The following is a 57,671-nucleotide window of genomic DNA, read 5'->3' as shown; positions in this document are numbered from 1 at the left end:
GGTTGATAAAGGCTGTAAGTCAAATGTTAGCTCTGTGTGGTCAATTAGAAAGTCAGGAGCTTTATAGTCTTTAAGATATTGTGCTTGAGGTTTACTTGATTCAGTCATAGATACTCCAAAGCAGCTCCTTTTAAGTTAAAAGGAGCTGCTTAAAATTAGGCAGATTGTTTTGGCTTAATACGTAAAATTTTAATGCCTAAGTAGGCATAAACAACCGCTAAAACAGGGTTAATTAAGTTAAAGAAAGCGTAGAGTGCATAATCAAAAGGGTTTATAAGTAAAACGCTTTGCATGTATGCGCCACACGTATTCCATGGAATTAGTGGGCTAGTAATTGTACCGCCATCTTCCAATGTACGAGATAAGTTAACAGGCTTCAAACCACGTTTTTCGTATTCATCTTTAAACATACGTCCAGGTACAACAATCGCTATATATTGATCGGCCGCTATTACGTTAGTTCCTATACACGTAGCTATTGTCGCCGCAATTAACGACCCCGTGCTTTTAGCTATTTTAAGTATGCTTTTTACGAAAATATCCAAAAGGCCTGTTTTTTCCATAATGGCACCAAACATCAGTGCAGTCATAATCAGCCATGTAGTTGTAAGCATACCGGCCATACCGCCACCGCTGAGTAACGAATCCATCTTATCATCGCCGGTACTTATGCTAAAACCATCAAAGAAAGTAGTCCAAACAAGTTTAAAGTAGCCAACTAGCTGTCCTTGAGAAACATCAATTTGGCTAGCAATTAGATCAGACTGAAACAACATAGCCCAAACAGCGCCCACAACAGCACCAATTGAGATAGCAGGAAATGCTGGCATTTTTTTAATAGCTAAAACTAAAAGTACGATTAACGGGATCAGCATTTCAAAACCAATATTAAAGTTTTGCTGTAAAATAGCCGTTATTTCATCAATGCGCCCTGCTTCGCTTGAAGCTGTTGCATTAAACCCCATGAATATAAATATAATCAGTGCAATTACAAAACTTGGTACTGTCGTCCACAGCATATGTTGAATATGCTCAAACAAATCAGCGCCAACAACTGCTGGTGCCAGATTGGTTGTTTCTGACAGCGGGCTTAGCTTATCACCAAAGTACGCACCAGATATAACTGCACCTGCGGTTACTGTTTGCTCAAGTCCAAGACCCGTAGCAACACCTAATAAAGCAACACCTATCGTAGCAGCCGTGGTCCAAGAACTACCAATACTCATTGCTACAATGCCACAAATTAAACAACTCGCTGCATAAAACCAACTTGGATTGATAACTTGTAAGCCATAATAAATTAGAGTTGGTACAGTCCCAGAAAGTAGCCAAGTACCAATTAATGCACCTACCATAAGTAAAATTAAAATCGCACCAAGTGAAAGCGTTATGCCTTCGATCATAGCTTGTTCTAATTTTTTCCATGTGTAACCGTTTTTAAGACCAATTAAAGCCGCTGCAAAAGTGGCAAATAAAAGTGCTATTTGGTTAGGACCGGATGAAGAGTTGTCACCGAATAAGTATACAGCCGCGCCAAGTAAACAGATTAATACAGAGATAGGAATTAATGCATCAAAAAACGAGGCGGGTTTGATTGGTTTATCTTCCAATGGCTTCAAAATAGAGACTCCTACACACACTTGCTGTGTGTTTAATTATTATTTTTAGCACGTAAAGCGCATTAATTGAGCGTCATTAATTCAGCTCAACTTTATGTAATCGAAGATTATAACAATTTAGTAAATTTTAGGTAGTAAAAAAGGCGCCAATGCGCCTTTTTTACAGAGGTAAAACCAGTTATTACTTCTTAGCTATACGACCATAATTTATATAATCTTGAGTAATTAATGCAGCCTCTTCCAAAAATGGGTCAAGCTCTTCAATTACTTCTGGTATATCGTCTAAGTTTTCTACCGGATCTTTACCTAAACGCTTAAGACGTTCGTTAGTACGTACAAGTGCACGTGCTTCACCTTCGTCTTTTTCTTTAATACGTTCTGCTTCAACTAAAAAGATAGTTTTACGGTCTTTCTCTTCGTTGTATAAGGTAATGTCATTAAATACATAACCAAATTCTGGCTCTGATTTAATTCGTACTTCGTGTTGTTTTTCAAGGTACGTAATAATAGGGGTTAAATTACCTAGTTTTTTATATTTCGCTTTAACAATGCTGTCCCAAGGAAGTGCATTATCTTGCTTACTTTCGCCCCACTGTGCAGGATCAATTGCTGATGGAAACGAAATATCAGGGATAACACCTTTATGTTGCGTGCTACCACCGTTAATACGATAAAACTTAGCAATAGTATACTGTACACTACCTAACGCATTATCGTATAAATCATAAGCACGGCCTAAGCCTTTGTGCTGCTGTACAGTACCCTTACCAAATGTTTGCTCACCAATAATTACAGCGCGACCGTAATCTTGCATTGCTGCTGCGAATATTTCAGAAGCAGATGCACTGTAACGATCAACTAACACAGTTAAAGGGCCATCATAGTAAGTTATACCATCACGATCTTTTTGCTCTTCTATACGGTTATTTAAGGTATGAATTTGAACAACTGGGCCTTGGTCAAAAAATAAACCTGACAATTGTGTTGCTTCATATAATGAACCACCACCATTTTGGCGCAAGTCGATAATAATACCATCAACCTTTTCTTCTTTAAGCTTAGCAAGTTCTACTTTTACATCTTTCGAAAGATTATTGTAAAAGCCAGGAATTTCAATCACCCCAATTTTACTTGTTAAATCAGAATATTTTGCTTCAAATACTTCTGATTTAGCCGCTCTATCTTCAAGTCGAATTTTATCGCGAGTGATTTCTACAACTTTCGGAGCGCCGTGAGCATCAACACCTTTTAAATACTGTAAACGTACTTTAGTCCCTTTAGGACCTTTAATTAAATCAACTACGTCATCTAAACGCCAGCCAATTACATCTACAAACTCTTCGCCATCTTGAGCAACACCAATAATGCGATCATCAGCTTTAATTTGATCTGTTTTATCTGCAGGGCCTCCCGGCACTAAGCTGCGAATAACGGTATAATCTTCATCAGGGCTTAATACGGCCCCAATGCCCTCAAGCTCTAAGTCCATATCCATTTTGAATTGCTCTGCACGACGTGGCGATAAATAAGACGTATGCGCCTCAATACTGCGTGCTAGCGAATTCATAACAATTTGAAAAGCATCTTCTGAATTTGATTGTACTAAACGTTTTTCTGCATTTTTGTAGCGTTTGGTCAGCACCTCTTTAATGCCTTCCCAATCTTTACCCGTCATTTTTAAACGCAGTGCGTCGTACTTTACACGCTCACGCCAAATTTCATCAAGCTCAGCTTGTGACGCAGGCCATGCTGAATCTTCACGGTCAAAAAAGTATTCATCTTCTTTATCAAACGTCATCTCTTTTTCAAGCAGAGTAAGTGAATACTCGTAACGTTCAAAACGGCGTTTAAGACTTAAGTTAAAAATATCAAACGTAAAGTCTAATTTACCGGTAGTAATAGCGTTATCAAAGTCATCACGATATTGCTCAAATGAGGCGATATCGCTGGCTAAGAAAACGCTTTTATTAAAATCAAGGGATTCGATATAACGATCGTACACTTTACTAGAAAGCTCATCGTTAAATCGAACCGGTGTATAGTGTGAACGAGCAAATAAGCTAGCCACTCGTTTGCTAGCAGTACCATGTTGACTCTCTTGCTTGAGCTGGGGTAAATCGTCAATAGTGACGGCTTCTACAGCAGCAAATAATGAACCTGAAAACAGGGCAGCAACTAACGGAATGAGCGTAAACTTTTTACTCATACACAACTCCTTAATTTATTTACAACTTAAACAATGTATAAGCTGTCAGCTTTGGTTTTAACTTGCATACCTGTTACTAACTCAACATGAACATCATCTTTGTTCACTTCAGTTATTACTGCATTTACAAGTGCTTGGCCAAGTTTAACCTTAACCTTATTATTAACCTTGACCTCAGTTGCTGGCAAAGGTTCAATTTTTCCTGAACGCTTAGCCGGCGCTGCTTTAGCAGGTTTGTTAGCTGCAGGAGCGTTTTTATCGCCTGGTTTGCTAGCATGAGCTGGTTTTTTCTTGAAAGATTTAGAATCAGAATCTTGGCGAGGACGCTGTTGTTTTTTGCGTTTAGCCATTTTAGCGCGGCTTTCTTCCAATGCTTTTTGCGCATGGTCGATATGCTCTTGCTCAACTTTTTCACCTTGATTACCATCAAGATCAATACGAAACTCTGACTTGGTCACAGCTTCTAAATAACGCCAGTTAGACGTGTATTTTCTAAGCGCTTGACGAACTTGAGTCTTACTTACTTTTTCAGACCCTTCAATACGCTCAGCAATATCTTTAAAAATACCTACTTTAAGCGGCTTGATGCCATCTTTTTGTTTAAAACATTGTGGGAATTCTTGATATAAAAATTCCAACACTTCATTAATATCTTTTAGCTTGTTTGTGGTTTCCATTTTAGAACCTATTTTTCACATCTTTTCATCAAGGGACGAATCGACGTAGTGTATTACCCAGTCGACCAACTCTTCGAAATCGGCTTCTATAACAGCCATATCACCTCGAAGGTGTTCCCAAATACCATTAATTGTTTCATCAATAAATTCACATTCTGAATCATCTGGAAGACGATCCCATGCAATATGAATCAAATCATTGAGCGTTTCCGCTACATGTTCTTCATCGCCTTCCCAGTCACCGACATCTTGTACAGCAAATAGGTAGTCTTGAACATTTAGCAAATCTTTCATTACAAGCTCGCCTCTAAGCATTTTACTAATGCTTCTAGACCCGCTTTATCGTCAGCATCAAATCGGCCAATACTTGGACTATCAATGTCTAAAACTGCAAATACTTTACCATGTTTCATGATAGGTACAACTACTTCAGAGTTAGACGCTGCATCGCAGGCTATATGCCCGTCAAAAGCGTGAACATCTTCAATTAGTTGTGTCTCTGCGTTTGCAGCGGCAGTTCCACATACCCCTTTTCCAACTGGAATACGGATGCATGCAGGGTTGCCTTGAAACGGGCCAAGTACTAATTCAGTAGGAGAATCCATAAAGTAAAAACCCGCCCAATTTACATCTTCTAAAGAGGTAAATAACAGCGCGCTTATATTTGCCATATTGGCAATTACATTAGATTCACCAGCTATCAGCGATTGCGTTTGCTTAACTAATGACTGGTAAAAATCGTGCTTTTGCATACCAAACTACTTCTTATTAAACATACAGTAGCTAAAGGTACTCTTTGTCGTGAAAAATTGGAACCTTTTGGAGGTAAAAAAAAGGAAATCGCACCGTTTATCAGTGCGCTTGGTTAATAATGCTGCGATTATTTTTTTGCCGTTTTACGAAGACCAAACAAAAACAGCCCTGCAGCGAATGCTGACATTACACTATTGATCAAAAATATCTCGCCAGTTGTGGCACTTAATAAGTAACTAAATATCGCTCCGCCTAGTAGTCCAAGAGTTAATACCCCTGAATAATTAACTTTAGAATACTTAAACATGAGTAAATACCCAGGCACAACAAAAGCAGCCATTGTTAAGCCTACTATGTGTGCATTTGATATAGCAGTCATTAATAAGGTAAGAAATATTGATACAAACTCGCCTTCAAGCGTAAGTGAGTAATAAACACCAAGTAAACTGCCTACAATAACAGGCGATAATAACGAAAGCCCTACGCTTTTTGCTAGCTGATGTTTCATTTAAAATCCTTAATACACAAATCTAAATTCTATGTATAAAGCATGCACCAAGATCTAAAGGTTAGAAACAGAGACTATGGTCGTAATTTATGATTAAAAATAAACCTTATTGCAGTATGAGCCTATTACTTTATTAATAGGCTCATAAGTTTGTGTAACACATATTAAAATGCTTATAACTTAGCTATTTTATTTGATAACTCAAAGTGGCGAGATGTTACTATTTCCTCAAGCACTGCCACCCTTTTGCTCAACATCGCTGTTTGTTCCTCTAATTTTGTTATCTTGTTATTATTTAGTCCTTTAAATTTTGCGTGCGCTGCAATTATTGTAGTTTTATACCAATTCGCTTAATTAAGTGGTCTATTTTGAGGGTGGAAAATCGTGTTGATAGCTAGGGAATAAATTCGCTATTTAGTTGTTCAAAATGAGAATTTTTTAACGCAGGGAGCGACACGTTTAGCCCCGCAAAATGATTAAGTATTATTGCGGGTTGATATAAGTGCACTTATTTATTTTACAGGCACAAAAAAGCCCGCCAAATTAGCGGGCTATTTTGTTATATGGTGGAGAGATAGGGATTTGAACCCTAGATGGGCTATAAACCCATGCCGGTTTTCAAGACCGGTGCATTCGACCACTCTGCCATCTCTCCGATACTGCTAAGTTAAAAGTAAGAGTGTACTAATAACTTTTAAATGAATGATAAATAAATTACCACACACTCATAAATAAGTGGTGGAGAGATAGGGATTTGAACCCTAGATGGGCTATAAACCCATGCCGGTTTTCAAGACCGGTGCATTCGACCACTCTGCCATCTCTCCGCACGGCCTGCATAATAGGGAAACCCATCCCTTTTGTGAAGCTTTTTTTTAAATTAATTGTTTAAGTGCTTAAAAAACAATTAATTTGTTTAAAGATAAAACAAAGTGTTTTTAATTTAGCCGTCAATATACTTTTATTTAAATATTTAACTCTATTGATCTACAAAGGTTTGCCCAAACATATAAGAGTTGGTAATCTAATTTTAGTTAAATTATCGAAACACACACGTTTCACTTAAAGGAGCTCTACAATGGCGTTTAATCAATCGTACAATACCGCGAAACCGGTAATGTCTACCATTGAAACAAACAAGGTACTTAAAAACACCTACTTTTTACTAGCTATGACACTTGCATTTAGTGCAGTTACAGCCGGTATTTCAATGGCACTACAATTACCTTACTTTATGGGAATTGTGTTTACACTCGTTTCGTTCGGTTTATTATTTGTTGTAAATAAAAAAGCAGATACAGCATCTGGTGTATTTTGGGTGTTTGCTTTCACAGGTTTAATGGGGGCTGGCTTAGGTCCATTGCTTAACCATTATGCTGCATTACCAAATGGCCCAATGCTTATTATGCAAGCCTTAGGTTCTACAGCGCTTATCTTTTTTGGTTTATCTGCTTATGCACTAAATACTAAAAAAGACTTCTCATTCATGGGTGGCTTTTTAACTGTTGGCTTAATCGTTGTGATTGTAGCAAGCATCGTTAATATTTTTATTGGCAGTTCATTGATGTTTATGGTGCTTAATGCAGCAGTTGTACTGATTATGTCTGGTTTGATTTTATTTGATACAAGCCGAATCATAAACGGTGGTGAAACTAACTACATTCGTGCAACTGTGTCTTTATACCTAAGCGTATATAACTTATTTACTTCTTTGCTTGCTCTACTTGGCGCAAGTGATGACTAATTAAATAGTTCTGTTAAAATAGCCCCTTTATTGGGGCTTTTTATTGGAATTGTTTTGGCACGCTTTGTTCTTTCATTACATACACCACCATCCGATCACGATACCACGCAACGCATAGTTAAATTTGCGAATGCATGTTTAGCCCAAGGGCACACCATTGATGCTATTTTTTTATACCAGCAAGGTATTTATCATGCATCTACCCACTTTGATTTATCCTCAGACGAACTTCAAATTTCAGCACTTTGGCAGCAACTCGCTGATCAAAAACTAAATTTAATGCTGTGTGTTACCGCTGCGCAAAAGCGCGGGTTAGATATTAAAAACACAGGTGTATTTAAAGTCGCAGGATTAGCTGAATTTGCAATGCTTGCAAGCGACGCAGATAAATGGGTGCAATTTAAATGATAAACGTATTAGTAATGAGTCAGTGCAGTCCATTTGACGATTTAAATATTCGTGATGCACTTGATATGACACTGATATTTGCTGCTGTTGACCAAAATGTAAGTTGGTTATTTAGCGGCCCCGCCGTTTTAGCTTTAAAAAAGCATCAGCAACCAAACAATATTGGCTTAAAAGACTTTTTTAAAAATATTAAAACGCTCGAAATTTATGATGTTGAAAATATTTTTGTGTGTGAAAAATCATTGCTTGATTATGGTTTAAATAAACATGATTTACTCATAGAGGCAAAAGTCCTTAACTTTAGCCAACAACAAACACTAATTAAAGCGCAGCAACATGTGGTGAACCTATGAGTACGTTACATATTTTTTCAAAGCCGCTTAACTATTACTCGGCAAATCAGCTTGAGAATTTAATTTTATCAGGCGATAAGGTACTACTTGTTGGTGATGCCTGCTTTGCAAAAAAACAATTTAGGCAATTTGCAGATACACTGTTAATACTTGAACAAGACGCGCAAATACGTGCAATTAAATTAGCCGATAACGATAAAGCAATTAGCTATGAAGACTTTGTGGCACTCACTTTATCAACTAATCAATCCATTACGTGGTAACTCATGCTTGAATTTAACAACCAACAGATTGACACCGACAAACAAGGCTACTTGCTCGACCATACTTTATGGTCAAAGGAGCTGGCGCCTGTAATTGCTACTCAAGAAAACATCACACTGAGTGAGCAACACTGGGAAGTCATTAACTTTGTTCGTGATTTTTACATTGAATATAACACCAGCCCAGCAATTAGAATGCTTGTAAAAGCAATGGCTAAAGCACTCGGTGAAGATAAAGGAAATAGCCTTTATTTATATAAATTATTTCCTAAAGGCCCAGCCAAGCAAGCAACAAAAATTGCCGGATTACCAAAACCAGCTAGGTGCATATAATGAGAGCTAAATCAGGTAATAATCAAGCATCACAAGCCAAGCCAAAAAGAAGTACTGGGCGTACTTATTCTCGCAGTGCACTTAATAAAACGCCTTCAGGTAAAAGAGAAATAAAGCCACAAATAGCATCTAAAGACAGAAAAATTGTGTTATTCAATAAACCGTTTGATGTGCTATGCCAATTTACAGATGACGCAGACAGAAAAACGCTTGCTGAATTTATTCCTATTAAAGAAGTTTACGCAGCAGGAAGGTTAGACAGAGACAGTGAAGGTTTATTGCTTTTAACAAACTGTGGAAAATTACAAAACTCCTTAACTGCTCCTGATAAAAAAACGAATAAAACCTACTGGGCACAAGTTGAGGGTGAACCAACGAGTGAATCAATTAATGATTTATGTAATGGCGTAGAACTTAAAGACGGGCTTACACTCCCCGCTAACGTTAAAATAATTGATGAACCAACAATTTGGGCTCGTAATCCACCTGTACGTGAACGAAAAGCAATCCCCACTACTTGGCTAAGTATTACCATTAATGAAGGTAAAAATAGACAAGTTCGTCGAATGACCGCGCATATTGGCCACCCTACACTTCGCCTTATTCGCTACAGTATTGGCAACTATACGTTGGATGATATTAATTGTGGTGAATACAAAGTAATTAAGGGCGTAGTTGATGCATAAACCGCATGTTACGGTTGCAGCAATAGTAAAAAAGCAAAATGAGTTTTTACTTGTAAAAGAGCGCGATAAATTTACAAAGCAAATTTGTTACAATCAACCTGCGGGTCATTTAGAGAAAAATGAGACGCTTGCACAAGCTGCAAGCAGAGAGCTACTTGAAGAAACCGGCTTAGCGCTTGAGCCTATTGGCTTTTTAGGTGTGTATAATTTGCATGCTGATAACGCAGTGCACTATTTACGGTTCTGTTTTTTATTTGAAGCGCCTAATAATATAAAAGCACCAACACCAATGGATTCCGACATCATCAGCGCTAGCTGGCATACATTAGAGCAAATAAAATCATTACCTCTTAGAAGCCCTTTAGTGCTCAAGTGCATTAACGACAGCTTGAATCGACCACCGTTAAGCTTAGAAACTATTTATAATTGATTTACTCTGAGCTTAGCGCTATACAATTACGTCCTTGTTTTTTAGCATAATAAAGGGCGTTATCAGCGGCTTTAACAAAGCTGATTTCATTACTATTTGTATAGTTGCTAATGGTATTAATGCCCATACTTATTGATAAAAATCCGGTAAAGCTATCTTGGTGAGCAATAGCTAAGCTTTCTACAGCCTTTTGTATTTGCTCTGCTATAAACAGCGCTCCTTGCCTATCTGTTTGTGGAAGTAAAACAACAAATTCTTCTCCACCATAGCGAGCCACAAAATCTTCTGGACGACTAACCGTTGAAGCAATTTTTTGAGCCACGTCATATAAGCACGTATCGCCCGCTACATGCCCATACCGATCATTAAATTGTTTAAAATGGTCAATATCGATAATAATCATCGATAGCATGCCTTCGCATTCTTTTGCTCGTTCATACTCATGCGTTAGCTTTTCATCAAACCGACGCCTATTTGCAATTTTGGTTAATGCATCCAAAAAGGCCATATCCCTAAGTATATCCTCTGCTTCTAAACGCTCTGTTGCATCATTAAAAACAGCTAAAAACTCTTCACCTATATCAATCCCTGAAATTTCCATCATCACTTGCGAACCATCACGACAAGACACTCGATAGTTATTTGCAGGTATGTCGTTATTGTTATTTAGTGCCTTTTCAAGTGAGTCTTGCCACAGCTCTTTTGCAAGTGCTCTGTATTGGGGATCTGGATACGCTTTTTCCCACCATGATTTAAGATTTGGCACATCTTCTACTGTATAACCAAAAACATCTACAAAACGTTGATTAACTTTCAAAATATCACCCGTCTTGGCACATACATTACATACTGGCATTGGCAAAACGGTAAATAACCTAGCGTAGTGACTTATCTCATGTTTGCGCATAGGGTTGAGTGTACTTTGAGGTAAGTAACTCATTGGCATATCACTTTTTTCTATACTAAGTTTTTCGTCCATTTCTAAAGCGAAATACCACTCAAGCCACCAGTGCTCTAAATGCTCAAGCACCTTTAACTCAACTTTCTTTTTGACTGTTGAACCTTTTATTAAGCTAAATAATTCATGTACATGGTTTGGCTCTTGGTAAATATGAGGGTTTTTGAGTTTTATTAACTCATAAAAAAGATGATAGGCTGATTTTTTAAACTCTGTCGTCTTGCTAGAAAGTAATTCGCTATCCACAAAATCAGATTTTTGTGTGTAATGCTCGACTAAAGAATTTATCTTGTTTATTTGATAGGCATAATTCATATATTCATTCCATTGACTATATTTCAAGCGGCTTTAAAGTGGTTTACAACCATATACCCACCACTATTTTATTTTTATTAAGTGTATATTTACCCTAGTAGTTTTGAAAGAAAATACTATTAATAAAACTCAATAACTACATGAATTATTCTATAGTCTTAATTTATTAGTAAAGATCACTTTAATATTACTAAAGTTAAAGCCTGATAATGCGTTTAAGTCTAGTTTGCTATTTGTTATACAAATAAAATAGTGACAAATTATGTCCTTTGCCGCCCTACGCTCTTTAAGCACAAACAAAATACATGCTATAATCGCGGCCTTTCCAAGTTAACAGCAATCTGTATAAGCGAAATTATTCATGAGCGAAAATAGTCACATTAAAGTCATTGTTGGCATGTCCGGCGGTGTTGATTCTTCTGTATCTGCATATTTATTACAACAACAGGGCTACCAAGTAGAAGGCCTGTTTATGAAGAACTGGGAAGAAGACGACAATGATGAGTACTGTGCCGCCGCTGATGATTTAAAAGATGCGCAAGCTGTGTGTGATAAATTAGGTATTGAGCTTCACACTGTTAACTTTGCAGCAGAGTATTGGGATAATGTATTTGAGTACTTTTTAGCAGAGTACAAAGCTGGTCGTACGCCAAACCCAGATATAATGTGTAATAAAGAAATTAAATTTAAAGCCTTTTTAGAATTTGCGGCTCAAGCACTCGGTGCTGACTTTATTGCAACCGGACACTACGTTCACCGTGAACTTCGCGATGACAAATACGTAATGTGTCGCGGACTTGATAACAATAAAGATCAAAGCTACTTTTTATATACCCTAAGCCATGAACATATTGGCCAAACGTTATTCCCTGTAGGTGATATCGAAAAACCAGAAGTACGCCGCATAGCAGAAGAACAAGACCTAATCACTCACGATAAAAAAGACAGCACCGGAATTTGCTTTATCGGTGAGCGTAAATTTAAAGACTTTTTACAAAAGTTCTTACCAGCTCAACCTGGCGTTATCGAAGACACTGACGGTAACAACGTAGGCGAGCACGAAGGCTTAATGTACCACACGCTTGGACAACGCAAAGGCTTGTTAATTGGTGGTATGAAGGAAGGTTCTGGCGAACCATGGTACGTAGTTGATAAAGATTTAGAACGTAACGTACTTGTTGTTGGTCAAGGTAAAGATCACCCTCGCCTATACAGTAATGGTCTTAATGCAAACCAATTACATTGGGTAGACCGCGTTGGCCCTAAAGGCACCACTCGCTGCACAGTTAAAACACGTTACCGTCAAGAAGACTTAAGCTGTACCCTACTTGTAGGTGAAGACGGCATGGCTCGTGTATTATTCGACGAACCACAAAAAGCAGTTACGCCAGGTCAATCTGCCGTATTTTATGCAGAAGATGTGTGTTTAGGTGGTGGTATTATTGACTCGGTGATTAAGTAATGAATGAATACCAACTCATGGCGCTTGCCGCCATGTGCCAGGTTGCTAAACAAGTTCAAAAAATTGCCCAATACGGCAGCAACAACGAACACGATTTAGAAATCTTACTTTCAAGTATTATTCAAACATCTCCTGAATCTCCAGAGGACGTTTATCAAGGTACAGATAACCTACGTGATGGCTATAAAACATTAATGGCGCAGCTTACTGCAGGCGCTCAAAAAGATGTTGAAATAGTAAAGTACGTAGGTGGTTTAATGCAGCTTGAGCGTGCACTAAATGCAAACGACAAGAGCTTAAACGAATTAGGCAAACGAATTGATGATATTCATCGTCGTTTAGATCATTTTGCTATTACCGACGAGAGCGTTGTTGCCGGTTTAGCAGATATATACTCGTCGGTGCTGAGCCCCCTTGGGCACCGAATACAGGTTTATGGTAAACCCGAGTTATTAAAACAGCAGCTCACTCAAAATAAAATCCGTGCCCTATTACTAGCCGGTGTTAGAAGTGCAGTATTATGGCGACAAATGGGCGGTAAACGCCGTCACTTTTTCTTTTCAAAAAGAAAAATACTCGCCATTGCTAAAACAAAAATTTAACTATCGTTCAAACTAAAATTTAGGAGTTATTATGGAGCTTTCAGCGTTAACGGCTATCTCTCCAGTGGATGGTCGCTACGGCAGCAAAACCACTGAACTACGCAGTATTTTCAGCGAATTTGGCTTAATTAAATACCGCGTAATTGTTGAAGTGCGTTGGTTGCAAGCGTTAGCTGCAGCAAGCGATATAAAAGAAGTACCTGCATTTAGCGAACAAGCAAATGCACTACTTAACGCTATTGTAGATAACTTCAGTGAAGCTGATGCACAGCGCGTTAAAGATATTGAACGCACTACAAACCACGATGTTAAAGCGGTTGAATACTTATTAAAAGAAAAAGTAGCCGATAACAGTGAGCTTCATGCAATCAATGAATTTATTCACTTCGCTTGTACTTCAGAAGATATTAACAATCTATCTCATGGTTTAATGCTTAGCGAAGCACGTAACAAGGTTTTACTCCCTTATTGCGATGAACTTTTAAGCGCAATTAAAGAAAAAGCGATTGAGTACAAAGCAATCCCAATGATGACTCGTACGCACGGGCAACCAGCTACACCATCAACGATGGGTAAAGAGTTTGCTAACGTATACATGCGTTTAAAGCGTCAACGCGACCAAATTGAACAAGTAGAAATGCTAGGTAAAGTTAACGGTGCTGTTGGTAACTACAACGCTCACCTTAGTGCATACCCAGATTACGACTGGCATACTCACGCAGATAAATTTGTATCAAGCTTAGGTTTAACACTTAACCCATTTACTACACAAATTGAACCGCATGACTATATTGCAGAGTTGTTTGACGCAATTGCACGCTTTAACACTATTTTGCTCGATTTTGACCGTGACATGTGGGGTTACATCGCACTTAATCACTTTAAGCAAAAAACAATTGCGGGCGAAATTGGTTCATCTACAATGCCGCATAAAGTTAACCCAATTGATTTTGAAAACTCAGAAGGTAACTTAGGTTTAGCAAACGCTATTTTTGCTCACCTTGCACAAAAATTACCAGTTTCTCGCTGGCAGCGTGACCTTACCGATTCAACGGTATTACGTAACTTAGGTGTAGGTATGGGTTATGCGATTATTGCATACCAATCAACACTTAAAGGTGTGAGCAAGCTTGAAGTAAACGAGCAACGTTTAGCAGACGAGCTTGATCAAAACTGGGAATTGTTAGCCGAGCCGATTCAAACAGTTATGCGTAAATATGGTATTGAAAAGCCATACGAAAAACTTAAAGATTTAACACGCGGTAAACGTGTAAATCAAGAAATAATGGCTGACTTTATCGATGGTCTTGACCTTCCAGAGCACGCTAAAGTAGAAATGAAAAAACTAACACCTGCTAATTACATTGGTCGTGCTGTTGAGTTTATTGATGACTTAGTTTAAAAACTAAATTACTCTTTTAAAAAGCGAAAGGATTATCCTTTCGCTTTTTTTGTTTTAACCCATTGCACTAACTAGTAGGCATAATGTATGTATCAATTAAAAATAAATAATTTGTCTGAGCAAGAGTTTTTAAGCCATTTTTGGCAAAAAAAGCCGCTTTTAATCAAACAAGGTTTTGCAGACTTTCAAGACCCACTTGATGCTAATGAACTTGCCGGCCTCGCAATGGAAGAAAGCATAGAGTCACGTATTATCACTAATCATAAAAATGATTGGCAAACCTACCAAGGTCCATTTGAAGACTTTGAGCAGTTAACAGACGATCATTCTACACTGCTCGTGCAAGCAGTTGATCACTGGCATAGCGAAGCTGCGCAACTACTAGAGCCATTTAGATTTATTCCAAACTGGCGCATAGATGATTTAATGATCAGCTACTCAACGCCTAATGGTGGTGTTGGCCCACACTTAGACCAATATGACGTGTTTATTATTCAAGGCGAAGGCAAACGTCATTGGCGCGTAGGGCTGCCCGATCCAACCCTTAAGCAGTTTGCTCAAAACAAAAAATTACTGCAAGTAGAAGCATTTGAAGCCGTAATTGATTGCATATTAGAGCCTGGCGATATTTTATATATTCCACCAGGGTGCCCTCACGAAGGTTACGCCGTAGAAAACGCGCTCAATTATTCAGTTGGTTTTAGAGCGCCAAATCAACAAGATTTATTATCGAGCTTTGCCGATCATATAATTGATACCGAAAGCGGCCAAAAACGTTATACCGATCACAACATCACACTAAGAAAATCTAAAGGTGAACTTACAAGCCTTGAAGTTGATAAAGTTAAAACACTGATGGCAGCACTTTTAGAAAATGACGATTTATTTAAACAATGGTTAGGCTCAACACTTAGTCAGCCCAAACATGAAATGGATTTAGCGCCAGTAGAGCCTCCATTTACGTCAGAGCAAATAAGCGATGATTTAAGTGATGAAGAAACAGTGTTTGAACGCTTAGGCGGCACACGCGCTATTTATCAGCAACTCGATACAGAAGTTTTACTAAGTGTAAATGGCGAAAATTACGCTATGCCGCTAACCGACTTAGCGGCGGTAAAACTACTTACCGATCATACTGAGTTTGAAACTTCAGCATTAAATTTAACAAATCCAAGTTTAGTTTTTACTCAAACTTTTACTACACTTGTTAATGAGGGGATCTGGTTTAATATAGACCACGAGTAATAATGCCAATTATATTAATAATGATGAGCATTTTTCAGCGTAAAATATGATGTATACAGGTCAGTTAAAATTTTTAATTTTCATCTGATATTGGCTTAAATAATTTTGCTGTGATTGCTTACTCATTCTAATTTGGTATCAATAGGAGTTTGCAATGGGCTATCTGGTTGATAAGGTTGAATGGGATATAAAAAAAGATATGCTACAAAAAATTCGAGAGCGAGTTTTTGTTTACGAGTTACATATCCCCAAACACATCGAATTTGATAGCCTAGATAAAATTGCATTACATGTACTTGTTACAGACGATGCAAACTGCCCAATAGCAACAGGTAGATTATGTAAAGATGGCTTAATCGGCAGAATAGCTGTATTACCTGAGCACCGTAATCGCAAAGTATATAAATCGCTTCTCAACTTTATTGTAGAATTAGCGTCAAAACAAGGTATTGAAGAAGTAAGCATTAATTGTATTTTAAATGAAGTAGAGCGTTTTAAGCGAAATGGCTTTATTCAGCAAGGGAATGTATTTATGGAGGCGGGAATTCCTAGGCAACGTATGCAATGCCCTGTTTCAGCGTTTAATACAACCCCCTTCACACTTCTCCATTAGATAAAGCAAAGGGCAATAAATAAGCTATCACCCTCTACTTTTTTACTTAACCCAAACTGTCGTTACTTTGCCTCATTTGCCCACAGCGGTTCATTATCATACATTTCGTACAAGCCATGTGCTCTATTTATAAGTAAGTTAGCAAAATCTACCTGCGTTTTATCACGCGCGCCTGTACTCATAATCTGATCCGCTTTTAATTGCCACTGCAGTGAAAAATAACGCATTGCATCGCGTGCATCTGTTGCTGCACTTACTTCAGCGTGATCTGTAGGTAACCGCCCTGTTACTACCCAATATGTTTTACCGTTCTGTGCTTTAAATTTCCACATTGCACAAAGAGGTGCTAAAAATCGACTGTCTTTATCAACTACTGACTTTGGCATAATGCCCTTTTCAGCTAGATGCTTTTGCGCTGTTTGAAAACATTCGCGTTGCCACTGCATTCTTTGCTCATCAGTTATAACTTGTTCTTTTGCTGTTAACGGCTTTTTTTCTTGTTGCTGCATTTTTATTAACCTTTTACTTCTTTTTTAACACTCTAAGGGCTTAGTAAATAAGGTGCAAGTATAAAACGGTCATTTGCACCTTAAAGCGCTCTGTTTGCTGTGTTTTTAGCCAAACTATTATTTTATATTGTGATCAAACGACCCCACATCACCCGGAAATACTACTGGCGATTCAACACCGTCTTTACTAACAGACGCTACACCAAAGTAATAATTATCAATCACTACGTTTTTAAGTGTGTACTGTGAAACCCTACCAACGTATTTACTAAACTGCCATTGCGGCTCGCTCGTGTAACGCCAATAAATTTTATAGCCAGCAATATTTTCATCACTGCTTTGTTGCCATGAAAACGACGTATCAGCTGTAACAGCGCCCTTTATTTTAACTTCTTTTGGCGGTGCGGGCGCCCATGCCATAGATGCCATCGTTACCGCATTAAGTGAAGTTAACTTAGCCGTATAATCAAAATCAACGCCTTCAATAGTATCGCCATACTCAACGCCATTTTCAGTGCGTAAATCTTGATGCTGACGATCGTAGTGCTCGTTAGTTTCCATAATACGCACTGCTGCAAAACCTGCATCATTAAATGGACGATGATGCCCACCACGGCCAAATCTATCTAATCGATATACAAGCATTGTATCTAAGTTAGGAATGTATCTGTCAGCAATAGTATCTATGTAGCGAGCTAAATTTCGACTCGCCGAATCAACTTCACCACCCGTAAAGCGCCGAGTATTAGCTTGCTCTTTTGTTTCTACAACACGGGTACCTTCTGAAAATATACGCGCAGTTGTATTATCAGTTACCCCATTAATACCGGTAATATTGCCAATCATATCGTTGTTTAAAACGCCATGAACTTGCCAGTCATGCTTTTGTGCATAAGCCGTTAATATTTTTCCGCCAAACAAACCCTGCTCTTCGCCCGAAAGCGCCGCGTAAACGACTGAGCCATTAAATTTGTATTTACTTAAAACACGAGCTGCTTCAATTACTCCCGCCACACCCGATGCGTTATCATTTGCCCCAGGTGAATCACTCGTAAAGTCCATAACATCACTTACACGAGAGTCTATGTCACCCGACATCATCACCATGCGATTAGGCTCGCTTGACCCTCGTTGAATAGCCACAATGTTAACTACTTCAACAGGATTAGGAATGCGTTTTTCGCCCGATATAGTGTCCTTTACTTCAATAATTTCTAGACAACCGCCACACTGCGCGGATATTTTTTCAAATTCTTTTTTTATCCAACGCCTAGCCGCACCAATACCTCGAGTATCCGATTTAGTTTCTGAAAGCGTATGGCGAGTACCAAAATCCACCAGTGTTTGAATGTCACTACCAATACGTGCGGCTGATACTTGAGCTGCTATGTCATGTAATTTTTGCTGTTCTGTGTATTGTAGTTGCGTTTCACTATGTGCTGATAATGCAAGTGTGCAGGCACCTGCAATTGCAGTAAATTTAAGTAACGTTGTTGTGATTTTCAAAGGTGTTTTAAGCATCTATTAGCTCCTAATTATTATAGTGTAACCATTACTTAACTAAGGTTTTATGGCAATACATTTGAGGTAGATGTAGAAAGGATCACGCTAAAGCGCATTTAAAAGAGGTTATTAGGATAGTAAGAAGCCCACTACCTTTTATAGGTACTGGGCTAAAATTTATTATGCATACTTTTAATGAGTGATTTTAATATCAAATTCTTTCAAAAAGGCCTCATGTCCTCCTAAGCTTGCAAGCACACCAGCAGAAAACATAAATATTAATACAAATGCTAAACAGCTCAAAAACTCCGAACTATTTTCAGGATTAATATAGTAGTTAAGTAAAAAACCACTCAATACACCTATAAAAGCTATTTTGCTAAATAAAAAGTAACTCGGGATCTCAAATGCCCAAACAGAGGTATTGTTTACAAACTGTCTATATCCATACGTCATAAAAGCCAACATACCAACAATACTAATTGCAAAAGTAGACACTGTGGTTAACACGCTCATATTTTTATAAATAAGCACATACCCTAATCGTAAAGAATAGATAAATACCGCAAACCACGCTAAAACAGCAGGCCCTAGAATCGACCCCATTTCCAATCCTTGAATAACGTCTAAGTAATTAATTGCTAATACAATATTATATTTAGAGGTTAAATTACAAACCTTGTTACACAATAATCTATAAAAAAATGCGATTTTCGTGGCACACTGTAATTGTGTATACATTAATAGTTTAAGTTATGCGTCAGCTAAAAGAAGATACAATTAAAAGTAACCTTATTGAGTCGCAGCAAAGTGCATACGGCCCAGTATGCGTGTATCAAAACGAAGAATACCGTTGGTTAACGCTTGCACAAAAAACCAATGAAGATATAACAATTCAAGGCGTTATGAACCTTATACACCCTGAGCAAGTAATAGTGCCTGTAAACCAATGTATGATGTTATTTTTACTTAAACCGGTAGATACACTAAATATATTAAATTTAGGTTTAGGCACGGCAGGGTTTGAGCGAATTATGTATCACTTACAAAATAATATGCCTTACATAAACACCATCAATACATTTAACACGGTAGAAATAAACCCAAGCATTGCCTTAATTGCAGCCCAGCACTTTAAGTTACCTATTAAGCACAGCAGCTATTTACAATGCGCCGAGCAATATATTACCCAATGCACTGATCACTTTAACGTAATCACTATCGATATTTTTAGTGGTGAATATCATCAGCCTTTTTTAACCAGCGATAGCTTTTGGCAAAATATAAATCGCTGCAGTGAGCAAAATACGCAAGTAATCATTAATTTAAACCCACAAACTGGCCAAGAGCTGCAAATGCTTTTAGTACTTTTAAGACAACACTTTAAGTGCTTAGCGATAATAGAGTTTAACGAATACAAAAATATAGTGATCATACTAAGCCAGCAAACATTAATGCATATAAACGTTGATGAAATACAAAACTCACCGGTGTTTATAAACTTTGCACCAAACCTTTATAAAAGTATTAACAGCATTTACCACATTGAATGAAACGCTTTACCGACCAGGTTCATGTTTTCATAGCACGGTAAGCTTGTTTCTAACTTCTCCCAGTTAGCTTTAGACGTAACAAAATTATGCGATAATACCTGCTCAGTAATATCGGTATCGAATATTCCTAAACGAATTCGTATTCTGCTTTTGTCATCACTGTTGCTACTGTAAACAGGCGAGCCACAACATCTACAAAAATAACGTGTGCGCCCTGCTTTAAAACTATATTCACTGAGTCGTTCTTGACCTTTTGTTATTGTAAAGTCACTTGTATTTACAAAGCCATTGGTTGCAAATGCAGTCCCGCTGTTTTTTCTGCACAGTGAACAATGACAATGAATAATAGTAGGGCGTGTTGTTCTTTGGTGGTTGAATTTGCAGCAGTGTGTTTGGTATTTAGGCAAGGCAGAGCCTATGATATGTGGTTGTTCCCCATACATAGGCGATAACGTAGCATAAAGACCAAACATGCGCTGCCCTTTGGGTTCTTGCTAGGGACGATTGACTCTTTGTTGCTCGGTTTTTACTTAGCCCACTAGGTTACAAACCTTGCGCCGCGATTAAATCGCCCCTAGATTGAACAAATTTCAATCCATAAAGATCAACACGCCCTAGTTATACTGCCCGACACTTCAACGTTTACCTCACCGCACAAACACGAACCCGTATACATATAACATCCTAACTATTAAATTATTTTAAACTCAGCTGAAATTTGCTGAGTTGATTTAATGGATAAGTTTACTGGTTAATTTTTTGAATGGAATAATAATTTTTGTATCTTCGCAGTTCCCACGCCATTAGCTATTGCTTTAATGATTGACATAAAAAAATTAAATTGGTTATATAACTCCCAGTAAAAACTATAGCCAAAACTTAAATTGGTTAACCAAATATCAATAATATTACGAGAGCCAATTATGTCTTCCAAACACATTTTAATTCTATGTTTGTTTAGCACGCTATCAGCATGTTCAACTATTCAAAAAAATACATCGAGCGATTGGCTACTTATTGATAATTTTGAAAATTCACTTAACAAGTGGCAGAGTGTCGATACCCAAAATGAAACTAAGCCACAGGTTAAAAACCCACAAATAACAGTTATACAATCAGAACAAGCAAACTCATCAACAAATCATTATTTACTAAAAAAACCTGCAGCTGAGGGGATTGTAGGAAATCGTAAAGCGCTTTCTTATACAAAACTTCCACAAGCGGTTGAAGTTGGTGACACCTACACATTTTATATGCGTATAAACGTGGCTGCTTTTCCTAATAACCATGCTTTTGGATTAAGCAACCTTACGCCAGAGCTAATTAATAAACATGCGTACGATGCGTTTGAGCCTACACTTCGCGTAACCGATAAAACAGAATCAAACGGGCTTGTAAACGATGGCGCATTAATGGTCAAAACCGACATCGGGTATAGCAACATTCAAAACTACACTACCAAACAATCGGCCAAGCCACTGCAAACAAATACCTGGTACGACGTATGGTATATTGTTAATAACGCAGCAGCCTCAGAGCAAGGTCAGCAATATGATGTTTACGTAAAAGGTGGTGAGTTTAACAGTCAAACGCTGGTATATAAAAATGCACAATTTAGAATGAAACGCGAACAACCTCTTATATACTTTTTAGCAAACTGTAATACAGGCCCAATTAAAAAGCCTTACGGAAATGGTGGTCTCAGATATGACGATTTATACATGAGCGAAGGAAGAAACCTAAGTAACCCAACGCAATAAATAAGAATAACACTCATAATTAATGCCCCACAAACCTGCATTTAAAAATACTTAAATGGTATGATACTCGTCATTATTTGCCATTTAAGTTTTTAAAATGTATCGATTATTTGAAAAAATGACAAAAGCATTTCCTGAGGACCAACCCACTCAGCCGCCTTCGACTTTATTTGCTTTTTGTCGCCACTACACCAAAGGAATGGAACTGTCGTTGCTGCTTATGTCAATCAGTGCCGCCATGCTCGCTATTTTAGAGGTTTCTTTATTTAGCTACATGGGCCAACTTGTTGATTGGTTAACGGCCTACACGCCCGAAACCTTGTTTGTAGAGCAAAAGTCAGAGCTTATTAAAATGGCTGTCATGCTGTTATTAGTATTGCCCATTGTTGTCTTTTTCCATTCTGCTATTTTGCACCAAGCATTGCTTGGCAATTACCCTATGTCGATTCGCTGGTTAGCGCATCGTTATTTACTGCGCCAAAGTGTTAGCTTTTATCAAAATGAATTTGCAGGAAGAATAGCCACTAAAGTGCTACAAACCTCTTTAGCCGTTCGCGAAACAGTGACCAAACTACTCGATGTATTAATGTACATAGTGGTTTATTTTGGCTCAATGGTATTTTTAGTTGCCGAAGCTGATTGGCGCTTAATGATCCCTTTATTAGTTTGGTTGGTTTTATACATTTGCGTGCAACTTTACTTTGTACCACGCCTTAAAAAAATTGCCAGCTCACAGGCCGATGCGCGCTCAGAAATGACTGGTCGTATTGTTGATAGTTACACTAACATTTCAACTATTAAATTGTTTTCGTATACCCAGCGTGAAGAGCAGTACGCAAAACAAAGCATGGATGTATTTTTACAGCCTGTGTACAAGCAAATGCGCTTAGTAACCAGCTTAAACTTTGTTATTCAAAGCTTAAATTACCTATTAGTATTTTCGGTTGCCGCTGTATCACTTTATTTATGGTCACTTAGTGCAATTAGCGCCGGCGCCATTGCAGTTGCTGTTAGCTTAGCGCTCAGATTAAACGGTATGGCGCAGTGGATCATGTGGGAAATAAGCAGCTTATTTGAAAACATTGGCACCGTAGCCGATGGTATGAAAACACTATCTAACCCTATCGAAGTTGCCGATAAACCAAACGCCGATACACTTAACGTAAGCCAAGGTGCTATTGAGTTTAACAACGTACACTTTAACTACGGCAAAGCTGCAAACGAGACTAATCGCAGCCCAGTAATGAACGGATTAAACTTAAATATTAAACCTGGTGAAAAAATTGGCTTAGTCGGTCGCTCTGGCGCGGGTAAATCAACACTTGTTAACTTATTACTGCGCTTTTACGATACCGACTCTGGAACAATAAAAATTGATGGGCAAAACATCACGGACGTAAGCCAAGAAAGCCTACGCAGATATATAGCCATGGTAACGCAAGATACTTCCCTGCTTCATCGTTCAGTAAAAGACAATATTTTGTACGGTCGCCCCGATGCAACCCACGATGAGATGATCAACGCGACCAAACAAGCTAAGGCGCTTGATTTTATAAACGACTTGGTCGACAGCAAAGGTAATAAAGGCTTTGATGCACAAGTGGGCGAACGCGGTGTTACGCTTTCAGGCGGTCAACGCCAACGTATTGCTATTGCACGTGTACTACTTAAAAATGCACCCATACTTATACTCGACGAAGCCACCAGCGCACTTGACTCAGAAGTAGAAGCCGCAATTCAGGCAAGTCTTGATGATTTAATGACAGGTAAAACAGTTATTGCCATAGCGCACAGGCTATCAACCATTGCACAAATGGATAGATTAATTGTACTTGATGACGGCGGCGTAGTTGAGCAAGGCACTCATGAACAATTAATCGCTAAGGGTGGAATATACGCAGCCCTATGGACACACCAAACAGGCGGGTTTATAGGCGTCGATTAGCCATTAATATTACCTTACAGTAGAGGTAGTTTTATTCTGCTTCTACTTTAAACAAAAAAGCGAAGATGCCTTAGAGGCTCTTCGCTTTTTTTATCGTTATAAATAAATTTTATAACTTTTTTATAAATTAAGAGATTAGTCTTAACCCTATCATTATCAGCATAACCACATTAGCAAGTACGCCGATTAAAAAAAAGTAACTACGTGGGCTTGGGTTTTTCTCCGTTGCTATAGCGTAGTACAGCGCCATGTGAATTAAACGCGCAATTAAATACACCCAAATACACATTGCAAAAATCGGGCTTTGATAATTAATTACATACGCAAATAACACCGTACCTATAAATAATGCACTGTTTTCAAGCGTATTATGAAACGTACGATGTGCTCTAAATATAAAGCTGTCGTGCGATAAATCCTCGTCAATTTTACCTGGTACAGCATTTGGCTCTTTAGCTTTGCTAAACGTAGCCACAGCCCACTGTACAAGCAACATAATTAAATAGAGGTAAAATGCCAAATAGGCAGAAAGTGCAACTTCAGTCATTATTAAATCCCTTGTTTTGTTTTTAACTTAGTATTGATTGCAATTTTAAAGCCTAAGTTAATACACTGATATTAAAAGGGTTAATCTAATAAGCCTAATTACATATGTAAGTAACACACAGCATTGTATAAAATTTACTTGTTATAATTTTAAAAAATAACATCAAAACTAAACTGTATACTGCTGGATTTACTCCGATTTATAAAGTTTAAACTCTTCAAGCGAAGCATCCCATAACGCTACCTGATTACGCCCCAAGGACTTAGCCTCATAAAGAGCTAAATCAGCCTGTTCAATCAACTCAGAAGGTGTTCTGGCTTTAAATTTAACAGACGTAACCCCAAAGCTACACGTAACAGGAATATCATCAAATGTCGCTTTTTCAACTTTAATACGAATAGCCTCAGCTATACGTATTGCTTGCTCTTGAGTTGTGTTGGGCAAAATAATACAAAATTCTTCGCCACCAAAACGGGCCACGCTATCACTTTTACGTATATTAGCTTGTAAAAGTTCGGCTACGCCACAAAGTACTGTGTCGCCAATGCTATGCCCATAGGTGTCGTTAACGCTTTTAAAATGATCAATATCGACCATTAAAATACAGTACTCTTCAATCTGAGGTAAATCCAAAAAGTCGCGATTCATAAGCTCAAATAAAATACGACGGTTATAACAATTGGTTAAAGGGTCTCTTGCTGCCAAATAGTCTAACTCTTCATTACGTTTTTTAGAGGCAATAAAACTTCTATAAACCAGTAATACAATAGCTAAACAAGCGGCTAATAAAAATGCGAGCGCAATACTGGCGTATTTATTCTTTGAAAGCTCTAGCTCTGATATAACTCTAGCTTGGGCGGCGATTTCAATTTGATTATTTTTCTTTTCAAGCTCAAGCTGATGGCGTTTTTCTTTTTCTCTTAACGTCTCAAGCTCTATTTCCATTTTGTGCGAATGTAAATGTGCTTTTTCAAGCGCCAATTTATCTTCATTTCTTTCATTTTGAATAATATCGGTTAGGGCTATTTCTTCTTCTGCATAACGAAGTGACTCTTCTATACGACCACGCAATTTTTCTGCTATTCGAATTTCACGATAGGCATATAGCATATGTAATTTATCATCTATTTCGGTTGATAAAGCGAGTGACCTTTTCAGTAAAGTAATCGCCTCATTTGTATCAATACCAATTAAAATGCCCGCAAGCGCAGTAAGCGACTTTATCTCATAAAGTTTACCACCTGTTTCTCTGGCAAACGACAATGACTCTTTGTAATACTCTATAGCCTCGTTGTTATTTCCTTGGGCACGATAAATATTACCAATAATACGTGCTGTTGTAGAAATGTACGATGTAAGGTTTTGGTTTTTATAAGTGATATAAGCTTTTTTAGCATATTGCATCGCTGATGCTAAATCGCCAGATTCGAGGTTAATAACAGCCATTTCTCTTAAAGCTGAAGCGAGCGTTTTTTCCTCGACCATACCTTTTGGCAAATCGATAGTTATTTGATAGAAAAATTCAGCCCGATCAAACTGCCTTAATCGTGTATATACCAGTCCCATTTGATTTGATGTTTTAGCAACCCCAAGCATGTTATTTACTTTTTTATAATATAAATATGCCTCATTTATATGTTCAAGTGATTTTTCATAAAGATTAATATGACGATAAATAATACCCGCCCCTAGTAATGCCTTAGCAAAGCCAACAGGATCGTCAATGTCTTTATGTATTTCTAATGCGCGAGTGGAGTAATCAAGGGCTAAAACTAAGTTATCTAAATAACGGTGTGCTTCTGCTAGTGTATTTAAAGTACGCGCCATTAGCTTTAAATCACCTAAACTTATGTATATTTCTAAAGCTTTTGTATAAAAGTGAGCCGTTTGCTCTCTATTTTTGAGGCGTTTATACGACTGAGCTAATTTTTTATACGTTTCACCTAACTGTCTTTGTATTAATTCGTCTTCATCAACAAGGTATTTTAAAGCAGATGTGTATTGCGCGTTCGCGTTATTGTACTTTTTTTGTTCATAAAACGAATCCCCCTTAGTAAGGAGCACTTGCGCTATAAAAAAGTCATCGCCATACACAAGGGTTGTTGGTAATAAAGTTTCAATGCGGGTAGTAAGTTCGTCATAGCGTTTTTCTTCTAATAATATATTTATATAATTAATAGATGCCTTTATTTGGTTTCGTGAATCATTTAATTTGCTGTAGTAAACAGAGGATTGTAAAAAGTGCTCGAGTGATTCATTAATATTGTTATTTTTTTTATTCGCCCTACCTAGCAAGTTATGTAGCTTTGCGCTGAGTAACGTGTCATCAGCACTTTGCGCTTGTGACAACAACGACTTACTTAGTTCAATACTTGTTATAACGTCAGTATCTATAAGTAATTCAGCTCTTTTTAGCAGCCCTGCATTAGATTCATTAGTTAAATTGTATGAGGTGGTTTCTTGTGCGTAAGCGCTGTTTAAGCTAACAAACAAAGCAAAAAGCAAAGCTTTCACAAAAAATGTAAAATTATAAATTCGCTTTACAATGAAACTATGTATTTGCGAAGGTAACCCCATATTTCGCTTATGATTCAAGTAGGTATAAAATTCCATATTTACCATTTTAGTAATTTATTATTAATATAATTCAAAAGGCTGATGATAAAATATATAAACCGGCGCAATACATCAAGTATTGCTGCTATATGAATACTTTTAATTTATAATTTTAGCATAATTATGCATAGAGCAAGCCTAGCTTCTTAGTTTTAGTGTAACTAACACAATACCATGATCGGTACTTAAATCATCACGCTCAAATTCGGGGTTAATTAAGTGACGATCATAAGTATTATACTCAATCACCTCAAAAAAACTGCCAAGGTAGCTGGCATCAAACTCACATGATAATAAAATATAATCAAGCACGGAGCTGCTCGCGCCATAATAATGTGTTGGTGCTCTTAAAGGCATAAGCTTAGTTGCATTAACATTTTTTGCTTCGTTTTCATCAGCTAAATCAAAAATGCTATTGCTTTCACTATCGCTTATTTCATCGCTAGTTATTGCCCCGCCATTTAATAGGTCATCTTCGCTTAGCTGCGACTTAACAAACAAATCCCATGAATCATTTAAACAATATTTAGCGAGGTAGGTTTTAGCGTCAAATGCAGGCGCAAAGCGTAGCGTACTCGTTAGTAAATGGCTTAATACGCCATCCGCAAGTTCATTATTAAAGTCCCCCATTAATAGCATGGGTTGTTGCGTAGCTTCGCGACGGGCAATCATTTGTATCATTAGTAATGTAGCTTCACTGCCACGCTGAATAGTTGAGCCCCACCCACCCGCTACATTCGCTTTTAAAATTTCAATTATGTTTTGCTCGGGTGTAAGCTCTTTATTATGCTCATCAACATTAATCATTGGGCGCTTAGACTTAAAATGCACCACGTAACAATCGGTATTACCTATATGCGGCAGCGTTATAGTTGCTCTTAGTACTTTGCGACTAAAGGTAAACTCACTATTAAGGCCAAGCGCATTTGCAAGCTCACTATCGTGCTCAACCGCTGCTACTTCAACTATGGGGTATTTAGAGGCGATTGCCACTACGGGGCGTTTATAAATAAAGTCATCAATCACCTCTGGCGTATCAACTACAGCAAAGTAATTATAACCTTGCTCGCCTGCTAGCTCTTTTAATGAGTCAATGCTAAACACTTCCTGAAAACCAATCACATCAGGGGCATGTTCTGTTAAGTAATCAACAATCCAACGCTGCTTTTTAGCCCACTGCTGCACAGTATAAATTTTCTCAAACTCATAGTATGCATTGGGCGGCTCAAGATAGTTAAACAGGTTAAATGTGGCTATTTTTAGTTGGGTGTTAATAATTCCAGATTCATCACTTTTTAAATCTGTATCTAACTGTTTAATATCTTGATTGCTGATGGGTTTCGCCTAAGTAAAGTTGAAAGTGTTGCTGGCTTATAAACTATCATTTTATTACATGTTTACGTAATAAATCAGCTACCTTAATTGTAATTTTATGCACTCTTTTATTTTAGTCTTTATTATATCCCTCAATAAATAGCATTAACGTGCTTAACCATATAAAATTCGCGGCAATTAAATATGAGCGAAGCGACATTGTAATGAGTAGAAAGATTGAACTATTAGCCCCAGGCGGTGATGTTAACGCGGTAAAAGCCGCCATTGTAGCCGGTGCTAATGCGGTTTATTGTGGATTAGATACCTTTAATGCACGTAACCGAGCGTCTAATCTTTCGTTTGATGAGCTTAACGGCGCACTTCGCCTAGCCCATGAATACGGCTGTGAAATATTTTTAACGCTAAATGTAGTGATATTAGAGCACGAAATGGGCGCGCTATTTAAGCTACTTAACCAACTCGTAAATACCACGCTCGATGGCATTATTGTGCAAGATTTAGGGTTGTTCAACATTGTTAAAAAGCACTTTCCTACTTTGCATATTCACGCATCAACTCAGTTAACTACGCATAACGAATCACAGGTTGAGTTTTTAGCGCGCATTGGCGCTACACGTGTAAATTTATCGCGCGAGCTTAACTTAACTGAAATTAAAATACTGACCGATGTAGCGCACAAATGCGATGTATTAACCGAGGTGTTTGTACATGGTGCATTGTGTATTGCGTTTTCGGGGCAATGTTATTCAAGCTCAGTAAGTGTGGGTAACTCAGGTAACCGTGGTCGTTGCTCACAAGCATGTCGTGATGAATACGAGCCAACGGCTATGGGTAACAAACATCCGTTAAACTTAAAAGATAATTCAGCCTATTTTGATTTACCGGAGTTGGTAGCCGCGGGTGTTGACTCGTTAAAAGTAGAAGGCCGCATTAAAGGTGCTAACTACGTTCATACCGTTATTGATAGCTGGCGCAAACAAATAGATACCTTTGTACAAACAGGTAATTTAATTGAAGACGATTCAAGCTTATATAAAGTATTTAACCGTAATTTCACTAATAAGTTTTTGCAAGGTGACATGACAAAAAACATGTTTACCGACAACCCGCGCGACCATAGCTTTGATCACGCTAACGAAAAGAATAACGCAATTTCGGTTGTGCAAATTTACGATGCACAACAAGAGCTCGCCGCAGAAAAAAATGACATTGATACGTTAGTTAAAAAGAAGATTGAGTTTTTAGATATTTCAAAGCGAGAACTACGCTTTGAGTTTACAGGCCAATTAAACCAGCCATTTACAGTCACACTGACAATAAACGATAAACACGACAACACCCTAGCAGAGCAAAGCGCCCTTCAACCTCTACGCTTTGAAGTTCAATCGCAAATGCCTATGCAAACCGCCGATAAATCGGTTGTTGATATTGCAGCTATTGATAAACGCTTTAAAACCTTTAGTAATGCCAATTTTGAAATTAAAAATATGGATTACTCAAACTTAGGCGACAACTTGAGCATTCCGTTTAAAGAGCTTGCCCGTATTAAGAAGCAAGTCGCGTTTTTATTAAACGAAGGCAAAGACGTCCTCGCCCCTGTTGAACTGCCAAAACTAGTAAACCACCCAAAAGCCGACAACAAAACAACACTCTCTATTTTAATATCGGACATAAAAGACGTTCATCTATGTGATTTAACAGGTGGCGATGTTTACTTTAAATTACCAGAGAGCTTTAGAACCGATAACGATAAATACATTAATGTATTTTTAGAGCACCCACAGTTAATTCCGTGGTTTCCGGCGGTGTTAATTGGTAAAGATTTTGAAGAAGCGGTACGTTTGCTCGAGGTTGTAAAACCTAAGCTTATTATTAGTAACAACACAGGCGTTGCATTTAAAGCAGTACAAATGGGTATTGACTGGATTGCAGGCCCGTTGTTAAACACCACAAACTCTTATGCGTTACTAACACTACAAGAAGATTTAAACGCAAAAGGCGCGTTTATTTCAAACGAAATAAACAAACCACAAATGCGTAATATTAAACGCCCTAACAACTTTAAAATGATGTACAGCATTTATCATCCAATACTAATGATGACTAGCCGACAGTGTTTTTTCCAGCAAACAGTAGGATGTAAAAAACCACGTATTGACGCAAGCTGTATGCTGAGCTGTAAAAAAGAAACCACCGTTACCAATGTTAAAGGTATTAGCTTTGCTATTGATAAGCAAAAAGGCGGCTACCCAAGTATTTATAACCATGAGCAATTTTTAAACATGGATATTGTGAGTGACTTTGCCGACAAATTTGACGAGTTTATGGTTGATTTAACCGACATTGGTTCAGGCGATAAAGAAAAACTGGATAAAGCCGTGTTACTTGCGCATTTTCAAGATTTAATTAACGGGCAAACACAAGCGGTTGAACACTTAAATAGCTTGGTTAAAGTACAAACCCGCCAGCAGTATGTTGAAGGCCTAAACAGCTAAGGTAACTAACATGACATTGCCATTATTATATTCATTACAACACTGCCCATATGCAATGCGCGCACGAATGGGTATTTTAATGGCAGAGCAACACGTGCTTCTACGCGCTATAAAAACTAAAAATAAGCCGCCGCATCTGTTGCAAATATCGCCTAAAGGCACTGTGCCTGTTTTATTACTGCCGAATAATCAAGTTATAGATGAAAGCCTAGACATTATGCTCTGGGCTTTAAAGCAAAACGATCCGCATAATTTACTGCATACTCAAGACCCATTAGCACTTGAGCGCATGCTTGAGTTAATTAAGCTAAACGATACGCAATTTAAACCCGTGCTCGAAAAGTACAAATTTTATGCTCGTACAAAAGACATGGCACAAATTTATTACCAAAAAGCCTGCGAAGAATTTATTAAGCAATTTGAAGCAAAACTAACCACGCATAAATACTTAATGGGCGATGAAAAAAGTCTAGCCGATTATGCCCTGCTGCCATTTATTAGACAGTTTGCCCGCGTAGATAAACACTGGTACTTACAAAGTGAATACACGCATGTACGCGCATGGTTAAACGAGTTTTTGCACGCCCCCATATTTACCAAAGTTATGACCAAATTTGATTTGTATATGGACTGCGGCGAAGAGTTTTTATACGGCGTTAAAAAACCTTAACTTAGCCTTTTTTTATAAGAAATTACATTACTATAGCTACCTGTAAAGCTAAGCATTGAATTATTCTCATCATCGAATTTAAGCCATTTATTTACGCTATACTGCCCCCCCCATTACTAACAAACGCTATGCATTATGAACTACTCAAACTTTGGCACTAAATTCACACAACCCAACGGCATTACTCAGTTAATGGAAGATTTAGGCGGTGCTAAAAACAGTAATAATCCTAATATTGTTATGCTGGGTGGCGGTAACCCCGCACTAGTACCACAAGTAAATGAGGTTTTTTTAAGTGAATTACAAAAACTCGTTGCCAGTAACAAGGTATCGCAGGTATTTGGCCTTTACGACGGCCCGACTGGTAACGACGAGTTTAGAGCTGCATTAGCAGGCCAGCTAAGTAAAGAGTTCGCATGGGATATTAGCGCCGATAACGTAGCACTTGGTAATGGCAGCCAAGCTAACTTTTTTGTATTGTTTAATATGTTGGCAGGTGAGATGCCGGATGGCAGCCATAAAAAGATTTTATTTCCCCTTGCGCCAGAGTACATAGGTTATGCCGATCAAGGTTTATCGGCTGATATGTTTGTTGCCATAAAGCCTGATATCGAAATTTTAAATACAGGTAGTGCATCAAAACAGTTTAAATACGTAATTGATTTTAAAGCAGTTGAAAAAGTACTAGCAAACGACAGCAGCATAAGCGCGCTGTGCGTATCACGCCCTACCAACCCAACAGGTAATGTAATTACCGACGATGAAGTAAAACACCTTGATTTGCTTGCTAAGCACTATGGTATTCCACTCATTATTGATAACGCATATGGCGATCCGTTCCCAGGTTGTATTTACACCGACGCAAATCTAACGTGGAACTCAAACATTATTTTGTGTATGTCACTTTCAAAGCTGGGCCTACCGGGTTTACGCAGCGGTATTGTGGTTGCAAACAATGAGATTATTAAAGCAATTGGTCGCGTAAATGGCAGCATGGTGTTATCGCCAAATAGTATTGGTCCAAGCTTAGTGACACGCTTAATTAACGACGACGAACTACTCCCACTGTGCCGCAACGTTGTGTTGCCTTTTTATCGCAATAAAGCACACATAGCGATTGAGTTGTTTGATGAAGTATTTGCCGAACTGCCTGTTTATTTGCACAAAGTTGAAGGCGCATTTTTTATGTGGCTGTGGTTTAAAGATGCAAAAATGACAAGCGAGGTGTTGTATCAAAAGCTTAAAGAGCAAGACGTGTATGTGATCCCAGGTCACAACTTTTTTATCGGCATTGACGACAGCTGGGCGCACAAGCACGAGTGTATTCGTATTAACTATGCTACCGATGCAGATATCCTAAAAAAAGGCTTAGAAGCGATTAAAAACTTAATAAAGTAAATATACTGATGCCGATATTAATATCGGCATCAGTCATTTAACTCGCTTATATATACGTTTAAAATTCATGCAAACGCACTGTATCCCCTTTAAATTTATATACAAGTTGGTATCCTACTCGACCTTTTTTAATAGCAATTCGCTTAATTAAGTGATCTATTCTGAGGTGAGAAAATCGTGTCGATAACCAGGCAAAAATTTCGTTATTTAGTTGTTATCACTAATTGCTCCTGCATTGCTCTACCTCCTGCATCCATGCAGTCGTATATCAGAAATTTTTAACGCAGTTAGCGTCATATTTAATCCCTCAAATTGATTAAGTATTATTGCGGATTGGTATAACATATGCTTATAAAAAAGAACTCGTCAAGGAGCGACTATCGCTGCAAGGCACTTACTGTAAGTGGCAGCAATAACACAACAGGCATCGCGTATAATTTATTGATTTTAAACGTTAGATGTAACTTTAAATAGCAACATGCAATAGCACTATTAAGGTCAATTATGCGATTAGGACCAGGACTACTTGTCACCGCTGCCTTCATTGGACCAGGGACTATTACTACCGCCAGCGTGGCAGGTGCAAACTTTGGTTTTGCACTTATATGGACATTACTGTTTTCAGTAGTTGCCACTATATTATTACAATCTATGGCGGCGCGCCTTGGCGTTGCTACCGGGCAAGATTTAGCTCAAGCGCTCAGAGCACATATTCAAACGCCTTTATTTAAATCTTTAGCTATATTTTTAGTCATTAGCGCCATTGGCGTGGGCAGTGCAGCTTATGAAGCGGGTAACTTAAGTGGGGCTAGCATGGGATTAATTGAAATATTCCCTCAAGTTAGTCCTCAACTATGGACACCACTTATTGCTTTTTTAAGTGCTGCTTTACTATATAGCGGCAAACATAAAGTGGTTGAAAACGCGCTAATTTTACTCGTTATTTTAATGAGCTTAGTGTTTATCTCAACACTTGTAATGGCAGCGCCTTCACTGGGGGATGTATTTGCAGGTTTTATGCCTAGTATGCCTGAGGGTTCGATTACAACCATACTAGCTTTAGTTGGTACTACCATTGTGCCGTATAACTTATTTTTACACTCCGGCGTACTCGCTGCTAGACACGACAGTAACAGCGATATGCAAAAAGTGATTAAACAAACAAATGTTGATACAGGCCTATCAATCACCTTAGGCGGTGTGATCACTTTAGCTATTTTATCTACAGCTTCAGTCGCATTTTATGGCACCGATGCGGGGCAAATTAGTGCAGCTAACATGGCCGTGCAGCTAGAGCCATTGCTTGGCGATGCCGCTCATTACTTTTTTGCTATTGGCTTATTTGCTGCAGGTTTAACAAGCGCGATTACAGCGCCACTTGCCGGTGCTTATGCTGTGTGTGGCATGTTAGGGTGGTCAAACGATATGGGTAACACGCGCTTTAAAGGCGTCGCTATTGTTATTTTATTGTTTGGTGCTGCTGTGGCGTCACTCGGTTTAGACCCTGTCGCGGTAATTATATTCGCGCAAGCGGCTAACGGGTTATTACTTCCTATTGTTAGCACCTACCTTGTATGGCTGGTCAATCAAAAAGGGGTTATGGGAAACTACACTAACTCTTTGCTGTTAAACCTGGTAACCCTACCCGTTTTAATCCTAATATTTGGTCTAAGTAGCTACAAACTAATTAGTTTAATTTTTTAATTAATTTCTAAAGGCCATATTTAAAGCCCGCTGTTTACAATAAACAGCGGGCTTTATTTATTAATCACCAAATAACGTATAAGCCGTACTTATATTCACACATCTAATAAGCTTTTTGGTTTTTAGTTGCTTTAAATAATTGTGAAAATGTAAAACCACCTACCGCGCCTGCAAGCAGTTGAGCATAAAAACCCCAGCCTCTTGCGCCCGCTATAATATGAATATTCATAATTGATTCAATGGCAATTAACACAATAGCAAATGCCACAATGCCAGCAATAACAAATAGCTGAGTACTGTATTTTTTAACCTTTTTATTAAGCTTTACGGTAACAAAAAAAGCGATGGCAAGTGCTACGGCAATAATAGCGCCATAGGTAGGTAATAGGCCTAACCAATCATCAAGGGTTAAACTAGCACGATCACTAAAGCCCACCACTACACCTACATTAACTAATTGATTGACAACGTATTGGCTATGAAACAAGCTAGCAAGTGTGAATGTAAGTAACCAAGAAACTAAAAATGAAGGCAATATACGTGTTAAAAACGACATGGTTATCTCAACTTAAAATAAAGCTTTTCTCTTATACTAGTCATGCTAGCAAAGGCTTGCCCCGTAAACAATGTATCTCTTTTTTTACTTTGCTTTCGCTTTTTTCGTTTTCTGTTAATGCAAATGCTACGTTACCAAAGGAGCAATACAGCACACAAACACTGGCTACGCAATTACAGTCTCCGTGGAGCATGGTTGAACTACCAAACGGCACATGGCTAATTACAGAGAGTGATGGCCACGTAGTTATAGTTAAAAACAACGTGCAATCAAGAGTAAAATTAAACCTAACAGGTTTATACGTTGCAGGCCAAGGTGGTTTACTCGACATTGTATTATCACCAGATTATAACAACTCCAAAGAAATTATTTTTACTTATGCCCAAGGTGATGCAAGCGCAAACAGGCTTGTTGTTGCCAAAGCCACGTTTAATGGCACTGACTTTTCAAAGCCACACATTATTTATAAAGTAGCGACTGATAAAAACACACCGCAACATTACGCAGGACGCGCCCTTGTCCTACCCGACAATACGTTATTAATTTCAACGGGCGATGGGTTTGACTTTAGAGAGCAAGCACAAGTTATCACCAGCCAACTTGGTAAAATATTACGTATAAACCTAGATGGCACCATTCCAATAGACAACCCATTTATTAATCACAAAAACCCAAATGCGCATGCTGTTTACTCACTTGGTCATCGTAACCCTCAAGGCTTAGTTTATGATTACGATACGCAGCAAATTATTAGCAACGAACACGGCCCTGCAGGCGGTGACGAGCTAAACTACTTAACCGCTGGGACTAATTACGGCTGGCCGGTAATCACCTATGGCAAAGATTACTCACAAGCGCGTATTTCACCATTTACCGAATATAAAGGCATGCAAAAACCAAGTGTTAATTGGACGCCATCAATAGCGCCATCAGGCATGGCGTATTACGGTTCTAAACATGCAGCCTTCCCTTCATTGCAACAACATGTGCTAATCACTACTCTTGTTGATAAAAAGCTCTACAGCGTTAATCTGGCCAATGGTGAATTTACACAGTCTCAGGTATTTCCTAAGGCTGCAGGCAGGTTAAGAGATGTGTTTATAACTGATAAAGGTAACGTCGCAGTATTAACAGACGGTAAAGAGGCAAAGCTAATGTTGATGACAGCAAACTAATTCATAAAGCAAATAAAAGCCGCTTCGCTTTTAAAGTAAGTAGCGGCTTTCAATAAGCCACTTTGGTTAATTAAGTAATTTGCTCAGTAAGATCAGGGTTAACCCCTTTAGTTTTAAGATTAAGGTGAGCGTCTTTATTATTGTTATTAATAACGTTCTTGTCTCCAATTACCTTTGCATATATTTACTGTGCTTGTTATTTACCCGATTCTAATTGCTGTCTCAATAATTCAATAAGTTGAGTGTTAAGCCCGGTAATTTCTGCTTCTAGTACCCTCACTTTAGCCTGCGACTCTTCATCATCTTTACTGCGTAATAATGCAGTTTCCTGTAGTAGTTTTTCTATCTTTTCTTGTATTTCAGCAATCTGTTCATCAATAGGATCTTCTTCAGATTGTGATGCCTGACTTGCATCTTCATTGCTTGATAATTTACGTAACGCTTCACGATTTTGATCTTCCAGACTTTTTTCTTTTCCTTCTTCGGATATATCTACTTGGTCACTTTGAACCGCTGCTTTGTGCACAGTCGCTTTTTCGGTTACTTCATCAGCTACCACCTTTAAAATTTGTTTTTGCGGGTAAGTTTCTAAAGGTTTAGAGGTTATGTGAACTGACATTTTATCCATTTTAATATTCCTTGTTCCGTCAATTATTGGCGAGAAGTAGTTAACTATAAATATAATGCTTTACCAAAAGCCAATTGTAATAGCCCTTGTTTGATTCTTTATTAGACTACACTTTACTCACAAGCTTGCCCATTGTTGTTTTAAACCAACAAGGTGAACAATACCAAAAGATAAACAAATAATAGAACTCCAAACCCAAAATTCAGGCGAACGCCCCATAGGGTTATTTATTAGAAAGAATCCAGTAATCCCACGAGCTAAATAAATAAAAGTTATTAATACAAGAGCTAGGCGGATGAATGGAAGTTTAAAAATAACACCTGCGGCTGAAAATGCATACAATGACCAAGTTGATAGAATCAGAACAATTACACTAGTAATTAGAGTTGGTTTAATACTTCCTTGCTCAGAAAGTAATGCCATTTGCTCTCCTGCACCGAAGAACCTATACCAAGAACCTCCAAAATAGATACAACCCAAATGCAAAGTTGCTACAACAGCACTTAATGTACCTGCAATTATTAGAAAAACATTCATAGAGCGACAAAGCCTCCGTGAGACATAACGAACCTGTAAATTAGCTGGTTTATTTATCTTGATAAACAAACCATAGCTGGGTTTCTACCTGGGTACAATCGATTGTTAAATGTTTACGCGTGATATCAAAGCTCGCATTAAACTAGACAGCCACTCCAATTGTATTAAACGACTTGTTAGAACTACGTGCGCACAAAAGCTGAAATGAGCTTTAATATCTTTTCTTGTGGATAATTTATATTGGCAATTTTGAAGGTTTCTACAGTCATTTCTTTAAATGATGGTTGAACTGCCCTCAACTTTTTAATTGCCTCAGGATCAAAAGATAATAAATCACGAACACTTTTTGCAGCATCAATGTAAGAAGGCATATTTGTATATCCTGTTGCACCATATTCTCTTGATATAAAATCCTCAGAATAAAGTGTCGCCAACCCTTCTTCAATGATTGGCGCACCACGTTTGCCATCTGGAGCTAATAAATGAACAACCTCATGAGCTAATTGGTAATGAGCTAATATTTCATTATCTAATGCATTGGTATTTAACTGGATTGCAATATTTCCACAGTTTCCGGGAAACCAGTTTTGGGGCCCATTTTTTTCAAACTCAACCCCAACGAACGTCCAAGATTTATCACGTTCACCATACAAGTTTTCGATTTCTCGGAGCATAGCTCCTAAGCGACTTGCTAAAGTCCATGTGTACCCATCATTAGTAGATAATGGTTGTGTAAGATAATGCCTTGAATTAATCACAAAACTTCCTAGTGGTTCTAACGCTTTGCTAAGCGGCTAAAAATGGCTGGCTATAATAGCGAGGAACGAGCACAGCCAGCTGTTTGTGTCCGTTTAAGCAACTTGTTAGGGTTATCTTTTACTTGTTAATTCATCTATTTGCTTTAATAGGTATTTTTCTTTTTGTTCGTTCGGCATTAAATACTCATAATATATAGCCCAACTTAAAAACAAAAATATTAAGACTACCAAAATTATAGAACCGGTTCTATATAACTGGTACTGAGTATCAGTTGGTTGATCTACCGTTGCAATAACGTCTTGAGAAACTATACGCATACTTTCTAACTCATATCGATTAGAAAATACTTTTGTTCCAGTTGAAATTACTTTAATTGAAATTGATTCATTGGGTCTCAGTGATTCAAATTTCAGAAGATAATTACTATCTATTAATTCAGCAGAGCTGTATGGGATGCTAGTTTCTAACTCGATAACAGGTTTAGGTATAAAAACGTTTAATTTACCGTCATCTCCCACCTCAGTTCTTGTAATAGAAAGAACTGAAAATGGTAACCATACTTCTATATTTTTTTGAGTATCACTGCCTGCATTTAAGATAGTGACACTTAGGGCTAAAGATGTGTCTGTTGATATAGGCTCAACATATTTAAAGGAAAGGTTGTTTTTGGGAGATATTTGTTCTAATAACCAAGGCGTTAAAGCCGCGGTTAAAGGAATTAAAATTCCTATCAATAGAAAACTCGCAAGCTTCCAATAACTACTTCCTTTGTTTTCAGAATCCACCACGTGTAATAATACTCCTATAACCCTAACAACTTTGTATCCGACATTTGTCGCTTTATAAACCGACAAATGTCCAAATATTACAAAGGTTCTAATTTAACCAGCTAATAAGGACTTGTAAACAACTAGTTAGCCGATATTTAAGTTTCCTTGATGTAGAAATACCCCAAAATGGTAGAGATCAGTAATATCGGACAAAAAAGTAATGAGCCATAAAATAGGTGTAAGCGATGTTATTAATAAGATAACTTAAATTTTTCTCTAAGCTTTTGCCTTTAACCTAAACAAAAAAGCCGCTGTTCATTGCAAACAGCGGCTTTCGTCTTAAGATTTACAAGCTTAAAGCTTGCTTAACTTAAACTTGATTTTTATTGTTTACCAATCACTTCAAGTCCACCCATGTATGGGCGTAATACTTCTGGTACTACTACTGTGCCATCGGCTTGTTGGTAGTTTTCTAGTATGGCTACTAGTGTACGGCCAACGGCTAAGCCTGAACCATTTAGTGTATGTAGTAACTCTGGCTTTTTAACACCTTCACGGCGAAAACGTGCTTGCATTCTGCGCGCCTGAAAGTCAGCCATGTTTGAACAAGACGAAATTTCACGGTATGTGTCTTGCGCAGGTAACCATACTTCTAAATCGTATGTTTTAGCTGAGCCAAAGCCCATGTCGCCCATACATAAAATTACTTTACGGTACGGAAGTTCTAATGCTTGTAGTATTTGCTCTGCGTGACCTGTTAACTCTTCAAGCGTTGCCATTGAGTCTTCTGGTTTTACAAGTTGTACAAGTTCAACTTTATCAAACTGATGTTGACGAATTAAGCCTCGTGTATCGCGACCATAGCTGCCTGCTTCACTTCTGAAACACGGAGTGTGGGCAACTAAGCGAATTGGTAAATCGCTTTCATCGTAAATTTCGTCGCGTGCGCTGTTTGTAAGCGGTACTTCAGCTGTAGGAATTAAGCTAAAGCCGGCTTGTTGTTCGCCGTCGTCATTTACAAGGCCTAATGTGTGGAATAAATCGCCCGCAAATTTAGGTAGTTGGCTCGTGCCGTAAAGGCTTGCACTATTTACTAAGTACGGTACATACATTTCTGTATAGCCGTTTTTATCAGCATGTGTATCTAGCATAAATTGCGTTAGTGCACGGTGCATACGCGCTACTTGGCCGCGCATTACAGTAAAGCGTGCGCCACTAATTTTAACGCCCATTTCAAAGTCTAAGCCGTTTAGGTCTTGGCCTACATCTACGTGGTCTTTAACTTCAAAATCGAATTTTTTAGGTGTGCCCCACGTTAAAATTTCAACGTTGTCGTCTTCGTCTTTACCTGCAGGTACTGACTCGTCCGGCAAGTTTGGAATTGCTAAAGCAATGTCGTTAATTGCGGCTAATACTTCATCTTGCTCTGTTTTAGCGGCGTCTAGCTCACTGCCTAAGTTAGCCACTGCATCAAGTAGTGGCTGTGCGTCTTCGCCTTTAGCTTTGGCTTGACCAATTGCTTTTGCGCTTGCATTACGTTGACTTTGAAGTTCTTGCGTTTTTACTTGTAATGTTTTGCGTTTTTCTTCAAGTGCCGTTACCGTCGCTACATCGAGTTCGTAACCGCGAGCTGCTAAACGTGCTGCAGTTTGTTCGATGTCTTGACGTAAAAATTTAGAATCTAACATGTTAGTTTTTTAACCTTTTTGCATTACTAGCTGAAGGCCCAGCCAAGCCATAAAAATACACACCATCACGTTTAAGATGATATTGAGGGCCATTTTAATAAAGTGACCTTGTTGTAATAACAACAACGAGTCCATTGAGAATGTTGAAAAGGTGGTTAATGCACCTAAAAAGCCAATACCGATAAGGGTTTTAGCGGGGCTTGCGGTGATAATTTCTTTATCTATCAAACCGTACAAAATGCCCATTAACAATGAACCCAGAATATTAACCGTCAACGTGCCAAAAGGGAATCCCCTACCGAGGAGTTTTAGCATGCTTTCGCTAATAAAAAACCGTAAACACGCACCTGAGGCTCCGCCAAGGGCGATCATCATATAAAGTTTAATCATTTTCGTATCGTTTAAGTGAGCTTTGCGCATCGCGCTCTTTTAGGTAATCGAGTTTTTGTTTGATTTTTTGTTCAAGTCCGCGCTCGCTCGGTAAGTAATATTCTTTACCGTCCATTTCTGGTGGTAAATATTTTTCACCTGCGGCAAATGCGCCTTCTTCATTATGCGCATAACGGTACTCAGCGCCATACCCTAAGTCTTTCATTAAATTAGTTGGGGCATTACGTAAATGCTCTGGCACTGGGTAACTTGGCTCGTTTTGAGCGTCTGCTTTGGCTTGATTAAACGCCATATAGACTGCATTACTTTTGGGTGCACTGGCTAAATACAATGTGGCTTGTGCAATAGCGCGCTCGCCTTCGCCAGGGCCTACTCGCTGAAATATGTCCCACGCATTTAAGGCTACTTCCATCGCACGCGGATCGGCGTTACCTATATCCTCTGTTGCAATGGCAAGTAAACGCCTTGCTACATACAAAGGGTCGCCACCACCGGCTAAAATTCGGCAATACCAATACAGCGCACCATCGGGGGAGCTACCACGTACTGATTTATGAAAGGCTGATATTAAATCGTAAAATTCATCGCCGCCTTTATCGTATTTAGCTAAATGCGTTGGTAATACTTGGCTAAGTACGTGCTCATCAACGTTGTATTGACCGTTTTGCTCGGACGTTAAGTCAACTGCTTGTTCAAGTAAGTTAAGTACTTTACGCGCATCGCCGCCACTTGCTTGGCACAGTGCCTTTTTAGCGTTGTCGGCAATAGTGATGTATTTTTGGCTTAGCTGCTCGTCTTGTTTAAGTGCGCGCTCTATTACGGTGTATAAGTCGGTATCGGCAAGCGATTTTAAAACATACACGCGTGCACGTGACAATATAGCGTTGTTAAGGGCAAACGATGGGTTTTCGGTGGTTGCACCTACAAATATAAAGGTACCGTCTTCTATGTGCGGTAAAAAGGCATCTTGTTGGGATTTATTAAAGCGGTGAACCTCGTCAACAAACATAAGGGTGCGTTGGCCACGGCTTTCTAGGTTGTCCCGCGCTTGCGTTACGCTGTCGCGTATATCTTTTACGCCTGCAGTTACCGCCGACATTTGAATAAGTGAGGCATCAGCATGGTTGGCAATTATTTGCGCAAGTGTTGTTTTACCAACACCAGGCGGGCCCCATAAAATCAAACTATGGCAGCGCCCTGCGACAATGGCTTGATGCAGTGGTTTATCACCGCTTAATAAGTGCTGCTGACCAATGTATTCATCAAGTGTTGTAGGGCGCATACGCGCGGCAAGTGGGCGTACATCGGGCCCAAAATTAAAACCTAAATTACTCACCGTTACTCTGATCGTCTATTTCAACACCTTCAGGAGGCGTAAATTCAAAAGTGCTTTGATCAAGCGGCGTATTAACTTGGGCATTGTTAAACGTAAATGACGATAGCTGCCCTGAGTTGTCGGTAACCACTAGTTTAGCAAGCCCTTGCTCGTTACCCGCAAATGCTATATCAAGTTGTTCTACTTGGCTTTCTACACCTTTATTTGGCGTTACACTAAAGCCTGTACTTGTTGCAAGTACGCTGTATTTTTCCCACTGTGCTGGGTCTTTTGATGTCAGTAGCACAAATGGTGTTGAGTCGATTAAGCTGCTGGTTTTCATAATCGTTACTTGCTCAGCAAAGCTGTCGAAGTAATATGTTTTATCACCGTTTGATACAAATAACGTATCGTCCGGATTAGTTTGCTGCCAGCGAATCATCATAGGCTGTTGAAGCGCTATTGTGCCCTCGCCTTGCATAACTGCTTGACCTTCTTTGTCTGTTACTTGTTGTGCAAACTGCGCTTTAAAGCTTTTTAAAGTGGCAAGTCTGTCTTGTAATGCTTGGCTGTCGTCAGCAAAGCTTGGTGCGGCAAGTACGCTGCCTAACACTAATAATAAGGCGTTAACTTTTTTCATGAATTTGCTCCATTAGGTACTAATACATCGCGAGCACCGTTATGACCTGGTGAACTCACGATACCCGATGTTTCCATTTGTTCTACTAAACGTGCTGCGCGGTTGTAGCCAACACGTAATTTACGTTGCACTGACGATACAGATACTTTGCCGGTTTCAATTACAAACGACACAGCTTCGTCGTATAAAGGATCAGATTCTTCATCTGCATTTTCGCTAGCTTCACCTGGTAATAAAATATCTTCAGTGGCATCGCCATTGAGTATTTCGTCAATGTAATTTGGTTTAGCACGTGCTTTCCAATCGTTTACTACGGCGTGTACTTCATGGTCGTCTACAAACGCGCCATGCACACGCTCTGGTACGCTAGTGCCTGGCGGTAAATAAAGCATGTCGCCCATACCTAGTAAGTTTTCTGCACCTTGTTGGTCAAGTATTGTCCGTGAATCTATTTTGCTCGATACCTGAAACGCCATACGTGTTGGAATATTAGCTTTAATTAAGCCGGTAATTACATCAACCGATGGGCGCTGCGTAGCAAGCACTAAGTGAATACCTGCCGCACGTGCCTTTTGGGCTATACGTGCAATAAGTTCTTCTACTTTTTTACCTACAATCATCATCATGTCGGCAAATTCGTCAATAACCACTACTATACTTGGTAGTTTATCTAGCTCGTTTGGGCCTTCTTTCATGCCGTCGGTGTCTTTAAATAACGGGTCAAGAATTGGGTAACCCGCCTCTTTGGCTTCCATTACTTTTTGGTTATAACCTTTTAGGTTACGTACACCTAATGCTGACATTAATTTATAACGACGTTCCATTTCGCCTACACACCAACGCAGTGCATTAGCGGCTTCTTTCATGTCGGTAACTACTTCACACAATAAATGCGGAATGCCTTCGTATACTGAAAGCTCAAGCATTTTAGGGTCAATCATGATCATACGTACATCGTCAGGACCCGATTTGTAAAGCAAGCTTACTATCATGACATTAACGCCCACTGATTTACCTGAACCGGTTGTACCGGCTACCAATAAATGTGGCATTTTACCCAAATCAGCACATACCGGCTGACCGGCTATATCTTTACCAAGCACCATGGTAAGTGGCGACGGATTTTGCTCAAATTTAGGGGCGTTTATAACTTCTGACAAACGAACTATTTCACGGTGTTTATTTGGAAGCTCAATACCAACATAGGTTTTACCTGGAATAACTTCTACAACACGTACACTAATTGCCGAAAGCGAACGGGCTAAATCTTTAGCTAAGCCTGTAATTTTAGACACTTTAATACCTGGCGCTAAATCTAGCTCAAAACGTGTAACAACGGGGCCTGGGTATACCGCTACTACAGTCGCCTGTACATTAAAGTCGAGTAATTTTGTTTCTACTAGGCGCGATACGCTATCAAGCTCTTCTTGCGAAATTGGGTTTTTAGCTTTGTCTGGTCTGTCGAGTAAATCAAGCGATGGTAATGGCCCCGGTGGTGGCTCTTGTGTTAATAATTGCTCAAATTTTTCTTTTGCCGTTGGTGGTGGTTGATATTGCGCTTTTGGTTTAGGCATTGGTCTTGCTGGCGATACCACCGTTGTAACTGGTTTTTCTGGTTCTACAACTGGGCTTTGATCAAGCGCATTTAATGCAGCAGCCGTGTCCATTGGTTCGTCATCTATTGCGCTAAAACCAATTTCTTGATCGAGTATATCGTCAAGTTCATCAAACGGCATAAAGTCATCACTAACTTGTGGTTCACTAAACGGTGTTTGAGGTTTATCTATCGCTTTTTGTTTATCTGCTTTTTTAGCTGATGTAGGCAGTTCTATTTGCTCTTTTATATCGTCTTCAAAATGGGCGTCTACTTCATCGTTATTATTTACTTTACCAGCAGCGTGTTCTCGGTGCATCCAGCCTTTTGCATACGACACAACATAGCGGTAAAGCCTAACCATTAAATCGCCAAGGTAATCAACAAAATCAACCCACGACACTCCCGTCAATAAGGTAAGCCCTGCAAAAAAGAAACACAGCAATAATATAGATGTACCGGTAAAGTTAAACGCAGGCATCATGGCTGATGCAATAACATCGCCCACTACCCCACCCGATGAAAAGTTATAAATATCGTCGAAATTAATACTACTAATAGCGGTAGCTGAGGTAATAAATAAAGCAAAACCAATAACACGCAGCGCTAAGGTGGTGTAATCAAGCTGTAAAATGCGATGAGGTTGTTTAAATAGCAAGTAGCCAAATAGCTGAATGGCCGCAGGCACTAAGTAAGCCAACCAACCAAAGGTGAGTAATAAAATGTCGGCTATCCATGCACCGGCTGCTCCTGTGATGTTGCTTACTTCGCTAAAACTAGTTTGCGACCATGCAGCATCTGCTGGATCAAAGCTGATCAAGGCACATAAAATAAATATTGCCGTAAAGGTACTGATAATCAGCCCTGTTTCTAATAGTCTTTGCACACCGTTTAGGCGCATAGTTCCCTATTCCTCTTTATTATTCTATTTTTATTCACACTTACTTAGCAGTGAAATACCTTAGCAGGAAATGCAATTTGTTGCACTTTATCTTAACCTTGATGGCCTGATTATGAACAAGTTTTTATAATTTGAGCTTATATAAGCAAATGACGCAGTTAATATAAATAACCTCAAGTAATATAAGGACGAATAATTACGCCTTCTTCACCTTTTACTTCTTCCATTACTACATAAGTTCGGCTTTCACTTACATTTGGCAGTTTCAATAGTATGTCGCCTAATACGCCACGGTATTCTGACATATCATTTACGCGCGTTTTAAGTAAAAAATCAAAATTCCCCGATACTAAATGACATTCGATAATTTCTTCGTGCTTTTTAACGGCCGCACTAAACTCATCAAATACGTCGGGAGATGTTTTAGTAATTGTTACTTCTACATACACCGATAAACCTTGGCCAAGCTTAGCGGGATCGACCACGGCTTTATAGCCAAGTATGTAGCCTTCTCGTTCTAGCTTTTTTACTCGCTCCAGACAGGGCGTGGCGCTTAGCCCAACTCGTCTGGCCAGTTCTACGTTCGACAAGCGCCCATCGTGCTGTAATTCCATTAAAATTTTACGGTCAATTCTATCTAATAACTGATGCATAGTGCCAACTAGTTTTTTATGCTGTTTATTTTTATTATCTAGATGATAACACTAGATTTGAGTTTAAAAAAGGTGAGACACACGGGCTTATGATGAATATAATAGTGGAAAATGTTAATCCGTTCTTAATAAGGCAAATGATATGATTATTGGTGTTCCTAAAGAAATTAAAAACCATGAATACCGTGTAGGTATGGTTCCTGCAAGTGTTCGTGAATTAGTAAACCACGGTCACCAAGTGATTGTAGAAACTGATGCAGGCATGGGCATTGGTTTTACTAACGAAGATTACACACAAGCGGGTGCTGAAATTTTAGCAACTGCTGCTGATGTTTTTGCTAAAGCAGACATGATTGTAAAAGTAAAAGAGCCGCAAGCTGTTGAACGTGCAATGCTACGTGAAGACCAAATTCTTTTCACTTACTTACACCTTGCACCTGATCTTCCACAAACTGAAGACCTTGTAAAAAGCAAAGCTATTTGTATTGCATACGAAACTGTAACTGACTCACGCGGTGGTTTACCGCTTCTTGCTCCTATGAGCGAAGTTGCTGGTCGTATGTCTATTCAAGCTGGTGCACAAGCGCTAGAAAAATCTAACCACGGTCGTGGCATGCTACTAGGTGGCGTACCTGGCGTTGAAGCTGCTAAAGTTGTTGTAATTGGCGGTGGCATGGTTGGTCGTAGCGCAGCTCAAATGGCTGTTGGTCTTGGTGCTGAAGTTGTCGTTCTTGATCGTAACATCGACGTATTACGTGCACTAGACGCGCAATTTGGTAATAAAGTTAAAGCTATTTACTCAACTGCTGATGCACTAGAAAAACACGTACTAGAAGCTGATTTAGTAATCGGTGGTGTACTGATCCCTGGTGCAGCTGCACCTAAACTAGTAACTGCTGAGCACATTAAAGCAATGAAACCTGGTTCTGCAATTGTTGACGTTGCAATCGACCAAGGTGGCTGTATTGCTACTTCTAAAGCAACTACGCATGCTGATCCAACTTTCATCGTTGATGAAGTTGTTCACTACTGTGTTGCTAACATGCCAGGTGCTGTTCCACGCACATCTACGTTTGCACTTAACAATGCAACATTGCCTTTCATCATTAACCTTGCAAACAAAGGTTATAAAAAGGCGCTACTAGATGACGCTCACTTCTTAAAAGGCTTAAACGTAATTAAAGGCCAAGTAACTTACAAAGAAGTAGCTGAAGCGTTCAACATGGAATATGTTGACCCACGCACAGCAGTAGAAAACGCATAATTTAGCGTTTCGTAGTTAGGTTGGTATTAAATAATATAGTAACCTAACTACAACCCATAAAAAAAGCAGCTAATTAGCTGCTTTTTTTATATTTAAATTTCAGATTTATATAAACTTATTTAGATAAAACGCTTAATTATAAAATCTACTTTTACGCGCTTAGCTTGGCCTAGTAGTTTTTTAACTGGCTGCGGGTAATCATCCATTGTTTCTAAATCATCTGGGCCTGTTAAACGGCGGCAGTGTTGTAAAATTTCCTGCTTTTCGTTATCAATAGCATCCATAATTGTTTGCTCTGGATCTTCTATTAAAATACCGTTTTCGATATCAAGACCCCATGCACGCGGATTTAAGTTATGCCCACTCAGTAAATGCTTTGTTCTATCTGAACAAATACCTTTTAAATGAAACGAATTACTTTCATCTTTCCACAGATACACATTTAAATTACCGTTATCGATGTGGCGTTTTTGCGTTTTTACAAACTTATGCAAAATAGTTTCATATAAATAAGGCAACGCCCCTATTTTACTAAATGGCTCGCTTGGCGGTAAATAAAAGTCATTGGCTGTTTTATCCCCTACCACAATAGTCACTTGCTTGCCTTGCTTTAATAATCGGCGCAGTGATCGCATAAGTGGCGCCGGAAAATTAAAGTATGGCGTATACAACACAAGCTCTTGCTCTGTGGTATCAAATAACGCTTTTATTAAACGATTTAATTCGTTATTACGACGACCAAGCCCTAAAAACAAACGAATACCTAATGCTTGCGTATTTAGTTGCTCTGGTGCGTTGTAACTTGCGACTTTTAAATCACGCATTAATTGCTTTTGATCAAGTTTGAAGTCGTGTAAACGCTTAAGCGGTCGTGTGTCTATGCGTGGCACAGCAACAGAGCTAATTAGCTTTGTCTCTATAAAATCAACCACTGAGTCACACAGTTCGCTCTGCGTTATTAAAAAGTAACGGTCGAGTCTGTAACGCTCGTTATACTGCAAATACACGTTGTTTAAGCTTGCGCCGCTGTAAAGTAAGGTATCATCAATGACAAAACCCTTTAAATGTAATACGCCAAATAATTCTTTAGCTTTTACAGGTACGCCATAAACTTGTACGTTCGATTTAAACTTTTCTAAATCGTCACAGTATAAACTTGCGTTACCATCAGACTTCTCTGCACCAATTAAACCACGTTGCGCACGATGAAAATCCACCAGCACTTTTACATCAAGCGCAGGGTTCTCTAATGATACTCGATGCAGGGCTTCTAAAATCTCGCGACCTGCTTCGTCATCCTGTAAATAAAGCGCTGTGATATAAATTCGTTTTTTTGCATTAGCTATCAAACGTAGCAATTGCGTTCGGTAATCTTGCGCATTGGTTAAGACGTTAACGTCTTTTGAAGTCAACCCGAATGCGGGTTTTTCCTGCCAAAATAACATAGTTGCCTATTCGCTTAGGTCACATAATCTATCAGTGACAAATAAAATTAGGTAAAACATAACAAAAAAAATCAAAGGGGTCATGAATTAACGCTGTTTTGTTGCCTGTTAGTCTATTTATTGAGCTACTTAGGTGTTTTAACTGTAAAAGTGCTGAGCTCTAGTACACAATACTGCACAGCTTTTCGATTTGCGAAAAAAAATAATCGCGGATTTTGTTTACATCCGCCTTGATTTTCTTAGAATCGAGCGCATTAAAGACCGTATTAAACGTTTAGGAAAAAATAATGACTGAAGCAAAACATTGTAAGCTACTAATTTTAGGCTCTGGCCCAGCTGGTTATACTGCCGCAGTATATGCAGCACGTGCAAATTTAAACCCTGTTTTAATTACAGGCATTCAACAAGGTGGCCAATTAACAACCACGACTGAAGTTGAAAACTGGCCAGGTGATGCACACGGCTTAACGGGCCCTGCATTAATGGATCGTATGAAAGAGCACGCTGAGCGCTTTGAAACTGAAATCATATTCGATCACATCAATAAAGTAGATGTATCTAAGCGCCCTTTCACACTAACTGGCGACCAAGGTACTTACACATGTGATGCGTTAATCATTGCAACAGGTGCGTCTGCTAAATACTTAGGCTTAGAGTCTGAAACTAATTTCCAAGGCCGTGGCGTTTCAGCCTGTGCTACATGTGATGGCTTTTTCTATAAAGGTCAGAAAGTAGCGGTTGTTGGTGGTGGTAATACAGCGGTTGAAGAAGCGCTATACTTATCTAACATTGCTGACGAAGTACATGTTATTCACCGCCGTGATAGTTTCCGTAGTGAAAAAATACTTGCAGACCGCCTTGCTGAAAAAGCAGCTAACGGTAACGTTGTTTTACATTACAACCGTACGCTTGACGAAGTATTAGGCGACCAAATGGGCGTAACTGGCATTCGTATTAAAGATGCACAGTCTGATGCAACAGAAGAGCTAGATTTAGCAGGTGTATTTATTGCTATTGGTCATAAGCCAAATACAGATATGTTTGAAGGTCAACTAGAAATGAAAGATGGCTACTTAGTTGTAGAGTCTGGATTGAATGGTAACGCAACTCAAACAAGTGTAGAGGGCGTTTTTGCTGCAGGTGATGTGTCTGACCACATTTACCGTCAAGCAATCACATCAGCGGGTACAGGCTGTATGGCTGCCCTTGATGCAGAGCGTTTCTTAGATAATTTATAAGCAATTAAATAAATTATAATAGGGCTGATTATTCAGCCCTTTTTTTATGTCTAAAATATAGTTACACTTTTACGCTCAATTATAAAATAAGTACTGTATGAGAAATCAGCTATACCAATTAAGTGAAACCGATATAGCATTCCCCAATCCGGAATACGCATTAGAAACCCCTGATGGCTTGTTAGCAATTGGCGGAGATTTAAGTTTACCTCGCCTAAGTAATGCCTACAAAAGCGGAATATTCCCTTGGTTTAGCGAAGATGAGCCTATTATGTGGTGGTCGCCGAGCGAACGCGGGATTTTTGAACTGGATGATTTTCATATAAGTAAGAGCCTGCGTAAACATTTAAAAAAGCACCCTGTAAAAGTAACCATTAATAATGCCTTTGAGGAGGTAATAGAAGCTTGTAGGGATCAACGCCTTGATACCGATGGCACTTGGATCACCTCTGACATGCTCAACGCTTATGTTAATGCACACAATGCTGGCATTGCCCATAGCTTAGAAGTGTGGAGCAACGGAGAGCTTGCAGGTGGCTTATATGGTATTATGCAAAATGGTGTTTTTTGTGGTGAATCGATGTTTCATCATCAAACCAATTGCTCAAAGCTTGCTATGTGGGCACTGGTAAATTGGCTTAAACGTCATAATGCGCATTTTATTGATTGCCAGTTAGAAAACCCTTATTTAATGACCTTAGGTGCACAAGTAATCCCCCGCTCAACATTTTTGACTAAACTAAAAGCTGCACATAACTATATTATTAATCCTATTATGTGGGAGCCACAAGAACTTGACGCAATCTATGAATGAGCAACTTCCTGCACGTGTTGGTTTAACCCAAGAGTTTGACTGTAGTTATTTACCCAACAGACAAGAGCAACTATTAGTTATTCTTGATCCTAGTTGCTACAGCACAGACAAATTTGAGTCATTATTAGGCTTAGGGTTTCGTCGCAGTGGTAACCAAATATATCGTCCACACTGCCCAATATGCAGTGCATGTAATTCTGTACGTGTATTAGCACAAGACTTTATCCCTTCAAAATCGCAAAAACGTAAACTAAACAAAGCAAAAAACCAGTTTGAAGTAAAATACTCGATGCAAGAACGCCCTGAGTATTATCCGCTCTATAGTAAATACATAACGATGCGCCATCAGGATGGAAGTATGTATCCTCCTGAAAAAGAACAGTTTCAAAGCTTTTTACTTTGCAGTTGGCTCAAAATCACATTTATTGAACTATGGCACCAAGATACTTTAGCCGCAGTTGCCGTAACTGATTGTATGAACAGCTCTATTTCTGCAATTTATACTTTTTTTGACCCCGACTTTGAACACTATAGTTTAGGCTCTGTGATGATATTAGAGCAGCTTAAATTTGCAAAAGAGCAAAATAAGCAATACGTGTACTTAGGCTATCAAATTGATGAATGCGATAAAATGAAGTACAAAACTCAGTTTTTACCAGCTCAAAAACAGCTCAATGATGAGTGGGTGGCTATTTAATTTGCAAATATAGCCCCTGCGCCTTTACTTATTGGTGTATTTTGGGCAAAATCTGCAGCGTTTAACTATTAAAGAGGTGTTACGCTAAACATGGCGAAAGAAGACGTAATCGAAATGCAAGGGACAGTCCTTGATACTTTACCAAATACAATGTTCCGAGTTGAGCTAGAAAATGGTCACGTAGTTGTGGCTCACATTTCAGGCAAAATGCGCAAAAACTATATCCGTATTTTAACCGGCGATAAAGTAACGGTAGAAATGACTCCTTACGATTTATCAAAGGGTCGTATCGTATTCCGTGCTCGCTAAGTAAGTGCGTAAACGAGATTTAGTTTTTGGCTAGTGTTTTACTAGCTTTAAGCGTTTATTAAATGTAATTGATAGACATTGACTAGCAATTACATTTAATAAACAAAAAACCCAGTTTTTACTGGGTTTTTTGTTGCCTATAAAAATGGCAAAAAAATGGCCCGCTATTATTTAGCGGGCCATTTTTATTTAACTTAGTTGTGTAATTAACGTTTTACGCTGGCGTTAAATTGCTCTCGTAATCAAAGCGAATTTTTTTGTCTTTAACCGATACTTTAACTGTACCGCCATCAACAAGTTCACCAAACAGTATTTCATTAGCTAATTGCTTTTTAAGCTCTTCTTGAATAACACGTGCCATTGGTCGTGCACCCATAGCCTTGTCATAACCTTTATCTGCGAGCCATTCACGCGCTTTAGGTGTAAGCTCAAGATTAACTGATTTTTTATCAAGCTGAGCTTGCAGCTCCACAATAAATTTATCAACCACCAGTAAAATAACTTCACGTTCGAGGTGATTAAACCAAATGATGTTATCTAAACGGTTTCTAAATTCTGGCGAGAATACTTTATTAATTTCGCCCATTGCATCGTGCGTGTGATCTTGCTCTGTAAAACCAATCGACTTACGCGTAGTTTCTTGTACGCCCGCATTGGTAGTCATTACAACCACTACATTTCTAAAATCAGCTTTACGACCGTTATTATCGGTTAACGTACCGTGATCCATAACTTGTAGTAAAATATTGTAAATATCTGGATGCGCTTTTTCAATCTCATCTAAAAGCACTACCGCATGTGGGTTTTTAATAACCGCCTCGGTTAATAACCCGCCTTGCTCAAAACCAACATATCCTGGTGGAGCACCAATTAGTCGGCTGATTGCGTGGCGCTCTACATACTCAGACATATCAAAACGAATAAACTCAACACCCATACATTTAGCAAGTTGCTTAGTTACTTCTGTTTTACCAACACCTGTTGGGCCTGCAAACAAGAACGAACCCACTGGTTTTTCTTCGCTTGATAAACCCGAGCGAGATAAACGAATAGCCGATGTAAGTGCATCAATAGATTGATCTTGTCCAAACACAAGCATTTTAAGATTACGATCTAGATTTTTAAGCGTCTCTTTATCTGTTGAAGACACATTTTGTGGTGGAATACGTGCCATCTTCGATATTATTAGCTCTATATCAGCCACACCAATGGTTTTTTTTCGTTTAGAACTAGGCTGTAAACGTTGGTTAGCTCCCGCTTCATCAATTACATCAATTGCTTTATCTGGCAAGTGGCGCTCATTAATGTATTTAGCACTAAGTTCAGCAGCTGCTTTTAATGCTTTTTGAGTGTAGCGAATACCATGGTGCTCTTCGTAACGCTCTTTTAATCCATTTAAAATTTTAGTGGTATCAGCAACACTTGGTTCAAGTACATCAATTTTTTGAAAACGGCGCACTAATGCACGGTCTTTCTCAAAAATATTTTTATACTCATTGTAAGTGGTTGAACCCATACAACGTAACTTACCACTTGAAAGAAGTGGTTTAAGTAAGTTTGAAGCGTCCATAACGCCACCAGACGCTGCGCCAGCACCTATTATGGTATGTATTTCATCAATAAATAAAATAGACCCAGGTTGTGCCTGAAGCTCTTTTAATAAGCTTTTAAAGCGCTTTTCAAAATCGCCACGGTATTTAGTACCTGCAAGCAATGCCCCCATATCTAGTGAGTACACAACTGCATCTGCAATTACTTCTGGTACTTGCTCGTTCACAATACGGTACGCTAAACCTTCAGCAATGGCGGTTTTACCAACGCCCGCTTCACCAACAAGTAATGGGTTATTCTTTTTACGACGACACAATACTTGTACCGTGCGCTCTACTTCGCTGTCGCGCCCAATCAGTGGGTCAATATTACCTTCACGAGCCTGAGCGTTTAAGTTAGTTGTAAAGCTGTCTAGCTTACTTGCTTCTTCATTTTGAACTTCTTGCACTTCTTCATGTATATCATCGCTGTCGTCGCCTAGTTCATCATCAGCTTTTGAAATACCGTGCGAAATAAAGTTAACAATATCTAAGCGCGATACATCATGCTTTTTAAGTAAATAAACAGCTTGGCTCTCTTGCTCAGAAAAAATAGCGACCAGTACATTGACACCCGTCACTTCGTTTTTTCCTGACGATTGCACATGAAAAACAGCACGTTGTAATACACGCTGAAAACCAAGCGTTGGCTGAGTTTCACGCTCTTCTTCTAAATCTGGGATGACGGGTGTTGTTTCGTCAATAAATTCTAATAATTCGGTTTTTAAGCCTGAAAGATTAACACCACACGCGTTTAAGGCTTCTCCTGCAGAAGGATTATCTAATAGCGCAAGTAAAAGGTGCTCTACGGTCATAAACTCATGACGGCGAGTGCGCGCTTCACGAAACGCGGCATTTAAAGTGAGTTCTAAGTCTTTGTTTAGCATTGGCAACCCCTTACTGAGATAATAATTTATACCACAACAATCGGATGTTTGATCACCCTAATTGGTATTTATACCAATTGTATTAAATTGGTATTATTCCTGCTCACAACTACAAAGCAGTGGATGCTCGTTATCCCGTGAGTAACGGTTAACTTGTTCAACTTTGGTGTAGGCAACATCGGCGCTGTAAACACCGCAAATACCCTTACCTTTTTCATGAACCTGAAGCATCACATCGGTTGCTCTATCGCTATCCATATTAAAAAACGTCGTTAAAACTTCAATTACGAAGTCCATCGGCGTGTAGTCGTCGTTATTTAAAACAACTTTATATTTTCGCGGCGGCTGTAGCTTTTGCTTTTCACTGTCGCGAACAGTGTCGATAACACCTGAATCTTTCATACCACTCATAATTAAATATAGTCTTGTCTTTGTAACTCAAGCAAACTTGAATAAAAAATAAATAAAATGTTAAAAAATAACTCAAAACACTTGACTGGTTGGCTAAATAAACTACAGTCAAACATAGATTGATTAAACCTTAGTCAGTCTAGCAAATTATACGGTTTAGAATAACTAAATTAGTCAACTTATTGAAGGATGTAGAAGTATGGCTTGTGGTAAAGTTAAATGGTTCAACAACGCCAAAGGTTTTGGTTTCATCGTAGAAGACGGCTGCGAGAATGATATCTTCGCTCATTACTCAACAATTGTAATGGACGGCTATAAAACGCTTAAAGCTGGTCAAGATGTAACATTCGAATTAGAACAAGGGCCTAAAGGCCTACACGCTAAAAATATTGCCCCAGATGGTGACATTATTGAGTGACGATTGTTTTGTTCGACTAAAGCGAGCGACCTTTTAAGATCCTCGCTTAATTCCTTAAGCATACTAACTTATCTCTTCTTCCCTTATTTATTGACTCTTTTCATTCAAATTCAACCCTTTTCCTTGAATTTATTTTATATACCCCAATGTTCTAAGAGTTGATTGTTTAACTGCTTATTGGGCATGCTCAAACTCTAGCCCTTTTTATTTAAGCTTGTTACACTCTTGGTGCTAAAAATTGCGCATAACACCTTATCGCCTCTTTTATATGTACTAGGCTAAAGGCTGATTTATTTTTGTTAATTTTTTAGCTATAAATACGATTCCAGTTCGTCAGGTGTGACTATTCTGCTTTTATAAAAGAGCAACGCTGAGTACCAACACCTAACAAACTATTCATTACGAGCGTACGTGTTCATTAACTTGTTTAATACTATGTACTCACTCATAAGTAATGATTTTCTTTGCATTGTTGAATAAGACCTTATCGGTCGACTATCTAGGAATGATGATGACATCAAAAATTATCTATACAAAAACGGACGAAGCTCCGGCACTAGCAACTTATTCGTTGCTACCGATCATCCAAGCATATACAAATGCGGCCGGTGTTGAAGTTGAAACTCGCGACATTTCATTAGCAGGTCGTGTAATTGCTAGCTTCCCTGATTATTTAACAGAAGAACAACGCATTGGTGATGCACTTGCTGAACTTGGCGAGCTTGCTAAAACACCAGAAGCAAACATCATCAAATTACCAAACATCAGTGCATCTGTACCACAGCTTCGCGCTGTAATTAAAGAGCTTCAAGCTAAAGGTTACGCTCTTCCAGAATACCCTGTTGAACCTAAAAATGATGAAGAAAAAGCAATTCAAGCGGCTTACGACAAAATTAAAGGCAGTGCAGTAAACCCTGTACTACGTGAAGGTAACTCAGATCGTCGCGCGCCAGGCTCTGTAAAAGAATATGCACGTAACAACCCACATTCAATGGGTGCGTGGAGCAAAGATTCTCAGTCTTACGTTGCAAGTATGAGCGAAGGCGATTTCTTCGGTTCAGAAAAATCAGTAACTGTTGATACAGCCACTGATGTGCGTATTGAACATGTTGCAACTAACGGTGACGTTACTGTTCTTAAACAAAGCACACCTCTTTTAGCTGGCGAAGTTATTGATGCATCAAGCATTAGCGCTTCTAAGCTTCAAGCTTTCTTAGCTGCAGAAATTGACGCTGCTAAAGAAAAAGGTGTTTTGTTCTCGCTTCACATGAAAGCGACAATGATGAAAGTATCTGATCCAATCATCTTCGGTCACGCTGTAAAAGTATTCTACAAAGATGTATTTGCTAAACACGGTGAGCTTTTTGAAGAGCTAGGTGTTGATGTAAATAATGGTTTAGGCGACGTATATTCTAAAATTCAAACATTAGACGATGCTAAGCGCGAAGAAATCGAAGCAGACATTCAAGCTGTTTACGCTAACCGCCCTGCTATTGCTATGGTTGATTCTGACCGTGGTATTACAAATTTACACGTACCAAGTGACGTGATCATCGATGCATCTATGCCTGCAGCAATCCGTTCAAGCGGTCAAATGTGGAATAACGATGGTAAATTACAAGACACTAGCTTTGTAATTCCTGATCGTTGTTACTCAAGTGTTTACCAAGCAACTATCGATTTTTGTAAAGAAAATGGCGCGTTTGATCCAACAACAATGGGTAGCGTTCCAAACGTTGGCCTTATGGCTCAAAAAGCTGAAGAATACGGTTCACACGACAAAACATTTGAAGCAAAAGCGGACGGTTCTATCCGTGTTGTTGATGCAAATGGTAATACATTACTTGAGCACAGTGTTGAGCAAGGCGATATCTGGCGTATGTGTCAGGTTAAAGACGCACCAATTCAAGATTGGGTTAAGCTTGCAGTAAATCGTGCACGCGCAACAGGCGTTCCAGCTATTTTCTGGTTAGACGAAAACCGTGCACATGATGCGCAGCTAATCAAAAAAGTAAATAAATACCTACCAGATCACGATACAGCTGGCCTAGATATTCAAATTTTAGCACCGCTTGAAGCAACATTGTTCTCACTAGCACGTATTAAAGAAGGTAAAGACACGATTTCTGTAACAGGTAACGTACTACGTGATTACCTTACAGATTTATTCCCAATTTTAGAATTGGGTACAAGTGCTAAAATGCTTTCAATTGTACCACTTATGAACGGTGGTGGCTTATTTGAAACTGGCGCGGGTGGTTCTGCACCTAAGCATGTTCAACAATTCGAAAAAGAAAACCACTTACGTTGGGATTCTTTAGGTGAATTTTTAGCACTTGCTGCATCACTTGAGCATTTAAGCGTAACTGCTGGTAACAACA

Annotated in this window: 56 protein-coding genes and 2 tRNA genes (2 of these 58 cut by a window edge); 27 read left to right on the top strand and 31 right to left on the bottom strand. The window is 38.8% G+C overall.

Annotation, left to right across the window (positions count from 1 at the left end; translation table 11 throughout):
- From pepN to H5122_RS02910, 9 genes are all read right to left on the bottom strand, one after another.
- Positions 1-108: the beginning of an aminopeptidase N gene (gene pepN / locus H5122_RS02950; RefSeq protein ID WP_182681245.1), read on the bottom strand. The gene continues 2,487 nt to the left of window position 1, outside the view; only the first 108 of its 2,595 coding nucleotides appear in the window; it begins with the start codon at positions 106-108; its stop codon lies beyond the left edge, outside the window.
- Between the two features lie 47 nt (positions 109-155).
- Positions 156-1,619: a Na+/H+ antiporter NhaC gene (gene nhaC / locus H5122_RS02945; protein ID WP_002961908.1), complete on the bottom strand. Its 1,464-nt coding sequence runs from the start codon at positions 1,617-1,619 to the stop codon at positions 156-158.
- A 181-nt stretch (positions 1,620-1,800) separates the two neighbouring features.
- Complete coding sequence (prc, locus tag H5122_RS02940) at positions 1,801-3,825, bottom strand: carboxy terminal-processing peptidase (RefSeq protein ID WP_182681244.1); 2,025 nt, start codon at positions 3,823-3,825, stop codon at positions 1,801-1,803.
- A 26-nt stretch (positions 3,826-3,851) separates the two neighbouring features.
- Positions 3,852-4,502, bottom strand: a complete 651-nt coding sequence (gene proQ, locus H5122_RS02935) for an RNA chaperone ProQ (protein WP_002961909.1) — start codon at positions 4,500-4,502, stop codon at positions 3,852-3,854.
- 15 nt (positions 4,503-4,517) lie between these two features.
- Positions 4,518-4,796, bottom strand: a complete 279-nt coding sequence (locus tag H5122_RS02930; protein WP_149592688.1) for a hypothetical protein — start codon at positions 4,794-4,796, stop codon at positions 4,518-4,520.
- On the bottom strand, positions 4,796-5,254 hold the full coding sequence (locus H5122_RS02925) for a GAF domain-containing protein (protein WP_149592244.1): 459 nt from the start codon (positions 5,252-5,254) through the stop codon (positions 4,796-4,798). The genes H5122_RS02930 and H5122_RS02925 overlap by 1 nt, the downstream gene beginning before the upstream one ends.
- A gap of 128 nt (positions 5,255-5,382) precedes the next feature.
- On the bottom strand, positions 5,383-5,763 hold the full coding sequence (locus tag H5122_RS02920) for a hypothetical protein (protein ID WP_002961912.1): 381 nt from the start codon (positions 5,761-5,763) through the stop codon (positions 5,383-5,385).
- Between the two features lie 564 nt (positions 5,764-6,327).
- Positions 6,328-6,418 (bottom strand) — tRNA-Ser (locus H5122_RS02915).
- Between the two features lie 81 nt (positions 6,419-6,499).
- A tRNA-Ser gene (locus H5122_RS02910) sits at positions 6,500-6,590 on the bottom strand.
- A 251-nt stretch (positions 6,591-6,841) separates the two neighbouring features.
- Here H5122_RS02910 and H5122_RS02905 point away from each other — a divergent pair.
- Genes H5122_RS02905 through H5122_RS02875 form a run of 7 tightly spaced genes read left to right on the top strand, consistent with a single transcriptional unit; the run spans position 6,842 to position 9,980 of the window.
- Positions 6,842-7,507 (top strand): Bax inhibitor-1/YccA family protein, encoded by a 666-nt coding sequence (locus H5122_RS02905; protein WP_008133668.1) that lies wholly within the window; start codon positions 6,842-6,844, stop codon positions 7,505-7,507.
- A 54-nt stretch (positions 7,508-7,561) separates the two neighbouring features.
- Positions 7,562-7,915 carry a sulfurtransferase complex subunit TusD gene (tusD, locus tag H5122_RS02900; protein ID WP_024596911.1) on the top strand — a complete coding sequence of 118 codons (354 nt, stop codon included), beginning with the start codon at positions 7,562-7,564 and terminating at the stop codon, positions 7,913-7,915.
- Entirely contained in the window at positions 7,912-8,268 is a 357-nt protein-coding gene (tusC, locus tag H5122_RS02895) for a sulfurtransferase complex subunit TusC (RefSeq protein WP_182681243.1), read from the top strand. The genes tusD and tusC overlap by 4 nt, the downstream gene beginning before the upstream one ends.
- Positions 8,265-8,531, top strand: a complete 267-nt coding sequence (locus H5122_RS02890) for a DsrH/TusB family sulfur metabolism protein (RefSeq protein WP_182681242.1) — start codon at positions 8,265-8,267, stop codon at positions 8,529-8,531. Before tusC ends, H5122_RS02890 begins: the two co-directional genes overlap by 4 nt.
- Before the next feature lie 3 nt (positions 8,532-8,534).
- Complete coding sequence (locus tag H5122_RS02885) at positions 8,535-8,864, top strand: TusE/DsrC/DsvC family sulfur relay protein (protein ID WP_182681241.1); 330 nt, start codon at positions 8,535-8,537, stop codon at positions 8,862-8,864.
- Positions 8,864-9,550 (top strand): pseudouridine synthase, encoded by a 687-nt coding sequence (locus H5122_RS02880; RefSeq protein ID WP_182671577.1) that lies wholly within the window; start codon positions 8,864-8,866, stop codon positions 9,548-9,550. Before H5122_RS02885 ends, H5122_RS02880 begins: the two co-directional genes overlap by 1 nt.
- Positions 9,543-9,980: an NUDIX hydrolase gene (locus H5122_RS02875; protein WP_182671576.1), complete on the top strand. Its 438-nt coding sequence runs from the start codon at positions 9,543-9,545 to the stop codon at positions 9,978-9,980. Before H5122_RS02880 ends, H5122_RS02875 begins: the two co-directional genes overlap by 8 nt.
- A gap of 1 nt (position 9,981) precedes the next feature.
- On the opposite strand, the gene H5122_RS02870 is transcribed toward H5122_RS02875, so the two are convergent.
- Positions 9,982-11,253, bottom strand: coding sequence for a sensor domain-containing diguanylate cyclase (locus H5122_RS02870; RefSeq protein ID WP_182681240.1), 1,272 nt, complete (start codon positions 11,251-11,253; stop codon positions 9,982-9,984).
- Positions 11,254-11,614: 361 nt separating this feature from the next.
- On the opposite strand from H5122_RS02870, the gene mnmA reads away from it, so the two are divergent.
- From mnmA to H5122_RS02845, 5 genes are all read left to right on the top strand, one after another.
- Positions 11,615-12,715 carry a tRNA 2-thiouridine(34) synthase MnmA gene (gene mnmA, locus H5122_RS02865; protein WP_182681239.1) on the top strand — a complete coding sequence of 367 codons (1,101 nt, stop codon included), beginning with the start codon at positions 11,615-11,617 and terminating at the stop codon, positions 12,713-12,715.
- A complete protein-coding gene (gene hflD, locus H5122_RS02860; protein ID WP_182681238.1) occupies positions 12,715-13,317 on the top strand; it encodes a high frequency lysogenization protein HflD in 603 nt (200 codons plus the stop codon). Before mnmA ends, hflD begins: the two co-directional genes overlap by 1 nt.
- Before the next feature lie 31 nt (positions 13,318-13,348).
- Positions 13,349-14,719: an adenylosuccinate lyase gene (gene purB / locus H5122_RS02855; protein WP_182671573.1), complete on the top strand. Its 1,371-nt coding sequence runs from the start codon at positions 13,349-13,351 to the stop codon at positions 14,717-14,719.
- An 87-nt stretch (positions 14,720-14,806) separates the two neighbouring features.
- A complete protein-coding gene (locus tag H5122_RS02850; protein WP_182671572.1) occupies positions 14,807-15,964 on the top strand; it encodes a cupin domain-containing protein in 1,158 nt (385 codons plus the stop codon).
- A 154-nt stretch (positions 15,965-16,118) separates the two neighbouring features.
- Entirely contained in the window at positions 16,119-16,577 is a 459-nt protein-coding gene (locus H5122_RS02845; RefSeq protein WP_182671571.1) for a GNAT family N-acetyltransferase, read from the top strand.
- A 62-nt stretch (positions 16,578-16,639) separates the two neighbouring features.
- On the opposite strand, the gene H5122_RS02840 is transcribed toward H5122_RS02845, so the two are convergent.
- The 3 genes from H5122_RS02840 to H5122_RS02830 form a co-directional block, all read right to left on the bottom strand.
- On the bottom strand, positions 16,640-17,086 hold the full coding sequence (locus tag H5122_RS02840) for a DUF4826 family protein (RefSeq protein ID WP_024594685.1): 447 nt from the start codon (positions 17,084-17,086) through the stop codon (positions 16,640-16,642).
- A gap of 117 nt (positions 17,087-17,203) precedes the next feature.
- A complete protein-coding gene (locus tag H5122_RS02835) occupies positions 17,204-18,607 on the bottom strand; it encodes a M28 family peptidase (protein ID WP_182681237.1) in 1,404 nt (467 codons plus the stop codon).
- Between the two features lie 174 nt (positions 18,608-18,781).
- Entirely contained in the window at positions 18,782-19,195 is a 414-nt protein-coding gene (locus H5122_RS02830; RefSeq protein ID WP_182681236.1) for a hypothetical protein, read from the bottom strand.
- Positions 19,196-19,344: 149 nt separating this feature from the next.
- On the opposite strand from H5122_RS02830, the gene H5122_RS02825 reads away from it, so the two are divergent.
- Positions 19,345-20,142, top strand: coding sequence for a hypothetical protein (locus H5122_RS02825; RefSeq protein WP_182681235.1), 798 nt, complete (start codon positions 19,345-19,347; stop codon positions 20,140-20,142).
- Here the strand turns inward: H5122_RS02825 and H5122_RS02820 are convergent.
- Complete coding sequence (locus H5122_RS02820; RefSeq protein WP_259395732.1) at positions 20,127-20,615, bottom strand: GFA family protein; 489 nt, start codon at positions 20,613-20,615, stop codon at positions 20,127-20,129. The two genes, H5122_RS02825 and H5122_RS02820, sit on opposite strands and share 16 nt — an antisense overlap.
- Before the next feature lie 450 nt (positions 20,616-21,065).
- Between H5122_RS02820 and H5122_RS02815 the strand changes: the two genes are divergently transcribed.
- Both H5122_RS02815 and H5122_RS02810 read left to right on the top strand, forming a co-directional pair.
- Entirely contained in the window at positions 21,066-21,902 is an 837-nt protein-coding gene (locus H5122_RS02815) for a hypothetical protein (RefSeq protein WP_182681234.1), read from the top strand.
- A 97-nt stretch (positions 21,903-21,999) separates the two neighbouring features.
- Positions 22,000-23,847: an ABC transporter ATP-binding protein gene (locus H5122_RS02810; RefSeq protein ID WP_182681233.1), complete on the top strand. Its 1,848-nt coding sequence runs from the start codon at positions 22,000-22,002 to the stop codon at positions 23,845-23,847.
- A gap of 127 nt (positions 23,848-23,974) precedes the next feature.
- On the opposite strand, the gene H5122_RS02805 is transcribed toward H5122_RS02810, so the two are convergent.
- The 3 genes from H5122_RS02805 to H5122_RS02795 all read right to left on the bottom strand — a co-directional run bounded on the left by H5122_RS02805 (position 23,975) and on the right by H5122_RS02795 (position 28,252).
- The gene (locus H5122_RS02805; RefSeq protein ID WP_182681232.1) at positions 23,975-24,394 is read right to left on the bottom strand and encodes an MAPEG family protein; all 420 of its coding nucleotides are present in this window, start codon (positions 24,392-24,394) and stop codon (positions 23,975-23,977) included.
- A 189-nt stretch (positions 24,395-24,583) separates the two neighbouring features.
- Positions 24,584-26,908, bottom strand: a complete 2,325-nt coding sequence (locus H5122_RS02800) for a tetratricopeptide repeat-containing diguanylate cyclase (protein WP_310736065.1) — start codon at positions 26,906-26,908, stop codon at positions 24,584-24,586.
- Between the two features lie 240 nt (positions 26,909-27,148).
- A complete protein-coding gene (locus tag H5122_RS02795; RefSeq protein WP_182681436.1) occupies positions 27,149-28,252 on the bottom strand; it encodes an endonuclease/exonuclease/phosphatase family protein in 1,104 nt (367 codons plus the stop codon).
- Positions 28,253-28,548: 296 nt separating this feature from the next.
- On the opposite strand from H5122_RS02795, the gene H5122_RS02790 reads away from it, so the two are divergent.
- From H5122_RS02790 to H5122_RS02775, 4 genes are all read left to right on the top strand, one after another.
- On the top strand, positions 28,549-30,840 hold the full coding sequence (locus H5122_RS02790) for a peptidase U32 family protein (RefSeq protein WP_182681230.1): 2,292 nt from the start codon (positions 28,549-28,551) through the stop codon (positions 30,838-30,840).
- A gap of 10 nt (positions 30,841-30,850) precedes the next feature.
- The gene (locus H5122_RS02785) at positions 30,851-31,510 is read left to right on the top strand and encodes a glutathione S-transferase (RefSeq protein ID WP_182681229.1); all 660 of its coding nucleotides are present in this window, start codon (positions 30,851-30,853) and stop codon (positions 31,508-31,510) included.
- Positions 31,511-31,645: 135 nt separating this feature from the next.
- Positions 31,646-32,908: a valine--pyruvate transaminase gene (locus tag H5122_RS02780; protein WP_182681228.1), complete on the top strand. Its 1,263-nt coding sequence runs from the start codon at positions 31,646-31,648 to the stop codon at positions 32,906-32,908.
- A 504-nt stretch (positions 32,909-33,412) separates the two neighbouring features.
- Entirely contained in the window at positions 33,413-34,612 is a 1,200-nt protein-coding gene (locus H5122_RS02775) for an Nramp family divalent metal transporter (protein WP_182681227.1), read from the top strand.
- A 103-nt stretch (positions 34,613-34,715) separates the two neighbouring features.
- On the opposite strand, the gene H5122_RS02770 is transcribed toward H5122_RS02775, so the two are convergent.
- Complete coding sequence (locus tag H5122_RS02770) at positions 34,716-35,168, bottom strand: hypothetical protein (RefSeq protein ID WP_182681226.1); 453 nt, start codon at positions 35,166-35,168, stop codon at positions 34,716-34,718.
- On the opposite strand from H5122_RS02770, the gene H5122_RS02765 reads away from it, so the two are divergent.
- Positions 35,153-36,343 carry a PQQ-dependent sugar dehydrogenase gene (locus H5122_RS02765; RefSeq protein WP_182681225.1) on the top strand — a complete coding sequence of 397 codons (1,191 nt, stop codon included), beginning with the start codon at positions 35,153-35,155 and terminating at the stop codon, positions 36,341-36,343. The two genes, H5122_RS02770 and H5122_RS02765, sit on opposite strands and share 16 nt — an antisense overlap.
- 196 nt (positions 36,344-36,539) lie before the next feature.
- On the opposite strand, the gene H5122_RS02760 is transcribed toward H5122_RS02765, so the two are convergent.
- From H5122_RS02760 to lrp, 10 genes are all read right to left on the bottom strand, one after another.
- Positions 36,540-36,971 (bottom strand): hypothetical protein, encoded by a 432-nt coding sequence (locus tag H5122_RS02760; protein ID WP_182681224.1) that lies wholly within the window; start codon positions 36,969-36,971, stop codon positions 36,540-36,542.
- Positions 36,972-37,088: 117 nt separating this feature from the next.
- Complete coding sequence (locus H5122_RS02755; RefSeq protein ID WP_182681223.1) at positions 37,089-37,508, bottom strand: hypothetical protein; 420 nt, start codon at positions 37,506-37,508, stop codon at positions 37,089-37,091.
- Between the two features lie 182 nt (positions 37,509-37,690).
- Positions 37,691-38,266: a hypothetical protein gene (locus tag H5122_RS02750; RefSeq protein WP_182681222.1), complete on the bottom strand. Its 576-nt coding sequence runs from the start codon at positions 38,264-38,266 to the stop codon at positions 37,691-37,693.
- Between the two features lie 111 nt (positions 38,267-38,377).
- Complete coding sequence (locus tag H5122_RS02745) at positions 38,378-39,055, bottom strand: hypothetical protein (protein WP_182681221.1); 678 nt, start codon at positions 39,053-39,055, stop codon at positions 38,378-38,380.
- 365 nt (positions 39,056-39,420) lie between these two features.
- On the bottom strand, positions 39,421-40,725 hold the full coding sequence (gene serS, locus H5122_RS02740) for a serine--tRNA ligase (protein WP_002962971.1): 1,305 nt from the start codon (positions 40,723-40,725) through the stop codon (positions 39,421-39,423).
- 9 nt (positions 40,726-40,734) lie between these two features.
- Complete coding sequence (gene crcB / locus H5122_RS02735) at positions 40,735-41,115, bottom strand: fluoride efflux transporter CrcB (RefSeq protein WP_021032117.1); 381 nt, start codon at positions 41,113-41,115, stop codon at positions 40,735-40,737.
- Positions 41,108-42,451, bottom strand: a complete 1,344-nt coding sequence (locus tag H5122_RS02730) for a replication-associated recombination protein A (protein ID WP_182681220.1) — start codon at positions 42,449-42,451, stop codon at positions 41,108-41,110. Before H5122_RS02730 ends, crcB begins: the two co-directional genes overlap by 8 nt.
- Entirely contained in the window at positions 42,444-43,070 is a 627-nt protein-coding gene (gene lolA / locus H5122_RS02725) for an outer membrane lipoprotein chaperone LolA (protein ID WP_138489158.1), read from the bottom strand. Before lolA ends, H5122_RS02730 begins: the two co-directional genes overlap by 8 nt.
- Positions 43,067-45,565 (bottom strand): DNA translocase FtsK, encoded by a 2,499-nt coding sequence (locus tag H5122_RS02720; protein ID WP_182681219.1) that lies wholly within the window; start codon positions 45,563-45,565, stop codon positions 43,067-43,069. Before H5122_RS02720 ends, lolA begins: the two co-directional genes overlap by 4 nt.
- Positions 45,566-45,738: 173 nt before the next feature.
- The gene (gene lrp, locus H5122_RS02715) at positions 45,739-46,218 is read right to left on the bottom strand and encodes a leucine-responsive transcriptional regulator Lrp (protein WP_007582985.1); all 480 of its coding nucleotides are present in this window, start codon (positions 46,216-46,218) and stop codon (positions 45,739-45,741) included.
- A gap of 142 nt (positions 46,219-46,360) precedes the next feature.
- On the opposite strand from lrp, the gene ald reads away from it, so the two are divergent.
- On the top strand, positions 46,361-47,482 hold the full coding sequence (ald, locus tag H5122_RS02710) for an alanine dehydrogenase (protein WP_002962982.1): 1,122 nt from the start codon (positions 46,361-46,363) through the stop codon (positions 47,480-47,482).
- 119 nt (positions 47,483-47,601) lie between these two features.
- Here the strand turns inward: ald and pssA are convergent, their stop codons facing one another.
- Positions 47,602-48,927, bottom strand: a complete 1,326-nt coding sequence (gene pssA, locus H5122_RS02705; protein WP_182681218.1) for a CDP-diacylglycerol--serine O-phosphatidyltransferase — start codon at positions 48,925-48,927, stop codon at positions 47,602-47,604.
- 287 nt (positions 48,928-49,214) lie between these two features.
- Between pssA and trxB the strand changes: the two genes are divergently transcribed.
- The 4 genes from trxB to infA all read left to right on the top strand — a co-directional run bounded on the left by trxB (position 49,215) and on the right by infA (position 51,985).
- Positions 49,215-50,165: a thioredoxin-disulfide reductase gene (gene trxB / locus H5122_RS02700; RefSeq protein ID WP_182681217.1), complete on the top strand. Its 951-nt coding sequence runs from the start codon at positions 49,215-49,217 to the stop codon at positions 50,163-50,165.
- A 97-nt stretch (positions 50,166-50,262) separates the two neighbouring features.
- Complete coding sequence (aat, locus tag H5122_RS02695) at positions 50,263-50,979, top strand: leucyl/phenylalanyl-tRNA--protein transferase (protein WP_182681216.1); 717 nt, start codon at positions 50,263-50,265, stop codon at positions 50,977-50,979.
- On the top strand, positions 50,972-51,676 hold the full coding sequence (locus tag H5122_RS02690) for an arginyltransferase (protein WP_182673541.1): 705 nt from the start codon (positions 50,972-50,974) through the stop codon (positions 51,674-51,676). Before aat ends, H5122_RS02690 begins: the two co-directional genes overlap by 8 nt.
- Before the next feature lie 90 nt (positions 51,677-51,766).
- Positions 51,767-51,985: a translation initiation factor IF-1 gene (gene infA, locus H5122_RS02685; RefSeq protein ID WP_002962494.1), complete on the top strand. Its 219-nt coding sequence runs from the start codon at positions 51,767-51,769 to the stop codon at positions 51,983-51,985.
- A gap of 214 nt (positions 51,986-52,199) precedes the next feature.
- On the opposite strand, the gene clpA is transcribed toward infA, so the two are convergent.
- Both clpA and clpS read right to left on the bottom strand, forming a co-directional pair.
- Positions 52,200-54,461: an ATP-dependent Clp protease ATP-binding subunit ClpA gene (clpA, locus tag H5122_RS02680; protein ID WP_024595509.1), complete on the bottom strand. Its 2,262-nt coding sequence runs from the start codon at positions 54,459-54,461 to the stop codon at positions 52,200-52,202.
- Positions 54,462-54,554: 93 nt separating this feature from the next.
- Complete coding sequence (clpS, locus tag H5122_RS02675; RefSeq protein ID WP_021032429.1) at positions 54,555-54,863, bottom strand: ATP-dependent Clp protease adapter ClpS; 309 nt, start codon at positions 54,861-54,863, stop codon at positions 54,555-54,557.
- Positions 54,864-55,071: 208 nt separating this feature from the next.
- Here clpS and cspD point away from each other — a divergent pair, with 208 nt between their 5' ends.
- Both cspD and H5122_RS02665 read left to right on the top strand, forming a co-directional pair.
- Positions 55,072-55,290 carry a cold shock domain-containing protein CspD gene (gene cspD / locus H5122_RS02670; RefSeq protein ID WP_002962500.1) on the top strand — a complete coding sequence of 73 codons (219 nt, stop codon included), beginning with the start codon at positions 55,072-55,074 and terminating at the stop codon, positions 55,288-55,290.
- Positions 55,291-55,801: 511 nt separating this feature from the next.
- A protein-coding gene (locus tag H5122_RS02665) for an NADP-dependent isocitrate dehydrogenase (RefSeq protein ID WP_182672153.1) crosses the window boundary here: on the top strand, positions 55,802-57,671 show its 5' portion. It continues 353 nt past the right edge of the window; the window shows 1,870 of its 2,223 coding nt (coding positions 1-1,870); its start codon is at positions 55,802-55,804; its stop codon lies off the right edge, out of view.

The organism is Pseudoalteromonas sp. SG43-8, from assembly GCF_014164245.1.
Classification (GTDB): domain Bacteria; phylum Pseudomonadota; class Gammaproteobacteria; order Enterobacterales; family Alteromonadaceae; genus Pseudoalteromonas; species Pseudoalteromonas distincta.
The sequence above is the reverse complement of the archived record's forward strand: the minus strand, read 5'-3'. Positions and strand labels throughout refer to the sequence as shown.

Coding starts and splice junctions, on each gene's coding strand:
- prc (WP_182681244.1), bottom strand. CDS start 3,825: ATGAGTAAAAAGTTTACGCTCATTCCGTTAGTTGCTGCCCTGTTTTCA.
- proQ (WP_002961909.1), bottom strand. CDS start 4,502: ATGGAAACCACAAACAAGCTAAAAGATATTAATGAAGTGTTGGAATTT.
- H5122_RS02930 (WP_149592688.1), bottom strand. CDS start 4,796: ATGAAAGATTTGCTAAATGTTCAAGACTACCTATTTGCTGTACAAGAT.
- H5122_RS02925 (WP_149592244.1), bottom strand. CDS start 5,254: ATGCAAAAGCACGATTTTTACCAGTCATTAGTTAAGCAAACGCAATCG.
- H5122_RS02920 (WP_002961912.1), bottom strand. CDS start 5,763: ATGAAACATCAGCTAGCAAAAAGCGTAGGGCTTTCGTTATTATCGCCT.
- H5122_RS02905 (WP_008133668.1), top strand. CDS start 6,842: ATGGCGTTTAATCAATCGTACAATACCGCGAAACCGGTAATGTCTACC.
- tusC (WP_182681243.1), top strand. CDS start 7,912: ATGATAAACGTATTAGTAATGAGTCAGTGCAGTCCATTTGACGATTTA.
- H5122_RS02890 (WP_182681242.1), top strand. CDS start 8,265: ATGAGTACGTTACATATTTTTTCAAAGCCGCTTAACTATTACTCGGCA.
- H5122_RS02885 (WP_182681241.1), top strand. CDS start 8,535: ATGCTTGAATTTAACAACCAACAGATTGACACCGACAAACAAGGCTAC.
- H5122_RS02880 (WP_182671577.1), top strand. CDS start 8,864: ATGAGAGCTAAATCAGGTAATAATCAAGCATCACAAGCCAAGCCAAAA.
- H5122_RS02875 (WP_182671576.1), top strand. CDS start 9,543: ATGCATAAACCGCATGTTACGGTTGCAGCAATAGTAAAAAAGCAAAAT.
- H5122_RS02870 (WP_182681240.1), bottom strand. CDS start 11,253: ATGAATTATGCCTATCAAATAAACAAGATAAATTCTTTAGTCGAGCAT.
- mnmA (WP_182681239.1), top strand. CDS start 11,615: ATGAGCGAAAATAGTCACATTAAAGTCATTGTTGGCATGTCCGGCGGT.
- hflD (WP_182681238.1), top strand. CDS start 12,715: ATGAATGAATACCAACTCATGGCGCTTGCCGCCATGTGCCAGGTTGCT.
- purB (WP_182671573.1), top strand. CDS start 13,349: ATGGAGCTTTCAGCGTTAACGGCTATCTCTCCAGTGGATGGTCGCTAC.
- H5122_RS02850 (WP_182671572.1), top strand. CDS start 14,807: ATGTATCAATTAAAAATAAATAATTTGTCTGAGCAAGAGTTTTTAAGC.
- H5122_RS02845 (WP_182671571.1), top strand. CDS start 16,119: ATGGGCTATCTGGTTGATAAGGTTGAATGGGATATAAAAAAAGATATG.
- H5122_RS02840 (WP_024594685.1), bottom strand. CDS start 17,086: ATGCAGCAACAAGAAAAAAAGCCGTTAACAGCAAAAGAACAAGTTATA.
- H5122_RS02835 (WP_182681237.1), bottom strand. CDS start 18,607: ATGCTTAAAACACCTTTGAAAATCACAACAACGTTACTTAAATTTACT.
- H5122_RS02830 (WP_182681236.1), bottom strand. CDS start 19,195: ATGGGGTCGATTCTAGGGCCTGCTGTTTTAGCGTGGTTTGCGGTATTT.
- H5122_RS02825 (WP_182681235.1), top strand. CDS start 19,345: ATGCGTCAGCTAAAAGAAGATACAATTAAAAGTAACCTTATTGAGTCG.
- H5122_RS02820 (WP_259395732.1), bottom strand. CDS start 20,615: ATGTTTGGTCTTTATGCTACGTTATCGCCTATGTATGGGGAACAACCA.
- H5122_RS02815 (WP_182681234.1), top strand. CDS start 21,066: ATGTCTTCCAAACACATTTTAATTCTATGTTTGTTTAGCACGCTATCA.
- H5122_RS02810 (WP_182681233.1), top strand. CDS start 22,000: ATGTATCGATTATTTGAAAAAATGACAAAAGCATTTCCTGAGGACCAA.
- H5122_RS02805 (WP_182681232.1), bottom strand. CDS start 24,394: ATGACTGAAGTTGCACTTTCTGCCTATTTGGCATTTTACCTCTATTTA.
- H5122_RS02790 (WP_182681230.1), top strand. CDS start 28,549: ATGAGTAGAAAGATTGAACTATTAGCCCCAGGCGGTGATGTTAACGCG.
- H5122_RS02785 (WP_182681229.1), top strand. CDS start 30,851: ATGACATTGCCATTATTATATTCATTACAACACTGCCCATATGCAATG.
- H5122_RS02780 (WP_182681228.1), top strand. CDS start 31,646: ATGAACTACTCAAACTTTGGCACTAAATTCACACAACCCAACGGCATT.
- H5122_RS02775 (WP_182681227.1), top strand. CDS start 33,413: ATGCGATTAGGACCAGGACTACTTGTCACCGCTGCCTTCATTGGACCA.
- H5122_RS02770 (WP_182681226.1), bottom strand. CDS start 35,168: ATGTCGTTTTTAACACGTATATTGCCTTCATTTTTAGTTTCTTGGTTA.
- H5122_RS02760 (WP_182681224.1), bottom strand. CDS start 36,971: ATGGATAAAATGTCAGTTCACATAACCTCTAAACCTTTAGAAACTTAC.
- H5122_RS02755 (WP_182681223.1), bottom strand. CDS start 37,508: ATGAATGTTTTTCTAATAATTGCAGGTACATTAAGTGCTGTTGTAGCA.
- serS (WP_002962971.1), bottom strand. CDS start 40,725: ATGTTAGATTCTAAATTTTTACGTCAAGACATCGAACAAACTGCAGCA.
- crcB (WP_021032117.1), bottom strand. CDS start 41,115: ATGATTAAACTTTATATGATGATCGCCCTTGGCGGAGCCTCAGGTGCG.
- lolA (WP_138489158.1), bottom strand. CDS start 43,070: ATGAAAAAAGTTAACGCCTTATTATTAGTGTTAGGCAGCGTACTTGCC.
- H5122_RS02720 (WP_182681219.1), bottom strand. CDS start 45,565: ATGCGCCTAAACGGTGTGCAAAGACTATTAGAAACAGGGCTGATTATC.
- lrp (WP_007582985.1), bottom strand. CDS start 46,218: ATGCATCAGTTATTAGATAGAATTGACCGTAAAATTTTAATGGAATTA.
- ald (WP_002962982.1), top strand. CDS start 46,361: ATGATTATTGGTGTTCCTAAAGAAATTAAAAACCATGAATACCGTGTA.
- pssA (WP_182681218.1), bottom strand. CDS start 48,927: ATGTTATTTTGGCAGGAAAAACCCGCATTCGGGTTGACTTCAAAAGAC.
- trxB (WP_182681217.1), top strand. CDS start 49,215: ATGACTGAAGCAAAACATTGTAAGCTACTAATTTTAGGCTCTGGCCCA.
- aat (WP_182681216.1), top strand. CDS start 50,263: ATGAGAAATCAGCTATACCAATTAAGTGAAACCGATATAGCATTCCCC.
- H5122_RS02690 (WP_182673541.1), top strand. CDS start 50,972: ATGAATGAGCAACTTCCTGCACGTGTTGGTTTAACCCAAGAGTTTGAC.
- infA (WP_002962494.1), top strand. CDS start 51,767: ATGGCGAAAGAAGACGTAATCGAAATGCAAGGGACAGTCCTTGATACT.
- clpA (WP_024595509.1), bottom strand. CDS start 54,461: ATGCTAAACAAAGACTTAGAACTCACTTTAAATGCCGCGTTTCGTGAA.
- clpS (WP_021032429.1), bottom strand. CDS start 54,863: ATGAAAGATTCAGGTGTTATCGACACTGTTCGCGACAGTGAAAAGCAA.
- cspD (WP_002962500.1), top strand. CDS start 55,072: ATGGCTTGTGGTAAAGTTAAATGGTTCAACAACGCCAAAGGTTTTGGT.